This is a genomic window from Halolamina sp. C58 (assembly GCF_051195095.1).
Lineage (GTDB): Archaea > Halobacteriota > Halobacteria > Halobacteriales > Haloferacaceae > Halolamina.
The window spans coordinates 1045096-1100552 of sequence record NZ_JBNTJY010000001.1 but is presented as its reverse complement, the minus strand read 5'-3'; the positions used below and the strand labels follow the sequence as shown (position 1 = coordinate 1100552).

58 protein-coding genes and 2 pseudogenes (2 of these 60 only partly in view) are annotated in these 55457 nt (G+C 59.7%); 33 read left to right on the top strand and 27 right to left on the bottom strand.

The features are described 5' to 3' along the window. Nucleotides 1-499, bottom strand: partial view of a competence/damage-inducible protein A gene (locus tag ACQUSM_RS05760; protein WP_435118297.1) — the 5' portion only. Its footprint begins 230 nt before the window's first position; 499 of the gene's 729 nt are visible here — the first part of the coding sequence; its start codon is at nt 497-499; the stop codon falls past the left edge of the window. Between the two features lie 91 nt (nt 500-590). Here ACQUSM_RS05760 and ACQUSM_RS05755 point away from each other — a divergent pair, with 91 nt between their 5' ends. Further along, entirely contained in the window at nt 591-908 is a 318-nt protein-coding gene (locus ACQUSM_RS05755; RefSeq protein ID WP_435116633.1) for a DMT family transporter, read from the top strand. Nucleotides 909-934: 26 nt separating this feature from the next. On the opposite strand, the gene proS is transcribed toward ACQUSM_RS05755, so the two are convergent. Beyond that, nucleotides 935-2422, bottom strand: a complete 1488-nt coding sequence (proS, locus tag ACQUSM_RS05750; RefSeq protein WP_435116631.1) for a proline--tRNA ligase — start codon at nt 2420-2422, stop codon at nt 935-937. A gap of 46 nt (nt 2423-2468) precedes the next feature. Continuing rightward, the gene (locus tag ACQUSM_RS05745; RefSeq protein WP_435116629.1) at nt 2469-2960 is read right to left on the bottom strand and encodes an 8-oxo-dGTP diphosphatase; all 492 of its coding nucleotides are present in this window, start codon (nt 2958-2960) and stop codon (nt 2469-2471) included. A 194-nt stretch (nt 2961-3154) separates the two neighbouring features. Between ACQUSM_RS05745 and ACQUSM_RS05740 the strand changes: the two genes are divergently transcribed. Both ACQUSM_RS05740 and ACQUSM_RS05735 read left to right on the top strand, forming a co-directional pair. Next, nucleotides 3155-5086: a beta-CASP ribonuclease aCPSF1 gene (locus ACQUSM_RS05740; protein WP_435116627.1), complete on the top strand. Its 1932-nt coding sequence runs from the start codon at nt 3155-3157 to the stop codon at nt 5084-5086. Nucleotides 5087-5236: 150 nt separating this feature from the next. Beyond that, nucleotides 5237-5413, top strand: coding sequence for a hypothetical protein (locus tag ACQUSM_RS05735; protein ID WP_435116625.1), 177 nt, complete (start codon nt 5237-5239; stop codon nt 5411-5413). A gap of 141 nt (nt 5414-5554) precedes the next feature. Here ACQUSM_RS05735 and ACQUSM_RS05730 read toward each other — a convergent pair. Then, nucleotides 5555-5845, bottom strand: a pseudogene (locus ACQUSM_RS05730) (endonuclease III domain-containing protein); the annotation flags it as partial. A gap of 65 nt (nt 5846-5910) precedes the next feature. Here ACQUSM_RS05730 and ACQUSM_RS05725 point away from each other — a divergent pair. The 4 genes from ACQUSM_RS05725 (at nt 5911) to ACQUSM_RS05710 (ending at nt 11046) form a co-directional block, all read left to right on the top strand. After that, complete coding sequence (locus tag ACQUSM_RS05725; protein ID WP_435116623.1) at nt 5911-6507, top strand: hypothetical protein; 597 nt, start codon at nt 5911-5913, stop codon at nt 6505-6507. A 331-nt stretch (nt 6508-6838) separates the two neighbouring features. Then, nucleotides 6839-9049, top strand: a complete 2211-nt coding sequence (locus ACQUSM_RS05720; protein ID WP_435116621.1) for a DUF927 domain-containing protein — start codon at nt 6839-6841, stop codon at nt 9047-9049. A 445-nt stretch (nt 9050-9494) separates the two neighbouring features. Beyond that, nucleotides 9495-9770 (top strand): hypothetical protein, encoded by a 276-nt coding sequence (locus tag ACQUSM_RS05715; RefSeq protein ID WP_435116619.1) that lies wholly within the window; start codon nt 9495-9497, stop codon nt 9768-9770. Nucleotides 9771-10500: 730 nt separating this feature from the next. Continuing rightward, complete coding sequence (locus ACQUSM_RS05710; protein ID WP_435116617.1) at nt 10501-11046, top strand: hypothetical protein; 546 nt, start codon at nt 10501-10503, stop codon at nt 11044-11046. Nucleotides 11047-11228: 182 nt separating this feature from the next. On the opposite strand, the gene ACQUSM_RS05705 is transcribed toward ACQUSM_RS05710, so the two are convergent. Then, nucleotides 11229-11510, bottom strand: coding sequence for a hypothetical protein (locus ACQUSM_RS05705; RefSeq protein WP_435116615.1), 282 nt, complete (start codon nt 11508-11510; stop codon nt 11229-11231). Nucleotides 11511-11590: 80 nt separating this feature from the next. On the opposite strand from ACQUSM_RS05705, the gene ACQUSM_RS05700 reads away from it, so the two are divergent. The 10 genes from ACQUSM_RS05700 (at nt 11591) to ACQUSM_RS05655 (ending at nt 20508) form a co-directional block, all read left to right on the top strand. Continuing rightward, nucleotides 11591-11830, top strand: coding sequence for a hypothetical protein (locus tag ACQUSM_RS05700; protein WP_435116613.1), 240 nt, complete (start codon nt 11591-11593; stop codon nt 11828-11830). A 151-nt stretch (nt 11831-11981) separates the two neighbouring features. Continuing rightward, nucleotides 11982-12194 carry a hypothetical protein gene (locus ACQUSM_RS05695; RefSeq protein ID WP_435116611.1) on the top strand — a complete coding sequence of 71 codons (213 nt, stop codon included), beginning with the start codon at nt 11982-11984 and terminating at the stop codon, nt 12192-12194. A gap of 15 nt (nt 12195-12209) precedes the next feature. Beyond that, nucleotides 12210-14108 (top strand): MSCRAMM family protein, encoded by a 1899-nt coding sequence (locus ACQUSM_RS05690; RefSeq protein WP_435116609.1) that lies wholly within the window; start codon nt 12210-12212, stop codon nt 14106-14108. An 82-nt stretch (nt 14109-14190) separates the two neighbouring features. Continuing rightward, nucleotides 14191-14358, top strand: coding sequence for a Sec-independent protein translocase subunit TatA/TatB (locus ACQUSM_RS05685; protein ID WP_435116607.1), 168 nt, complete (start codon nt 14191-14193; stop codon nt 14356-14358). Nucleotides 14359-14361: 3 nt separating this feature from the next. Continuing rightward, nucleotides 14362-16119: a hypothetical protein gene (locus tag ACQUSM_RS05680; RefSeq protein WP_435116605.1), complete on the top strand. Its 1758-nt coding sequence runs from the start codon at nt 14362-14364 to the stop codon at nt 16117-16119. A 12-nt stretch (nt 16120-16131) separates the two neighbouring features. Further along, nucleotides 16132-16848: a hypothetical protein gene (locus tag ACQUSM_RS05675; RefSeq protein WP_435116603.1), complete on the top strand. Its 717-nt coding sequence runs from the start codon at nt 16132-16134 to the stop codon at nt 16846-16848. Between the two features lie 158 nt (nt 16849-17006). Beyond that, a complete protein-coding gene (locus ACQUSM_RS05670) occupies nt 17007-17756 on the top strand; it encodes a hypothetical protein (protein ID WP_435116601.1) in 750 nt (249 codons plus the stop codon). Continuing rightward, complete coding sequence (locus ACQUSM_RS05665; protein WP_435116599.1) at nt 17749-18918, top strand: hypothetical protein; 1170 nt, start codon at nt 17749-17751, stop codon at nt 18916-18918. The genes ACQUSM_RS05670 and ACQUSM_RS05665 overlap by 8 nt, the downstream gene beginning before the upstream one ends. 388 nt (nt 18919-19306) lie before the next feature. After that, a complete protein-coding gene (locus ACQUSM_RS05660) occupies nt 19307-19996 on the top strand; it encodes a hypothetical protein (protein WP_435116597.1) in 690 nt (229 codons plus the stop codon). Nucleotides 19997-20028: 32 nt separating this feature from the next. Further along, nucleotides 20029-20508, top strand: coding sequence for a zinc-ribbon domain-containing protein (locus ACQUSM_RS05655; RefSeq protein WP_435116595.1), 480 nt, complete (start codon nt 20029-20031; stop codon nt 20506-20508). A gap of 2 nt (nt 20509-20510) precedes the next feature. On the opposite strand, the gene ACQUSM_RS05650 is transcribed toward ACQUSM_RS05655, so the two are convergent. Continuing rightward, nucleotides 20511-21119, bottom strand: a complete 609-nt coding sequence (locus ACQUSM_RS05650) for a hypothetical protein (protein ID WP_435116593.1) — start codon at nt 21117-21119, stop codon at nt 20511-20513. 695 nt (nt 21120-21814) lie between these two features. Here ACQUSM_RS05650 and ACQUSM_RS05645 point away from each other — a divergent pair. Further along, nucleotides 21815-22468 carry a site-specific integrase gene (locus ACQUSM_RS05645; protein WP_435116591.1) on the top strand — a complete coding sequence of 218 codons (654 nt, stop codon included), beginning with the start codon at nt 21815-21817 and terminating at the stop codon, nt 22466-22468. Nucleotides 22469-22495: 27 nt separating this feature from the next. On the opposite strand, the gene ACQUSM_RS05640 is transcribed toward ACQUSM_RS05645, so the two are convergent. Next, nucleotides 22496-24007: a hypothetical protein gene (locus ACQUSM_RS05640; protein ID WP_435116589.1), complete on the bottom strand. Its 1512-nt coding sequence runs from the start codon at nt 24005-24007 to the stop codon at nt 22496-22498. Nucleotides 24008-24098: 91 nt separating this feature from the next. Between ACQUSM_RS05640 and ACQUSM_RS05635 the strand changes: the two genes are divergently transcribed. Then, on the top strand, nt 24099-24413 hold the full coding sequence (locus ACQUSM_RS05635) for a hypothetical protein (protein ID WP_435116587.1): 315 nt from the start codon (nt 24099-24101) through the stop codon (nt 24411-24413). Here the strand turns inward: ACQUSM_RS05635 and ACQUSM_RS05630 are convergent. The 9 genes and pseudogenes from ACQUSM_RS05630 to ACQUSM_RS05590 all read right to left on the bottom strand — a co-directional run bounded on the left by ACQUSM_RS05630 (nt 24410) and on the right by ACQUSM_RS05590 (nt 29195). Next, nucleotides 24410-24568 carry a hypothetical protein gene (locus ACQUSM_RS05630; RefSeq protein WP_435116585.1) on the bottom strand — a complete coding sequence of 53 codons (159 nt, stop codon included), beginning with the start codon at nt 24566-24568 and terminating at the stop codon, nt 24410-24412. The two genes, ACQUSM_RS05635 and ACQUSM_RS05630, sit on opposite strands and share 4 nt — an antisense overlap. A 288-nt stretch (nt 24569-24856) precedes the next feature. Next, nucleotides 24857-25363 (bottom strand): hypothetical protein, encoded by a 507-nt coding sequence (locus ACQUSM_RS05625; RefSeq protein ID WP_435116583.1) that lies wholly within the window; start codon nt 25361-25363, stop codon nt 24857-24859. After that, the gene (locus ACQUSM_RS05620) at nt 25360-25830 is read right to left on the bottom strand and encodes a hypothetical protein (protein ID WP_435116581.1); all 471 of its coding nucleotides are present in this window, start codon (nt 25828-25830) and stop codon (nt 25360-25362) included. Before ACQUSM_RS05620 ends, ACQUSM_RS05625 begins: the two co-directional genes overlap by 4 nt. Next, complete coding sequence (locus tag ACQUSM_RS05615) at nt 25827-26057, bottom strand: hypothetical protein (RefSeq protein ID WP_435116579.1); 231 nt, start codon at nt 26055-26057, stop codon at nt 25827-25829. The genes ACQUSM_RS05620 and ACQUSM_RS05615 overlap by 4 nt, the downstream gene beginning before the upstream one ends. After that, nucleotides 26047-26448: a hypothetical protein gene (locus tag ACQUSM_RS05610; protein ID WP_435116577.1), complete on the bottom strand. Its 402-nt coding sequence runs from the start codon at nt 26446-26448 to the stop codon at nt 26047-26049. Before ACQUSM_RS05610 ends, ACQUSM_RS05615 begins: the two co-directional genes overlap by 11 nt. 2 nt (nt 26449-26450) lie before the next feature. Continuing rightward, nucleotides 26451-26729 (bottom strand): hypothetical protein, encoded by a 279-nt coding sequence (locus ACQUSM_RS05605; protein WP_435116575.1) that lies wholly within the window; start codon nt 26727-26729, stop codon nt 26451-26453. 283 nt (nt 26730-27012) lie between these two features. Next, nucleotides 27013-28041: a tyrosine-type recombinase/integrase gene (locus ACQUSM_RS05600; protein WP_435116573.1), complete on the bottom strand. Its 1029-nt coding sequence runs from the start codon at nt 28039-28041 to the stop codon at nt 27013-27015. Nucleotides 28042-28090: 49 nt separating this feature from the next. Further along, nucleotides 28091-28678, bottom strand: a pseudogene (locus tag ACQUSM_RS05595) (endonuclease III domain-containing protein); the annotation flags it as partial. Nucleotides 28679-28724: 46 nt separating this feature from the next. Next, nucleotides 28725-29195 (bottom strand): DUF371 domain-containing protein, encoded by a 471-nt coding sequence (locus tag ACQUSM_RS05590; RefSeq protein ID WP_435116571.1) that lies wholly within the window; start codon nt 29193-29195, stop codon nt 28725-28727. A gap of 280 nt (nt 29196-29475) precedes the next feature. Between ACQUSM_RS05590 and ACQUSM_RS05585 the strand changes: the two genes are divergently transcribed. The 3 genes from ACQUSM_RS05585 to ACQUSM_RS05575 all read left to right on the top strand — a co-directional run bounded on the left by ACQUSM_RS05585 (nt 29476) and on the right by ACQUSM_RS05575 (nt 32739). Continuing rightward, entirely contained in the window at nt 29476-30399 is a 924-nt protein-coding gene (locus ACQUSM_RS05585; protein WP_435116569.1) for a coiled-coil protein, read from the top strand. Nucleotides 30400-30506: 107 nt separating this feature from the next. Beyond that, entirely contained in the window at nt 30507-31517 is a 1011-nt protein-coding gene (sppA, locus tag ACQUSM_RS05580; RefSeq protein ID WP_435116567.1) for a signal peptide peptidase SppA, read from the top strand. Nucleotides 31518-31599: 82 nt separating this feature from the next. Then, on the top strand, nt 31600-32739 hold the full coding sequence (locus tag ACQUSM_RS05575; protein WP_435116565.1) for a DUF373 family protein: 1140 nt from the start codon (nt 31600-31602) through the stop codon (nt 32737-32739). Here the strand turns inward: ACQUSM_RS05575 and ACQUSM_RS05570 are convergent. The 5 genes from ACQUSM_RS05570 to ACQUSM_RS05550 all read right to left on the bottom strand — a co-directional run bounded on the left by ACQUSM_RS05570 (nt 32736) and on the right by ACQUSM_RS05550 (nt 38740). After that, nucleotides 32736-33503, bottom strand: a complete 768-nt coding sequence (locus ACQUSM_RS05570) for a hypothetical protein (RefSeq protein WP_435116563.1) — start codon at nt 33501-33503, stop codon at nt 32736-32738. The genes ACQUSM_RS05575 and ACQUSM_RS05570 overlap by 4 nt on opposite strands. 77 nt (nt 33504-33580) lie before the next feature. Next, nucleotides 33581-34369 carry an aldo/keto reductase gene (locus ACQUSM_RS05565; protein WP_435118295.1) on the bottom strand — a complete coding sequence of 263 codons (789 nt, stop codon included), beginning with the start codon at nt 34367-34369 and terminating at the stop codon, nt 33581-33583. Nucleotides 34370-34738: 369 nt separating this feature from the next. Continuing rightward, entirely contained in the window at nt 34739-35971 is a 1233-nt protein-coding gene (locus ACQUSM_RS05560) for a digeranylgeranylglycerophospholipid reductase (protein ID WP_435116561.1), read from the bottom strand. Nucleotides 35972-36128: 157 nt separating this feature from the next. After that, entirely contained in the window at nt 36129-36992 is an 864-nt protein-coding gene (locus tag ACQUSM_RS05555) for a 2-oxoacid:ferredoxin oxidoreductase subunit beta (RefSeq protein WP_435116559.1), read from the bottom strand. After that, entirely contained in the window at nt 36989-38740 is a 1752-nt protein-coding gene (locus ACQUSM_RS05550) for a 2-oxoacid:acceptor oxidoreductase subunit alpha (RefSeq protein ID WP_435116557.1), read from the bottom strand. The genes ACQUSM_RS05555 and ACQUSM_RS05550 overlap by 4 nt, the downstream gene beginning before the upstream one ends. A gap of 160 nt (nt 38741-38900) precedes the next feature. Between ACQUSM_RS05550 and ACQUSM_RS05545 the strand changes: the two genes are divergently transcribed. Then, nucleotides 38901-39548, top strand: a complete 648-nt coding sequence (locus tag ACQUSM_RS05545) for an FAD-dependent oxidoreductase (protein ID WP_435116555.1) — start codon at nt 38901-38903, stop codon at nt 39546-39548. 350 nt (nt 39549-39898) lie between these two features. Next, complete coding sequence (locus ACQUSM_RS05540) at nt 39899-40543, top strand: plastocyanin/azurin family copper-binding protein (RefSeq protein ID WP_435116553.1); 645 nt, start codon at nt 39899-39901, stop codon at nt 40541-40543. Between the two features lies 1 nt (nt 40544). Here the strand turns inward: ACQUSM_RS05540 and ACQUSM_RS05535 are convergent, their stop codons facing one another. Both ACQUSM_RS05535 and ACQUSM_RS05530 read right to left on the bottom strand, forming a co-directional pair. After that, complete coding sequence (locus ACQUSM_RS05535) at nt 40545-41603, bottom strand: glycosyltransferase (protein ID WP_435116551.1); 1059 nt, start codon at nt 41601-41603, stop codon at nt 40545-40547. A 345-nt stretch (nt 41604-41948) separates the two neighbouring features. Continuing rightward, complete coding sequence (locus ACQUSM_RS05530; protein WP_435116549.1) at nt 41949-42212, bottom strand: MTH865 family protein; 264 nt, start codon at nt 42210-42212, stop codon at nt 41949-41951. Between the two features lie 138 nt (nt 42213-42350). Between ACQUSM_RS05530 and ACQUSM_RS05525 the strand changes: the two genes are divergently transcribed. Then, nucleotides 42351-43397: a M42 family metallopeptidase gene (locus ACQUSM_RS05525; protein ID WP_435116547.1), complete on the top strand. Its 1047-nt coding sequence runs from the start codon at nt 42351-42353 to the stop codon at nt 43395-43397. Nucleotides 43398-43638: 241 nt separating this feature from the next. Next, complete coding sequence (locus ACQUSM_RS05520; RefSeq protein ID WP_435116545.1) at nt 43639-43776, top strand: DUF7560 family zinc ribbon protein; 138 nt, start codon at nt 43639-43641, stop codon at nt 43774-43776. Here the strand turns inward: ACQUSM_RS05520 and ACQUSM_RS05515 are convergent, their stop codons facing one another. Further along, nucleotides 43777-44241, bottom strand: a complete 465-nt coding sequence (locus ACQUSM_RS05515) for a pyridoxamine 5'-phosphate oxidase family protein (RefSeq protein WP_435116543.1) — start codon at nt 44239-44241, stop codon at nt 43777-43779. 82 nt (nt 44242-44323) lie between these two features. Next, complete coding sequence (locus ACQUSM_RS05510; protein WP_435116541.1) at nt 44324-44959, bottom strand: helix-turn-helix domain-containing protein; 636 nt, start codon at nt 44957-44959, stop codon at nt 44324-44326. A gap of 139 nt (nt 44960-45098) precedes the next feature. Here ACQUSM_RS05510 and ACQUSM_RS05505 point away from each other — a divergent pair, with 139 nt between their 5' ends. From ACQUSM_RS05505 to ACQUSM_RS05475, 7 genes are all read left to right on the top strand, one after another. Continuing rightward, nucleotides 45099-45464 (top strand): helix-turn-helix domain-containing protein, encoded by a 366-nt coding sequence (locus tag ACQUSM_RS05505; protein WP_435116539.1) that lies wholly within the window; start codon nt 45099-45101, stop codon nt 45462-45464. Nucleotides 45465-45590: 126 nt separating this feature from the next. Then, entirely contained in the window at nt 45591-47291 is a 1701-nt protein-coding gene (locus ACQUSM_RS05500) for an acyl-CoA mutase large subunit family protein (RefSeq protein WP_435116537.1), read from the top strand. 74 nt (nt 47292-47365) lie between these two features. Beyond that, nucleotides 47366-49354: an acetate--CoA ligase gene (acs, locus tag ACQUSM_RS05495; RefSeq protein ID WP_435116535.1), complete on the top strand. Its 1989-nt coding sequence runs from the start codon at nt 47366-47368 to the stop codon at nt 49352-49354. A 90-nt stretch (nt 49355-49444) separates the two neighbouring features. Continuing rightward, the gene (locus ACQUSM_RS05490; protein ID WP_435116533.1) at nt 49445-50431 is read left to right on the top strand and encodes a HEAT repeat domain-containing protein; all 987 of its coding nucleotides are present in this window, start codon (nt 49445-49447) and stop codon (nt 50429-50431) included. A gap of 68 nt (nt 50432-50499) precedes the next feature. Further along, nucleotides 50500-51684 (top strand): ABC transporter substrate-binding protein, encoded by a 1185-nt coding sequence (locus tag ACQUSM_RS05485; protein WP_435116531.1) that lies wholly within the window; start codon nt 50500-50502, stop codon nt 51682-51684. Then, nucleotides 51681-52601, top strand: a complete 921-nt coding sequence (locus ACQUSM_RS05480; protein ID WP_435116529.1) for an NAD(P)/FAD-dependent oxidoreductase — start codon at nt 51681-51683, stop codon at nt 52599-52601. Before ACQUSM_RS05485 ends, ACQUSM_RS05480 begins: the two co-directional genes overlap by 4 nt. 17 nt (nt 52602-52618) lie before the next feature. After that, nucleotides 52619-53854, top strand: a complete 1236-nt coding sequence (locus ACQUSM_RS05475; protein WP_435118292.1) for an ABC transporter substrate-binding protein — start codon at nt 52619-52621, stop codon at nt 53852-53854. A gap of 1 nt (nt 53855) precedes the next feature. Here the strand turns inward: ACQUSM_RS05475 and ACQUSM_RS05470 are convergent, their stop codons facing one another. Together ACQUSM_RS05470 and ACQUSM_RS05465 are read right to left on the bottom strand one after the other, a co-directional pair. Then, nucleotides 53856-55202 carry an MFS transporter gene (locus tag ACQUSM_RS05470; protein ID WP_435116527.1) on the bottom strand — a complete coding sequence of 449 codons (1347 nt, stop codon included), beginning with the start codon at nt 55200-55202 and terminating at the stop codon, nt 53856-53858. Nucleotides 55203-55245: 43 nt separating this feature from the next. Then, nucleotides 55246-55457 carry the final stretch of a YeiH family protein gene (locus ACQUSM_RS05465; protein WP_435116525.1) on the bottom strand. It continues 793 nt past the right edge of the window, so the window shows 212 of its 1005 coding nt (coding positions 794-1005); the start codon falls outside the window, past its right edge; its stop codon occupies nt 55246-55248.

Sequence of the window (55457 nt, the reverse complement as noted above, 5' to 3'; positions counted from 1 at the left end):
GATCGAACATCGCCTCGAACTCCGCCGGCGGCCCGGGGAACACGTACACGTTCTCGACGGCGGCGCCCGGGCAGAGCCCGGCGGGGTTGAGGAGGGGCCGCGCGCCGGCCGGGGTGGCGCCCCACGCTTCGAGATCCAGCTCGATCGCCTCGGGATCGATATCGTCCGGGTCGACGCCCTCGTACTCGGCCATGTACTCGATCAGGTCCTGCCGAACCTCCGCTTCGAGTACCAGTTCGCGGTCGAACGCGTCCGCGACGCCGCCCATCGTCACGTCGTCGTGGGTGCCGCCGAGCCCGCCGCCGACGATCACGGCGTCGAACTCGCGGCGCCAGTCGTCGACGACCTCGGCGATCAGCTCGCGCTCGTCCGGGATGGTGAGCATCCGGGCGACGGTTGCGCCCCGTTCGTGCAGCCGGCGGGCGAGGCGCTCGGCGTTGGTGTTCCGCGTGTCGCCGGCGAGGATCTCGTCGCCGACGGTGACGATAGCCACGTCCATGTCCGCACGGAGGGCTGCCAGCCCCGTGAGTGGTTCGCCACCGGCGCGGACGACCACCGGAGCTATGGCCGCCGCCCGTCCACCCACGGGCATGGCGTGGTACCTCCTGCTCGCGGCGGGGCTGTTCGAGGTGGCGTGGGCGATCGGACTGGAGTACTCCGACGGGCTGACGAAGCCAGTCCCCACCGCCGGCACCGTGCTCGCGCTCGTGGCGTCGATGGTCCTGCTCGCGAAGGCGGTCGAACAGCTGCCGGTGGGGACCGCCTACGCGGTCTGGACGGGGATCGGCGCGGTCGGGACGGCGCTGCTGGGGATCGCGCTGTTCGACGAGCCCGCGACGGCCTCGCGGCTGGCGTTTATCGGCGTGATCGTCGTGGGGATCGTCGGCCTCCACTCGGTGTCGACCTGAAAACGAGTTCGAGAGGGTCGCGAGGTTCAGTAGGACTTCGCGAAGTAGGCGGTCTCGTCGGCGTCGTCGCCACAGACCGCACAGTCGGCGTCGCCCGCGAGCACGTCGTCGTGGTGTTTCTCCTCGTCGTCGAGGAACGGCACCATCACGATCTCGGCGGCCATCTGGTCGGAGATCTCCTCCTCGCAGGCCTCGTCGCCGCACCACGGCGCCTTCACGTAGCCGCCGTGCTGGCCGAGCGTGCCGAGGATGCCCGCGCGGTCGTCGGCGTCGCGGACGTTCTCCTCGATGTTCTCCTCCGCGGCGGCGAACAGCTTTGCGTAGACGGTGTCGAGCTCGTCACGGACCGATTCGGCGACGCCGTCGCGGTCGAGCGTGACCTCCTCGCCGTCGGGGCGGTGGACTGCCGTGATTTCGCCGTCGTCGACCTCGTGGGGGCCGATCTCGAAGCGGACGGGGACGCCCTTCAGCTCCCACTCGTTGAACTTGAACCCGGGGTTGCGCTCGTCGCGGTCGTCGAGCTCGACGCGGACGCCGGCGTCTTCGAGGTCGTCGGCGACGCCCTCGGCGTAGTCGAGCACCTCCTCCTTGGTGTCGGACTGGTAGATCGGGACGATCACGACCTGCTCGGGCGCGAGTGTCGGTGGGAGCACGAGCCCCTGCTCGTCGGAGTGGGTCATGATCAGCGCGCCCAGCGAGCGCCAGGAGAACCCCCACGAGGTCGTGTAGGCGACGCGCTCTTCCTCGTCCTCGTCGCTGTAGGTGATGTCGAACGCCTCCGCGAACGACTGGCCGAGGTGGTGGCTGGTCGCGCCCTGCACGGACTTCCCGTCGGGCATCAGCGCCTCGACCGTGGTGGTCGTGTCGGCGCCGGGGAACTTGTCGTGGTCGGGCTTCTGCCCGCGCATCACGGGGATCGCGAGCACGTCCTCGTACACTTCCTCGTACTGGTCGAGGCGGGTGAGCGTCTCCTCCCACGCCTCCTCGTCGGTCTCGTGGGCGGTGTGGCCCTCCTGCCAGAGGAACTCCTTGGTCCGGAAGAACGGCTTCGTCTCGGTCGCCTCCCAGCGCACAACCGAGGCCCACTGATTGACTCGGAGGGGGAGATCGCGGTGGCTCCGGATCCACTGGGACATGTACGGCGCGATGATGGACTCGGAGGTCGGCCGGACCGCCAGTCGCTCTTCGAGTTCGTCGTGGCCGCCGTGGGTGACCCACGCGACTTCGGGGTCGAACCCCTCGACGATGTCCTTCTCGCGTTCGAGATACGACTCCGGGATGAAGAGGGGGAAGTAGGCGTTCTGGACGCCGGTGTCCTTGAACCGCGCGTCGAGTTCGCCCTGTACGCGCTCCCAGAGGCCGTACGCCCGCGGGCGGGCGACGATGAACCCGGACATCCCCTCCGGGCCGTAGTTGGTCAGCCCCGCCTTCCGACAGACTTCGGCGTACCAGTCGCCGGTGGCGTACTCCTTGGACTCGGTGATCCCGAGCGTCTGGTCGTCGTCGTCGCTCATACGCCGACGAAGTGGTGGTCGCGGCTTAAAACGTCCGAAGCGGCGGTCAGCGCTCGCTCGGGAACGTCACGCCGGTCTCGACGGTCACGCCCCGTGGCTCGCCGTTCTCGTAGACGAACCGCCCGCGGAACGTCCCGCCGTCGAGCACGACGGGCAGCCACTCGCGGTCGGTCGCCCACATTTCGCTGAACGGGAGGTCGTCGACGGGGAACCACGCGGGGTCAGCCTCGTCGGTCTCCGCGGGCGTGCCCGCGTACTCGGTCGCGCGGAACACGTGGACGACGGCGTCCCAGTCGTCCGAGCGGTAGACGAACTCCCCGGCTTTCTCCGGATCGAGCACGTCGATCCCTACTTCCTCCCGGAGTTCGCGGATCACACACTCCTCGGGCGTCTCACCCGCCTCGACTTTCCCGCCGGGGCCGACCCACTGCCCGCTGCCGACGCCGCGTTTCTTGTGGATGAGGAGCGTCTCGTCGCCCTCGATCAGGTGACACAGCGTCGCCGCGGGCAGTTCGTCGACGGGATCGGTCGCGAACACGCTCGCCGGGTTCGACGCCGGGCGAAAAAGCTGTGTCGCCCCGGCCCGGTCCCGGTTTGGGAAGGCTTTTACTGCCGCGCGGAGATACCTGCGTATAAGCGGGTTCTCGCCGTACTTTCCCGCACGGCAACACCGGAGAGAATCACCGCCACTCTCGCGTCGGGCAACGCCGTCGACGCGAGCGTCTTCGACACATGAGTCAAGTAGATACGCAACTCGAGGAGTTGAAAAGTGAGATCGAGGCAGAGATCCCGTCGACGATCTCCATCACCGACGTGAAGTACGAGGGGCCGGAGCTGGTGGTCTACACCCGCGACCCCAAGGAGTTCGCCGGCGACGGCAACCTGGTCCGCCAGCTCGCCTCCAAGCTTCGCAAACGCATCACGGTCCGCCCGGACCCCGACGTGCTCTCCCGGCCCGCCGAGGCCCGCGAGAAAGTCATGGACGTGATCCCGGAGGAGGCCGGCGTGCAGGATCTGGACTTCCACGAGGACACCGGCGAGGTCGTCATCGAGGCCGAGAAGCCCGGCATGGTGATCGGCCGCCACGGCTCCACGCTCCGGGAGATCACCCGAGAGGTGGGCTGGACGCCCGAGGTCGTCCGCACGCCGCCGATCGAGTCCTCCACCGTCTCGAACGTCCGGAACTTCCTGAAACAGGAACGGCAGGAGCGACGGGAGATCCTCGAACGCGTCGGCCGGCAGATCCACCGCGAGGAGATGGCCGACGAGCAGTGGGTCCGGATCACCACGCTGGGCTGCTGTCGCGAGGTCGGCCGCGCCGCGTTCATCCTCAACACCGCGGAGACGCGCGTGCTGGTCGACTGCGGCGACAAGCCCGGTGCCGAGGGCGAGGTGCCGTACCTCCAGATCCCCGAGGCGCTGGGCGCCGGCGCCCAGAACCTCGACGCAGTCGTGCTGACCCACGCCCACCTCGACCACTCCGCGCTGATCCCGCTCCTGTTCAAGTACGGCTACGACGGCCCGATCTACTGCACGGAGCCGACGCGGGACCTGATGGGGCTGCTCACGCTCGACTACCTCGACGTGGCCGCCAAGGAGGGCCGGACGCCCCCCTACGACTCCGCGCAGGTGCGCGAGGCCATCAAGCACTGCATCCCCCTCGAATACGGTGACGTGACCGACATCGCGCCCGACCTGAAGCTCACCTTCCACAACGCGGGCCACATCCTCGGCTCCGCCGTCTCACACTTCCACGTCGGCGACGGGCTGTACAACGTCGCGTTCTCCGGCGACATCCACTACGACGACACCCGGCTGTTCAACGGCGCCGTCAACGACTTCCCCAGGGTCGAGGCGCTGGTGATGGAGTCCACATACGGCGGTCGGAACGACTACCAGACCGATCAGGAGGACTCCGAGCGCCGGCTGATCGAGGTGATCAACGAGGCCCACGAGAAGGGCGGGAAGGTGCTGATCCCGGCGTTCGCGGTCGGCCGGTCGCAGGAGATCATGCTCGTCATCGAGGAGGCGATGCGCACCGGGAAGATTCCGGAGATGCCGGTCCACCTCGACGGGATGATCTGGGAGGCGACCGCGATCCACACCACCTACCCCGAGTACCTGCGTGACGACCTGCAAGACCGCATCTTCCACGAGGACGAGAACCCGTTCCTCGCCGAGCAGTTCAACCACATCGACGGCGGCGAGGACGAGCGACAGGAGGTCGTCGACGACGGCCCGGCGATCATCCTCTCCACCTCCGGGATGGTGACCGGCGGCCCGATCATGTCGTGGCTGCGCCACCTCGGCAGCGATCAGGACTCCACGCTCACCTTCGTCGGCTACCAGGCCCAGGGGACGCTCGGCCGACGCATCCAGAACGGCTGGGACGAGATCCCCGTCTCGGACTTCGGCTCGAACCGCGACGGTCGGAGCTCGAAGCTGACGCTGAAGATGGACGTCGAGACCGTCGACGGCTTCTCCGGCCACGCCGACCGCGAGGGGCTGATGAACTTCGTCCGCAACATGAGCCCGCGCCCGGAGAAGGTGCTCTGTGTCCACGGCGACGAGAGTTCCGTACAGGACTTCTCCTCGGCGCTGTACCACGAGTTCAACATGCGCACGTTCGCGCCGAAGAACCTCGAGACGTTCCGCTTCAAGTAACGCCCCGTCGGAAGCCCGTTTTTCGCCGCATGCGATCGATCGACGGAGTCGACCTGTCCCCCCGGAAGAACTTTATCGTGTACACTGTTCACAACGAACTGGATCGAGATGAATCTTCGACGAACCACGATAACGTTACTGCTCGTAGCGATGTTGTTAACTGTCGCTGTCGGCTCGGCAGCCGCGACCAGCCACGAGGAGGCTGACGGCGGAGGGGTCGAGGAGGAAGCGACCCACACGAGCCCGCCGAACGACACCTCGAACTACAGCGGGCCGGTGATGGGCTTCGGCCTGAAGGGCGGTGCGGGTGCCCTCGCGGCGGGCTGATCGCCGCCACTCCGGATTTCTTCGTGTCCAGACCGTTCGGCAGCCTTCGCTGAAGGTTCACCGTGAGTGAAGCGTTCGACGACCGCCCCAACTGCTCCACACGCGACGATCCACGACACGGCTCCCGCTACGAGTTCCGGCTCAGTCGTCGGCGACAACCTCCGCCGGATCCACGACTTCGCCCGAGAGTTCGTCGACGCCCACTTGGTCGCAGTACTCCACCAGCGGGCACGCCTCCGGGCCGTCGAGACACGCCGGTTCGCGGGCGGTGCAGTACTCCCGCCCGAACTGAATCATCGCGGTGTGGCCGAAGCCGCACTTCTCGCCGGGGACGGCCGCCTCCATCGCCTGCCGCACCTGCTCGTGGTCGGCGTCGGCGGGCGCGAGCCCCATCCGGCGGGCGATCCGGTGGACGTGCGTGTCGACGGGGAAGAAAGAAACTAGTAATACCAAAATGATATCAAACCTTTAAGTAGCCAAATCTACAACACAAGCCCATGAGCGAGGACGAGAGGAAACAATTGACGCTATGGGTGGCTGAATCTCAAGTCAATAAATGGGACGACTACGCCGACGAACTCAACTTCACCAGTCGAGCTGAGATGATACGCCGAGCGGTCGAATTCTTCTACTCCTCCAAGACCGGCGAGACCGAGGACAAAGCATCGATGGCCGACCAAGTAATGGCTGAAGTCGATGATCTCAAAGACAAAATCGACCGTAACCGCTCCGAAATGACTGATATACGTAGAGAACAGATCTCCCAAGACAACGTACAGTCCTTCGCTCAAGAGATCAGTTACGAGATATCGCAAGACCTCGATCAAACCAAAGACAACTATCGTCAGGTGATTCGAGAACTGGCCGAAGATGGAATCGAATACATCCACATAGACATGGACGCAATCGGATTCCCTGAGGAAGTAGACGAAGAATTTGGGGAAATGAGTCAGGTCGTGACCATCGAAGACGTAGAAGAGAACAATATCTTGCGTCCACTGATAGCGAATATAGCTCAATCCGAGGACGATCTAGAAGACCAATACGGGATTGAAATTCTTGATGAAACTGAAGCCGTGGCTCACGGGATCTGAAGTCTAACTATACTCTTTTCAGATAGTCAATCCCCGTACTGCGTGCGTATATAACGCCCATATAGTACAATCGTACAGAAATATAGTAGATTTCTTCTAAACGCCGAAACACCTTTAGGTAATATGCCCAAATGTAATTATGTAGTTATGACAGAAAAAGAAAAAGTCAACAGAATCGTGCAAAGTGGCGGTCGAATAACCCTCCCTCAGTCCCTTCAGGACGCAGAAGTGGTCACGATCTACTTCGATACTGAGGACGGAGAATGGAAGTTCGAACGAGCGGTCTAAGCACAGCTAGTCAGATGAAAATAAAATACTATATTACAAAACTATGTCAAGTAAATCAAATACGTCAAACGGTAAAAAGGTATTGGTGAATGAACAAATAGAGGTCGAACATGAAGACGAACAAGTAGTCAGAAATATTATAGAGTCAGAGGTTGGTGAGGAATTCCAGCAGTTATGGAATGGTTATCTCGATCCCGTCGATGGAGATGAAGACGCTGCGGAGAAGTCCTTCATAGACGTTCTACTCTACTTCACGAAGAGGGACCGACAGCAGATCGAACGGCTTGCTAGTCAGTCCGAGCTGATGAGTGATACATGGGACAACGACGGCGGACGCTTCCAAACCTATGTAACACAACTCGCATTCAAGCAAGAGGATTTCAACAGGCCAGAATACCCTAATGGAAGTCCTCCAGAAATCAGGACAGCTGACGAACACAGGGAAGACGAATACAGAGGCAGTGACGGGAATATTGTCCCGCCAGACTGTGACGTAGTAATCCACAACGGGAAATATCAAACAGTCCGGTGGGAAGGTGACGACGAGAAAAAATACGATGAAGAAGCTAACTTCGTTCTAGAGGTAAACTCGTTCCTTCGAGAATCTGATGGAACAGTGCAGATTGACATGGATGTTATCCCTGCATCTCCACGAGAAGAAACCTACTCAGTCGTAGTGGATTCTCGGGTGTTCAACGAAGCGAGAGACTTCAAGAAAGAGGTCTGCAAAGGTACAACTGTAACCTACAAAGGCTCCCGAATGGAGCTTGCAGACATTAAACAGCGAGTCGGAAATCAGGATGCACCAAGTCGAGACGGCGTGAACACGGTAGGATTACACGGAGATGAAATGGTCACACCAGAAGGCGTCATCAATGACGACTGGGAGTTAGATGATCCAGAACACAGTTTCGTCCCCCGGCAACAAGCAATAGAAGACAAGTGGAGCTTGGATATCGATGAAGGAGGCCATTATGACTCCGAAGAGGTCGCCAATATAGTAGAAACTCTCTGGAAGACTCGTGACTCCGAAAGGTTCCTTCCCGTCATCGGATACTGGTATGCAAGCCTACTCACTCCGAAAATCCGAGAACAGGAAGAAGAGATCCCATTAGTACACATTCTGGGAGATACAGGTGTCGGGAAGACGGCGACCCTGAAAATGCTGTACAAGTTAATCGGGATGGACGGGAATCCGTACTCCGCACGGGATACAAAATTCGCCCTCATGAGTGCCCTATCTAGCACTAACAACGTTCCAATCTGGCTTGACGAGTACAAGCCGAGCGACATGAAGAAGTACGAGATCGACACGCTACAGGACTTCCTACGGAAGGCTACTCAGGTAGGCGATGAAACACGTGGGAATGCAGATCAAACCGTCACACGGTACAAATTAGAGGCTCCTGCGGTGTTGTCCGGTGAAGAAAGTATCCAAGGTTCAGCTGAGCAACGGCGAGCCATTCGGACACAGTTCCGCAAGGTCTCAGAGGAAGACCAGTACCAGCAACAGTGGGCACAGCTGAGCGGAGGATCATACCAGACCGAAGGTGGGGTTAACTACTGTACTGGGTACGACACCAACGATCACGCCAAAGCAATATGGCAATTCGTCCTCGGTGTCGAAGACTTCGAAAGTAAGTGGAGAGATGCGAAGGACACGATATTTGGGATCTTAGAGCGGAACCAGATAATGGGGATCGAGAATCTAGAATTAACCGCTCTGACGATGATCCAAGTTGGATGTAACATGTATGTGGAATTCGGAGAAGCGCACGGAGCTGAAGACCTCCCAACGCAGTCCGACATCGAGGATGCTATCTTGTACATAGCTTTCCAAATGGGCCAGAGCAATCGGACCAGCCACGTTGGAGAGTTTATCGCACTGGTTGCAGATGCAATTGAAGCAGATTATCTAGATCCGCTCGATGAGTATGAGGACAATTCCGGCGATTACACTGTCGTCAAGAAAAACAAACCCGATGAGAAACTTCGGATCAAGTTAGAGAAGGCTCATCACGCAGTATCGAAGTATGTGAACGATCATAACCTAAACGGAGTCGATCTCCTTGACGACTACAAGGATTACCGCAAGCGGATGAAAGACGACGTGGAGTACATCCCAAGTCATTCGCAAGGAACTCCCGGTCTCGGTCGTTGCGTGTCTATAGACACTCACCTTGCCGAAGAGGTCATAGATGGGTTTGAGAGAGGTAAGATTGTTCCAGAAGTATACTACGCCACAGAAGAATAGAAAACTCCTTCTCGCCCTATTCTCGTTGCTCCTCGGCTCTGTTTTCCCGCACCCATTCAATAAGAAATCAATCAGTCCCTATGTGGGGACGCACACCTCTGTTCAAGAAGCTCACTAGTTTCCAGTCAGGATGTAAAGTTTTACACCCACTTTACACCTATTTTACACCCTCCAAATTCAAGGACGGCGTAGGGAATTTTACAGTTTTACACCTTTTCTTACCCCATACCTATTAGAGATATCTAGAACTGAGTCCCTGAGAATTTCTCTACATAGTTAGGAGTGGGGTGGCTAAAGTGTAAAATGTGTAAAACTCCCGATTCCTTCTTGCGATTAGAGGGGTGTAAAATCGCCGTAAATTGGGTGTAAACCGGTTGTAAAATCCACCAGATTATACCTTCAATTAAACCTTTAGTGGGATATGTATATATGTAGATGTGTAGATATGACAGAATTACTACAAAATATCGAACAAAGTCGAATCGTAGACGTAGCAATTGAATCACTGGAAGAAGCTGGTATAGAGGTATTAGATTATGAGGTGACGGATTCAATGGATATCGCTGGACATCAGCGTGTTTTTGCAGATATGGCGGTCAAGACGGAGGATACCATTGCGCTTGACGAGATCGAGTCGGTGGATGATGGTGTATCCGTGAGAATTTCGGGTTGTGGCGGTGCTGGCGTGTATTGCGGTATTTCAGTTCACATCGAAGCATAATCCTGCGCTGGTGCTAGTTGGGGGTTCGATTCTCTCACAGGACATGGGCGCAAGCCCGACGATAGATATGACAGAAAGACAAGAAATTGAAGCTGGTGATCGAGTACTTGCGGAAAAGGTCATCGGCCAAGACATGAGTTGTACAGTAACGAAACAAATCAAAGGAGAAGTCCGACGAGTCGAAGAGGAGAATCCAATTGCTGACGAGCCAATCGTTTACATAGACGATTCTGGGTCTACTGAAATCGTGCGCCTAACACGGGTGAGCGCACTATGAGTGGATCATTACAACCACAGGAGATCGGAGATGTAATCGTCCGAGAAACTGCGATGGGTCGGGAGTCAGTACCTACTCGACCAGAAATACTCACTCACATTCAGCGTGGGAAGTACTACGTCGAACACGAAGGATCGCAGGGCTACAGGCTGGTTGTCTTTGACGATGATGACTACAAAATTGCGGTGACAGTGGTGTGTGACACGGACAAAAATCTAGAGGTTACGCTCAACCGGGGTGGGAAGTTATGAGCGCACAAGCAGAGAACTACACGCTGGACGACTTCTGTACGGAGGATTCAACGTGTGCCAGCTGTGGTGTTGATCCTGACTCTCCATGGGATATTCCAGCTGATTCAGCAGTGGGTCGGTGTCTTTCCCTAGAGTCAGCTGGTGAGGTTTGTGATGACTGCTTCCAAGAGATGAGTTCTGTCTACCGGGCAGGTGGTACACAATGAATTTGGATGATATTTTAGAGGTAGATGTTCCAGAGAACGTTTCCGATGTTTCGTCTAACCAGCTGGCGGAATGGTATGAGTTAGCGGAGTATGTTCAAGGTATGTTCCACCGGATAGAGTATTATGAGGGGACGAATGATAAGGCAAATCAAGACAAACGAGTTAGACAAGCGGAACGGGCGATAGACCTCCGATCAAAAGCAGGAGATGTGAAGAGTCAGATAGAAGATGAGATTCAACGACGAGAGTTGAATATTGATGATCGAGATCGTATCAATGCTACATACGTCGATGATTCTGGGTTGTTGACCTACGTTGATCCTGAACGTAGGATGAAGATTCGAATCGAGGTAGAGGACGTAGAATACCGTCTTTCAGAGGATCTTGGACAGGAAGTGATGGCTGACTCGATGTATGGGAAAGATGTTCATGTGGAAACTGAAGCTCTTGCACCTGACCGATTCCTCATAGTTGCCGATGATGGGCCGAGGAAGGCTCAAATTGAGGTTACTGGTGAGACCACTACTCACGTTGAAGGCTGATTCTGACGCTGTTTTTCACCCTGATTTCTACTTCGGTAATATAGTTCGATTTTGTCGCTAGTTGAGCGTCAGCTTTGTCTCGACAATTTCTGTCCGACAACCCTTATAATGGGCTTTGAGAAAAAAGAGACCGCAGGGACAAAACCCAACATTCTGAGTAACCTGAATTCTGCTTCAAACGTCTACCAGAATAAGTCCTCTTCTGAGTACATATCTGAACTCTCTGGATCTGGGAGAAGAGCTTCATCTGGAACATAGAATGCCGTCTGAGAAACTTCCGTCTTTCCTATGAATCCTTCACCAACCATTTCTTCTAAGCACCTTCTGACCGTCTTCTCACTAATATCACAGTCCAACTCCATATACTGAGCGAGATCAGGTGCTGTGAATCCGTGACCGTTTATCTGATAATACTTCTGTGCGTATTTCTGTACTTCTAAGAGATTTCTGTGTGATTTTCCCATGTATACATACACGTGATTTATCCCTAAAGAACTTCTCAACTACCCAACATTATTAGCGTATCTCGACTATCTCTATGTGTATGTCTGATTTTGTTGAACAGGTACAGAATGATGTAGAACAGAGGCGAGAACAGCTATTAGAGAAGCATAGAGAGCTGACCGGTGAGGAGATCATCAAGGTCAGAAATCTGGATACTGGAGAGGCCGATTACACTCCTATTTGGCTCGCTCATCCCTTCATAATCGAATCAGCAGTCTCTGACGAATGTGATCAAGTCTCGCTGATAGACGAGGTTCAGTATATGTCTGAAGCAATCTGATTCTTCTAGAAAGCTCGGCGGGTCGGTAGCATGTTCGACAGGGGAATTCCACCCCACATATAGAAACCATCAAACTACCTATAATTATTGCTTCAGTTAGACCCCATACCCCACAATAGTTTTACCATTTAATTTATGTTTATTAAATGCTATGTCAGATAGTTATCTCAAGAAAGGCGTATCGGCTGCATCAGGCACATTCACGACATTGTTCGGAGTGGACCTGATCACACAAACAGAACTTGTACAATCTGTCCTCGGTTCCGGCGATGTAACGGCCATTGTGGGTCTTGGACTCGCAGGCGTTGGTGGCGTAACCGTATGGCAGTTCGTGAAGGGATTCGTCCCAAGCGGCGGTGAATAATTCTGGTGATGAATCATGTTAGGAAATAACTCAACGATCAAGATCGGTGGAGTGCTGGCGGTAGTAGCTCTTGTAATGCTATCTGCCCCAGTCTCTGCTGCGTCTATGATCTTCCTCGATACAGGTACAGAATTCCAAAACAATGCAGGTGATACTGTTGGTAGTATAAATTACCCATCGACAGGATTAGAGCTGACAGAAGGCTCTACTGAAGCATACTACGAGACTACTTCAGTTTCTCTGTCGTCGTCAGTCAGTAACTACAACCTCGATTACAACGTGAGTAGCCTCAACACGAGTTCGGCTACTATCGGCGTCTATGATGCTTCTGACGGGACACTCATCAACGAGAAAACTCTGAGCGCAAGCGGATCTGGTCAGATTTCGTTCTCGTCCTCAGCATCCAACGTTTACCTCCGTGTCTCGGTCCCATCTGGATCGAGTGGAGCTACGACCGTAGTCGATTCACTTGACTTAGTTGAAAATCCCCCAACTGGGTCAATTGAAGTCACTGACGTAACAGACCAAGACGGTGCTTCTCTGTCATCGTTCGATGTGACCATTGAGGATTCTAATGGGAACGTAGTCGATGAGACTACCGGTGCTTCTGCTCCGTACACCGCTTCTGATCTGGAAACAGGGACGTATATGCTGTTCGTCACGTCAGATGGTTATGCGAATTCGACAGTCGAAGTCTCGGTAACGGAGAATTCAACAACATCTAAGACGATTTCTGTTACTGAGCAAGTCGGCACTGTCGAAGTCTCGGAAGTTACGAATTCCAACGGAACTGCAATCAATAGCTTCGACGTGACTATTGAGGATTCTAATGGAAACGTAGTCGATGAGGCCACTGGTGTTTCTGCTCCATACAGTGTCTCTGGACTTGATTCCACAGAAGATTACAACGTGACGGTCAATGCGACGGATTACGACCCAATCACGAAGACCCACAGCTTCGGTGCAGGTGGATCTGATTCACAGGCATACACGCTCTCAAACTCTACTGGATCGGTCAGTGTCACGGTTAACGACCCATCTGGTAGCGCATTATCTGATGCAACTGTCGAAGTTGTAGATTCTAGTGGTTCAGTCGTTCAGTCGGTTACATCTGATTCCTCAGGTGTTGCCTCTCTATCCAACATCGCTGTTGGTGACTACACGCTGGATGTACATCACCCAGATTACACAGACGTAACTGGTACTACAGTCAGTGTCTCCGACAGTACTACGACGAATAAGACAATCGCAGTTAAGGAATCTGGAGCAGTCGAAGTCACGGTTAACGGCCCTGACGGAAACGCTCTCGACTCTGCTACTGTCGAACTGGTAGATGCTGATGGAAACGTGGTCAATTCGATCATGTCCAACAGCAATGGTATCGCTTCATTCAGCAACCTCAACGCAGGCGACTACAATCTGAACGTCAAGCACACTGATTACCAGCCAACTGATAGCGTCTCTATCACCGTGAACAGTGGTGAAACAGCGACAGAGACGGTTCAGATAGAAGATTATCGGTCTTTCGACTTCAGCGTCGAGGATGCTGATGGCAACGCTGTGAGTAACGCTACTGTCGAGATCAAGCAGGATGGTAGTGTCGTAAACTCCGCTACAACGGGTGACGACGGTACTGTGACTGTCGGACAGATTGCTGATGGTACATACACCATCGCAGTGAATGGAATCGATTACAAGTCGGTCTCGAAGTCCGTGGAGATCAAGGCCGACGCTCAGATCTCTGCTGATCTAGTCTCGTCTGATTCCAGTGAGTCATCGTCCATGACTGTTGATCAGGAAACTGACGGTAGTGGCGGTGGATCTGGATCAGTTGGAGGAGGGCTAATCCCAGTCATCGTCGTATTCTCTTCGATGCTGACGATTGTCGGGTTCTTCCTTGCGATTAAAGAATAGACGCTAACCAACCGACCCAACTTTATTTCATACCTTATTTTCCACAACATATTTACCCCGATAATGACATTTATATGATGTAATGATTCCCGGAGGCCCCGAATTAATTGTAATCTTAGGTATCGCTGTTCTCCTCTTCGGAGCGAATAAAATCCCGGAATTGGCTCGCTCAGTGGGTCAAGCTACAGGAGAAATCAAAAAAGGACGCAAAGAAGCCGAGAAAGAACTTGACGAAATCAAAGGTGAATAAAATATGTCACAAACACAAGATACGGACGAGAAAGGCGTACAGGCACATAGACAGGTTGACGACGACGAGATATTCCGAATGAATCGTCGCCAGATGATGAAAACGACTGCTACAGTAACTGGCACGGCGATAGCTAGTGGTTCGATGGTTCATCCAGATTCCCCATTCTCTGCTGTAGAAGATGCAGAAGCACTGGGGATTGTAGGTGGTATTGCACTTGCATTTGTAGCGGGAGCAACGGCAACCGCAATCTCTGAAGAACTCGGTTGGACGGATCTTGACGACAGTAGCGAAGATGCTACGACGGATCAGGTTCATCGTAACGTCTATCAGAATTTCATCGGATACCAGAGTCAGCGGGAAGAACACGACCGTCTTCTCGATCTAGCTGTCGAATCTGCTGGTGAGCGTATTTGGGGTGATGCAGTACACCAAATCGCTACTGAACTGAACGACAAGCCAGAGAAGTCAGAGTCGCAGATCAAGGCTGATGCACGCCAGTTCATCCTTGACGAGTATGCGAAACTGGAGCAAGAAGCTATCTCAGCGATGAATGAGCAGTTCCGTGGTCTCGTGAATGCATTCCAGATCTTAGCTCAGTATGATGAACGAGACCAGCTCAGCAACATCATCAACATGAAGATTGGATGGGCAGACTTCGAACCCAAATCTGCCCAAGTATCCTTCGACAGCCCAAAATGGGAACTGATCGAAGACGGCGGAACAACAGTCGATTACACACCAACTCTGAATCCGCTTCCTGAAGGAGGTGCAGTAACTCAAGATGATCTCGTTTCGGATGACTACACGATGATCAACGGCGAGTCCGTCGAGAGAATTCGAGGATGGGCTAACGCAATCGACTTCTACGCAAATACAGCGACTACTTCTGATAATTCTGGTGAGGGTCTATCTTGGAAAGGGCCTCAAGGAAATACTACTATCAATTACGATGGTCATGGAGTCTACACCATCGATAACGTCATTATCAACGCTCCTTCAGATAGTTCGACTAACATCAACGTCCTGCCCATTGAACATCACATTAACCAGTTGAACGAATTAGAGAATGAAGCGAATTCGATGACTGCGACGGTAGGGGATTTCGTCAACGGACTCACGACACAGTACACTCGTGGGAATATTCCAGTGCAGGAGATCGTTCCAACCGCTACTCTCTGGGACGAGTATGACTACAAGGAGGGCTCTGCTCCGTTTAACGCTATGGCTATGTCTCAGCTTGACGTTAAGACTGATCTCACGGCTCCAATGAAGATCCGGGAGTACTCATCTACGAACTACGATCCAGAAGCATCTGGGAACGACCCAGATTCAGACGGAAAAGTGTATGAGGGCTACCTTGGCAACGTGGATAAAGAAGTCCAGAAGGGCAACTACTACTCACCTTCTGAGTTCTCGGATACAGTCAAGTTCGCCACCAACACGGGCGTCTATAATATTGATGGCAAGTTCAGAGTCGAGAAAATCACGCTCTACAAAGACGGCGAGAAACAGCAAGTAAAAACTGCTACTCCTGATTCTGATTACAAATTCAACCCGAGTCAGGCTGACCAGTGGGAGCAAGAGTATAACAACACTGAGGATGCTCGACAAGCTGCTACTGAGAATCCAGAAATCAACGTAAGCCTTGGTGGTGGAGTCGGCTCAGCCCTCGAAGGATTCGATATCACTCAGCTCTGGCCAGTCGCCCTAATTATAGGTGCAATAGGCGCTCTCTCCCAACTTGCGGGGGACAAATAATGGTGATCTACAATGCTACCAATACTACTCAAGCTGGTTCCCGGTCTATCTGGATTCCTCCTGAAGATCATCAAGATCGCCATCTTCGTCGGCTTGATCGTCGTCGGAATGATGTTGATGCCTGCCGATGTAATGGCGGCAGAAACAGCTACAGCAGGCGTTTCAGCAGCTTCTGTTAATTCCGCTGGAGAATACTTCCAACAGCAAGCTCCAGAAGGTTCAGATAGTGGTTCTGGCACGATTCCTGATTGGCTCACTGACTCTGAAGATGAGGAACAGGAATCTAACCCATGGCAGTCTGTTTTAGCTGATGACGAATGGACTGGTCTTGCTGTATATCACGTTGAATACGACTACGAGAACGACGTAGCGAAAGTATACGTCGAAGCCACGGACAGAGTTCAAATCACGGTCACTGACGGAACCCGAACTCAAACTGGTTTCCATAACAGAGTCACAACGACCCTCGATCCTGCCGAAGGTGAGACTGCTAGAGAAGTCATTGAGGTTCAGCTGTGGAAGACCTCTAACGAGCATATCTCAGTGGGTGCAGAAGACGAGCTATGGAGTCATTTCGGGAATAATTCCGATCTAAGAACGGATGAGTCGGTTCAATACCCGATTATCCTTGCTCCATTCGCTGGCGCTCTGGCTCTGATAATGGTTGTAGGACTCCACAAGTACAGTGCGAGATACAGAGAGTCGGCCAAGAATCCAATCAAAGGGTGATCTCCATGTCTGAACAAAACCAATCTACGTTCCGATATGTGTTCGACTCTATCCTGAGCGGTCTACGCAGGTTCAGGAATTGGTCGGTCTATATTGTACTTACCTATGGTCTGATGGCGATTCTATTCCTCTTTGGGGGGATCGGAATATTAGAGTTGATGAACATCAGTACAGGTATTCCAGAACCGTTAGTTCCGTATTGGATTCCATCGGGTGTGGCGGTATGGATCATCCTCCCAGTTGCTGAGATTGTCCGTCAGTACGTTGCTGATCCGCCTAGGGAACATCTCCATGAGGTAGATCCAGAAGTGGGTGATGCTGGACACAAAGAGTTGTACCCGAAACAGTGGGAAGACCTGACTGTAATTGACGAAGTGAGGGCTGATGACGGCTCTATTGTACAAATAGAGAAAGAGAAAAATGACCTTCACCCAATCGAAATCGACACTCGGGACGGTACTGTCCAAGGCTATGAGTGTGAACGATATGACTCTGATACAAATACGGCATATATCAGCTGGTTCGGTGTAGCAAAATCAGACGGGTCACGGATATCAGCGAGTAAGATTCGGCGGCACGAAGACTCTACAGAGTATCTGAAACACGAAGCAAGTGCGGAGAAAGACGTTCATCAGCGTCTTCGGAACCTCTATCCTGATCTTGTCGAGGACGCCGTTCACAACAGAATGAACTACTATATTCACGTTGTAGAGGGCGAACAAGTACCCGGTAAGAAGTCGATTCGCTCTATCATAAACAAGCGGATCAAAGCCTCTGAACTTCAGGAATACGTTGAGGAAGAGCCTGATTTCTCTGATCTAATCGATATGGATGATCCGTTCGAGGAGCAGTCTGATGCTCAGATGTACAAACAGATGATTGAGAGTGGGGGTGATGACGATGAGTAGTGATACTAGTTCGTCTCTGGACACAGAGGCGAAGATGTTCCTTGCGTCCGAGACACGGGAATACGCACAAGGGAGCTTAGATCACCAACTCGATCACGCTGATATCCGACGCCATGCAGGGATAGTTCAGGACGAAGAAGTAGAGGCCGTGATGAATGTTGCTGAAGAAGCGTATGAGCCACTAACAGATGGTATGCCGAACTCTTTCTGGGATACTGATTTCGCTCAGAAGATTCTCAAAAACCACGGAACTAAGACAGCTCGAAAAGCCCTGAATGCAGGGAATTTCGCATATCTGGACTACCTGACCGGGCTAACCAACTATGATCCAGATATCTCTGGCGTAAATACGCTGATGTGGATCATGAAGTGGTTGAGTCGGACTGCTTCGATGAATATCCTGAGTGGTCATATGGGTAGCGGAAAGACCGATATGGCTCTTCTCTTCGCCCAGATTTGGGTTCACTACTGGACTGTCGTTGAAGACTACGATGAGGACGAGATTGAGGTTCTGAGCAACATTACCAGCTGTCCACAGGTATACGAGGTAGAGTCTCAGTCGGAGCTTGTAGAGCGTCTTCAGCAAGACAAGAAGCAGCTAGTACTGATTGACGAAGCTTCCAGTAATTTCAGTGCAGGGACGAACCAGCACGACGTTGAGAAGCAATTCAAGCGGACGACTCGGATGATCAGAAAGAACGACGGCTATCTACTCCTAATCTCCCACAGAGAGGACGCAAAGGACGTTCACAAGGATATCCGAGTCCTTTCCGACCTCATCTACAAAGAGTCCCAGAAGACCGCAAAGATCTACGAAGGGCTTGACAATGAAGATCCGAAGCAAGTCCTCTCAGGCATCCCTCAGACGGATTGGGAGTACGATACGCTAGAGGAGTCGGAGTGGGAATGGGATCTCGATAACGACGATGAAGATGCCTCTTGGGACGATTTCTGGGGCCAGTGTCTCTTTGAGAAGGATAATGGCGAGCGTTGTGGGAACAAGAATGGACTCAATGCACACGGCTTCTGTGCGATCCATGACGATTCAAATCAGGCTGAAACAGTAGCAGAGAACGAGGAGGATATGATTGAATTCCTTCGAGAAACTGCACGCCGAGAAGCGAAAGAAGAAGACGAAGATCAATGGGTGTCAGAGGGTTAGCCCGATTTTCTTGGTTGAATCATCGACTTTGACGCTAATTCGTGGAGTAGAGGCGCTAGTGATGGGCTCTGGATGGGGTTTCGGGGTTTTGAGGTGTTTTCAACTCTGGTTTTACCACGATTCTACAAGTAGAGCCTCTGCTATACCTGTCTGGATGGGGTTTCGGTGATTTGCCCCGAAAACACCCTCTATATCGGGGTTATCTGAACCCCCTAAACACTGATATTGGGCAAGTAGAGTAGCCCGAAGTCCTCGATCTGTTCACGCCCACGTACACGAGCGCATTGGAGTAGGGGGGTGGGGTGGGTTACTTTGATAGCCAGTCAGAGTGTGAATTCTGTAGATAGAGTAGCCTAGCAAATATGTGGGTAGACTTCAACCTTGACTTATGAGCGAAGACGAGAGAGAAGACTTCTTCCACTTCTTACAGGATTCACTTGACGAAAGGGGAATTGATCCAGAGGAAGATACTGATGAATACTTCGAGTTTTCAAGCACATGTGTTTCTTCCTATATTGTCCGCTACGGTGGCGATTTTACTGAGGAGGAATTGGACTACTTCAGTATCATCTATCTGTGTGATATGATGTATGAAATAGAGGAAGACTATTTCGCAGCAGGTGAGGATGTAATTCGACAAGAGCCATTCGCTGACGACATTCAAGAATTAGCAACTGATATCAGCCGTCATTCAGTCCGGCAGCAAGTTGTTGTAGCATATCTGCTTTCATACGAACTCGCAAAGAGCATGATGAGTGGAATTCTTCCAGAAGTGCTAGACGATGATAAACGCACAGAAGAAGGCACGAACTTTTTCGTGAACCAATTCACCTCTTACGAAGACCGTCACAAGCTCCTGAATCACTTTGACGTGATCTCTGACGACGTGCAGAGTACGTTAGATGACATTGGGAGATATAGAGGAGCATTTGCCCATGATATAGAATCTCGGTTCACACTCAACGTGATCGACGACATTCAAGAAGAGCTGATAGAGTGTATGGCGGCGATCAATAGACTCTACGAACTCAAACACGGGTTTACTCCATTCAATGTTGAGATAGAGTCAGAGACTTAGGTTTAAGATAGTAGCTGGTTAACAAGTGGAATATGCCCTACTGTTCGAATTGCGGAGCTGAACACGACACGGGCGACTCATTCTGTGCAGAATGTGGTGCCGATCTCAACACACCAGATAAAGCCGAACTAGAATCAGAACCAGAACCTGAGACTGCCACATCGACGGCCAAGGAAACAGGGACCTGCGAGAAATGCGACTCAGAGATCTCGTTAGAGGCAGATAAGTGTCCTCAGTGTGGCTACGAACCTTCCTCGTCAGGAATTTTGGGAGGTATTTTGACTTGGATTTCGATGATGGTATTCGGTCTATTTGGTACACTCATTCTGATTGTCTGGGTTGTAGCGATTGGAACTGATTTCGGATTCACCGACGCCATCTATGTGACTGGGTTCTTCCTGTTCATTATGCTCATCCCCGGTGGCCTACTCTATGCGAAATTCAATCAGGAGTTGAAGACGCCTACAGGGGGAAAGAAGGACTGGAGAGAGGAGGTCTTTGGCGACGACTAAACTCACATTTCAACGTGCCGTGTGATAGAGAATCGGAATCGCTCGTGAGGAACCCAGTGTTCCATTCGTTCAGGTGTCCCGCCCTCGTCCTCATACTTCTCTGCTTTCTCAATTAGAATCTCTGCTAGCTCCTTCATGGGAACAGCTCCACCTCGTTCCTCGATCTCCTCGACAGCTTCACGGGTAACAGGGTGGGTTCGATCATCCATAGCGGATTGAATTTTGTATACTTCTCCTCCTGTCTCTTGTTCCAGATACGTGTTAACTCTATCAATAGTCTCGATGGAAGCCCTCTCCGTCCAGACAATCGTTTCAAGAAGTTCCTCATCAATGTCCAACTCTTCTTCTATACTAGACTTGATCGAAGATTGGCTGTACCCTTCTGTACTTTCCATATGGTCTTGTAACGTTTGAGCGATGATTCGAGCCTGCGTTTCAGTCACATCGTAATGTTCGTGGATGATCTCTGTCCGCTTTTCTACGTTGACTCGATCTTCTACTGCCCACTCTGGAATGTCGAACACACCAGCGGTCGATTCATCTGATTCCTCTTCGGTTTCCTCAGACCCACTACCGCCGAGAGCGTCTGAAACCTTGTCGAAGAGTCCCATAGTCCAGAGTGTGATTCCATATACACATTAACTTGGGGGAGTGGCTGACGAGTTTCGGATAATCCTGTATTTTCTGAAACTCAACCCAGAATAGACCCATCTACCCTACCCCTCAAGCCCACAGAGTCGTCTCGTATTTCGTCAATTCCTCAAACCGCCGAAACCCCTTTACTACATAAAATGTATTAGATAATTGTTATGACATTATTTGGAAATGACTCCGAAGTAAATTGGCTGAAGCATAGAATCGAGACAATACAGAGCGTTCGTGATGAAACAGGTTGCGACGATTGCGGCTATCCTCTATGGGCACACGGGAAAGAACGAGTGTACCCAGAATCTGGGCCTGCCGGTTCGTACCACTACGAATACAACTGTTCTGATATTAAAACGAAGGGTGATTCACATTGAGTAGTGAATCAGCGAGAGATATCACTAAAGGATCTCATGGGCAACACCAATATATCGAATTTGAGTGTCCTGAGTGCGGCGAGGAAAACCGGCGACTTACAGATCCATTCCCGACGTACACATTCAACTGTGAAAACAGAGAGTGTGAAGCTGAACTGGCCATCTGTGTGAACGTTATCTCAGATGGAGGTGATGAACAATGATAGAACAAATTATCATAGGACTTTCGTTGATCTTCATCCTGTTCTGTCTGCTGGTGATCGCCTTTTGTGTGGGGTATGCCTGTGCAACGCAAGATCACACGGACTTTCACTGGAGAGATAACGTCAATATCGGGTCTAACTCCCGTGATGACGATGTATAAAGAAGAAACTGACTCTGGTGGTTTCCGTTGCTGGCTACAGGAGGAAGAGCAACAACAGCTGGTCGAATACTACGACGACTACGAGCGAGAACTGGCCATCAAACTAATGCTCCAGTCAGGGCTTCGAGCCGATGAAGTGCCCAGAGTTACCGCCGACTGTATCCAAGATTCTGATGCTGAGTTTATGGTCCTCAAAGTACCCAAAGCGAAGAGAGGCTACAGAGAGACGTTCATTCCATCCGATCTCGCAACCGAGATACTGTCCATATACAAGGTGAAGGACGGTGTGAACATAGACGACCCAATCATCGACAAGACGGAAAGGACCATTCAGAACTGGGTATATGACGCTGCTGAGGATCTTGCTGAGAAGACTGCCAACGAAGACTGGTTGAATCTTAGCGCACACGATTGTAGGCGCACATGGGCTACAAAAATGATTCAGAGTGGTGTGACTGGAGACGTGGTAATGGATTGGGGGGGTTGGTCTGACTATCAAACATTTCGTGATCACTATTGGCGGCGTGATGACGAGCAAATACAGTCGAATCTGGAAGACGCTGGGTTGGCGTAGGCGGATTAACCCTCGGAAATCACCTGATTATCGATTATTCGGCGCCCCTACATCCGTTCCGAACACGTTATCCTCTGGCTCGATAGCGAACCGAACCCGACGATTATCGATAGTATCTGAATCGAATGGAATTAGTCCAAGATTGTTTGAAGATGTTGCTTCAATGTATAGCCAAGGATACTCTCCTAGTGTCTCTGGCCGAGAGTCTGGTCCAACATTATCCGAGATCTGCTCGATGAACTGGAAAGAGGGAGACTCAGGATCCTCAAGCGTAGAGAGATACCCGTCAGGGGATTCAGATTCAATCACGTCTTCTGGAACGGGGATACCAACTCCAAGGTGAGACGCATTTCTTCCACTACGGTCTAGCCATACAGTCCCACAGGTGTATCCAAGGTGATAAAGCAGCCAACACAGCTGGAAAGACATTCCCACACAATTCTCTGCGGGATCCTGCCAATATGCTTCAGGCAGATGGACAGGAGCATCACGGATGGAACCAGTGATAGCAGCATATTCTTGAGATTGAATCAGTCCCGCAGCTTTATCAATTCTACCAAAGTGGTTTTCAATCCCATAAGATGTCTGAGCCTCAACGATGAAATCAGCCATTTCTGTGTAGATTGGATTGTTGAGAACATCGTACTGGTTACGTCCATAATAATCATACTCCGAGGGCACATTACCCGTGAAAGTGAAGCTATTATAATAACTACCCACGTCATAGTCTTGCATCAGTTCATTAGACAGGTCTATATGGCTCTCTGGTAGTTCGATCTGTGACCCATGGAATGGAGCAGAGATAGGCTTATCATTATTCCTATAAAGATCATTATCTAGTTTATATGCTTCTCGGGAGAAAGGAACCTCTTCAGGGAGATCTGGTGCGGAAATATCGTTCCGCCCAGAGAAATTCATAATATATGAGTTCTCCTTGAGACCAGAAACAAAATCGTTCCTTGTCCAGTCACTAGATCCTCGGAAAACATTGTAAGAGGTGTCAGTAACAGCTGTTTCAATATCCCCATACTGTTCATAGTAGAACACACGCTCATCCATAGCCCATTCGGATTCTCCAGTATTATTGTTCGTGACTTTGAGCCTGAATCTCATCTGGCGATTCTTTGGTAGGTCTTCATACGATAGCTCGAATGTCTCATTAACCTGCTCGTATGGTGCGTTAGTCTTTTCAGCAACCTTTGTGAGAGTGACACTATTCCCTACAGGGAACTTGTCATACACAAACAGTTCGTAGGTGATCTCATCTTCAAAGTAAAGATTCGGATCACCGGGCGTCGTAGCGGGAACGAACAACGCACTCAGAGTGACAGTTCCATCGTCAGGGACACCATCGCCTTGAAGTTCGGCCACAGGCGGGAGCGTGTACTGCTGGGTATTCTCGTCTTCTGTAGCGGTCGGTGACTCAGTATCGGTCGAACCGCCCGGAATTCGGTCGGTAACTCCAGAACAGCCCGCAAGCCCTGAGAGAAGTACCGTTCCTCCAACCTCCAAAACTCGACGGCGAGACTTGTCAGACATTAATTGACACATTATAGCAGAGCGACTATTGTAATCACTTCCGGTCAGAGTGAACCCCTTTACTCTCTTCTACTATAACGTACATACGAGTATGATGGACAATATGTATATCAACGACGACAGCACAGCCTATTTTCTAAGTGAGGATCAAGACGTGGGTATAGTAATCCACGAAGAGGGCGGTGAAACCCTTCGAATCGGCGGTGAACAAGTTACATTCGGTCAGATCGAGGTAGCCTATTACATCAGCAATAACGAGCCTGTCAGTCGATCAGATCTCCATGAAGAATTCGACGCAGAGGAGTGGAGAGTCGATGATGTACTAGACAAACTGCACGATGCAGGGCAAGTGTACCAACCCACTGAAGGTGAATTCAAACTCGTGAACAACGCCCTAGAAGACTAATCCATCCGCTCCAAAATCTCATTCTCTAACGCCTTCCGAAACTCTATCTCGTGCGGAGTCACTTGCCCATGTATACTCTCCTCAGTTCGGAATTCCACTGTCTCTCTGTACTCTTTGATTAGCTCTTCATCGTCCATTTCAGATATTTCATTCATATTTCAAGTAAGGTTATATAAGTCTAAAAGTATTACTTATCCAACCGTTCTGCCTCCAAGTTCTTCATAGCGTGGCGGGCGTAGAAGTGCGCCAATACAGTATACGTGTGAACGCAGTACGACGACTCCCAACTCCATGTCTTGTACCCCCATTCATACAACCCGATTTCCTCATTCAAGTTCGCTTTCTGGCAAGTACAGCGGGCAAAGAGAGCAATTCCGTGCCTGATGCCTAGAGTGACTGTCTGATCGCCACACTCCCACACTTGGTAGTCATTCACCAAGGGTTCAGTCATTCAGGAATTCACCAATGTCCTGAATCGCCTCATCAAGACTGTCAGCCTCGCTCTCAACCCCTTCTAAAACCTCTCCAGAGTGCGTTTCTATGTGATACACGTATTCCTCTTCAAAGTCCTCTCTACTGTGAATGTGAACCTTAGAATCCTCGCTCTTGAACACAGACGAGAAAAACGGAGGATCGATATACAGCGAGTGGATGTTCATAGAGAATAGATCGGCAATATAGTCCATAGAGTCATTACTAGAATCGGCAGCAAACCTTCCGTTCAAGAGGGTCGCCTTCTGCCACATTTCATAAGACTCGTACCTCCAACGGTGTTGAACCTCGTCGTTCTTAACCAATAGAAGATCTCCGTGGTCGTAGGGTCGGAACCAACTAGAGCTGATCTCCCACTCCTCTTCTTCAGTTTCGTCCTCAGTCGTACTAAGAGAAGGCAGAGAAGGGATAATCGGAGCCGACACAACACCTTTGACGAAATCTCTTCTGCCTATCATTCGTTGTAGTTATCCTTAACCTGCTTCAGTTTCTGAGCGATACGAACCTGAGAGGAAGAAGCATACTCCCTATGATCCTCCCAAAGCTCATCCACATGAGTCACATAGGCCGTCCACTCAACTTCTTCTTCGGGTTCCCGTTTAATCGTCACCTCCAATCCATTGTCGTGAGCGAAGTGAGTACGGCTGTAAGAGCCGTTATAGATGGAGATCAGACGGTAATCGAAGAGGTTGACAATGTTCCCTCCATCAAGAGCTTCGATAGTCGGACTAACCCATTCGTTGTAGTGTTCAAATTCTGCCTCTACACCCTCATTTCTATCATGCAGATACCCAGTGTCGTCCTTACGACGCCACACACCCCGGACAGTCCATTCTTCGTCCTCCGTGTCCTGACCATCAAATTCAGGAATCGAAGGAGTGAGCGGTACAGCAGCAATCGCTTTGAGGTACTTTCTACGGTTCATGAATTCTGGTAGTTGATCTCCAAGAGGTAGTTGCGAAGCCTGTTCAGTTTCTGGACTCTCTCAGGGTGGGTCGTGTTCTCTTTCGCCCTCTCAATCTGACCCATGCGCTCCTCGATCTCCTGTGGAGTAGTGTTGGCCAGAGGATTCAGATGAACACCAGCTGAATGGAAGATGTTCTGATATGCCGAAATACCGTCATTGAAGTTCTGAACAGCATCAGACTGCATTCGAGACACCTCCATCGTTGTCGCTGGAGTCGTTGACCTCAGGGTCCACCGGCTCAGTGATGGAGTCGTACACTGCATACACTTCCATCAGCTCTCGAACCGCCTGACGAGCGTGCAAGACCTTCGCTCGCTCCTCCTTGTCGGTAGGCCGCCTCTCTGAGATTTTATCGTAGAGACGTTTCAGTTCGCCATCCTGCTTTCTAACCTGCTCTAGACTGGGCTCGTCGGGGAACAAGTAGAGATCCCACCCCTCACGATTCACTCTTCGAATCCAATCGTTAGCGTGTTCGACCTTCTGCGAGACCTGCATTCGGGTGACTTGGTGAGGCAAGGTCTCGTTCTCTTCCTCCAACTTCTCGTCTTCGTCGTTGGAATCACTGAAGAGCCCCATAATCAGTCATCACCGAACAGGTGTCCGTGCAGAGTCTGCTCCTCAAGTTCTTGATACTCTCCGACTAGAGCCTGTTTCATCAACCCGTCCATCTGGTCAGAGAACAACTCTAACAGCTCGCCCATATCCGTGTCCTCGGAAGAACCCTTGATGTGAAGGTCGTAAGCCCGAATCTCCAGCTGATTGCGGCCCTGATTCTCTTCCTCCAACCTCTCTACTTTCTCCTCTAAATCTTCTACCTGTTCTTCTAAGCTGTCGTCGGTGGTGTCGGAATCAGGCACTGAGGAAAACCTCTACCTCTCTATTGATGCGCTATCAAAATATATCTATTGGTAGCAAATGATATCATCTGATGTGGCCTAGTAGCACAAGATATAGGTTCCATGTGTAGGCACCTCTAGCCGTTCAGATAATGGCGCAGATAAACGTCAGAGTAGACGATGAGACAAGAGAACGTTGGGAGGAAGTAGTGGAAAATGAACCCCGGTTCCGGTCAGTTCAGGAGTTAATGAGACACGCCACAGAGGACTATATCGACCGAAACGACCTCAAACCAAAAGACGACTAAGCAGGATGAGAGTCGTCGTAAGCATCCCTAAGCTCCGATTTTCGGTATTGCAGATAGTGACGAGTGACTTCTAATGATGAATGACCCATCAACCGGCGAAGTCTTTCAATATCCATTGGAGGAGTACCAGAATTTTCACGACCACGCACGCTATGGACAGCGAAACTATGTCTCAAAGTCTTCGGAGTGATCCGGTTCACTGAAACAGGATTCCCATCTTCGTCGGTCTGAGCCGTTTCGATAGAAGTTTCCTGAATTCCCGCCTCTTCCGCTGCCATACGAACGATCTGATTGATCTGCCGAGCATCGATAGAAGGCGTATTGTATCCGACTACAAGATATGGCGACTTATCCGCATACGGGTGCGAATCACGCCCCCCTCGATCTAACCACTCTCGCATAGTTTGACGCATGGAACGGCTATAGAATACCGTCCTTTCATAGTTCTCAGCCGAGGTATCCTGTACCTTCGACGTTTTCACTTCGATAGATCTACTATCACGGTCCAGACGGCGGAGCTTCATTCGGGAAATTTCGCTCGGTCGGCAACCAGTGTTCCAAAGCAGTTCTATGACTAAGCGGTTCTTGAGATTTTTAGCGCCCTCAATTAATTCCTCTATCTTATCGAGAGGCAACCAGTGAACGTCCCTGTCTAGTTGTTTGACCGTCTCGGTCCCTTGATCAATCCAAGAGAGAATCCAATCGTCTTCCTCATCCAGATACCCCAATCCATCTTCAACATGTTTGTTCAAATACGCACGCACAGCGTACCAGCGATGAGATAGGGTAGAATGAGCGTGGCCTTGCTCGTCATCCAGCCACACTGAGAAGTCGTCTAATATAGTATTGTCAACAGCATCCAGCGACTCAAAGCCCTTCGATGTAAGGTATTCATCAAACTGTTCGAGAGCGATCCTCTTCTGCTTTGCATTCTGCTCTGTATTTTTCACTGCCTCCCGCTGAAGCCATCGTTCACCTTGAGGAAAATCAATCTCCGTGTGAAGTGTCTTGTATCGACCACTCATCCTACACGGTACTATATCGCTGTGATATCAAAATGGTATTGGTTGTTTCCGTCTTCACGGGGAAGACGCCGTCGCGGCCGCCGGCGAACAGCAGCACGCAGTCGGCGGTTTTCGGGCCGACGCCCTTCATGTCGAGCAGGGCGTCCCGAACCTCGTCGTACTCCCCGGTCTGGACGAACTCGTCGAACCCCTGTTCCCCGCCGTACTCCTCGACGATCCGGCCCGCGAGGCGGACGATGGTCTCCGACTTCTGGTTGTACAGGCCCGCAGAAGCGATCGTCTCGGCGAGTTCGTCCTGCGCGGCGTCGGCGAGCGACTCGGCGAGGTCGGTGTCGTCGCCGTCCTCGCCGGCTTCACTCGCCGCCGAGCCGTACCGCGTCATCAGGCTGTCGTGGGCCGGCTGGCTGGCTTTGTCGCTGGTGTTCTGACTCAGGATCGTCCGGACCAGACACTCGAAGGCGTCCCGGCCGCCGTAGGCCTTCTGCCAGTACATCTCGCCGAGTTCGTCGACGACCGCCTCGGCCCGACTGGCCGGCTTGCCGTCGTCGACAGCCGCGACCGCTTCCCCACCGCCGTCCGGGCCGCCGCTGATGTTCCTCGACGGCTCGTCCGGGCGCTCCTCGGCGTCGTCGCTCATACCGAACGGTCCGGGCGGGCGACCAAAAACTGCGCGGCGAACGCGTTCAGTTCTCGCCGGATTCGACGGTCAGCGTCAGCGTGAGTTCCGCCCCGGCCGCGAGCGCGTCGATCAGTTCGCGGTCCAGATCAGCCGCGGCGCCGTCGGCGTCGACGAACACGGTTCGATCGTCGACGTACTCGCTCGTTCTGCCCACGAGGCTCCGGTCGCCCTCGAAGGTGAGTTCGGGGTCGCCGCGACCGGTGATCGTGTCGGTCAGCGTCTCCTCCCCGGCGTCGACCGCGAACTCGGCGGTGATCGTCGCCTCGCTCGACTGGCAGGCGTCGACGAACGCGTCGTTGAAGTCGGCGGGCGTCCCGTCGGCCTCGACGCCGACGATGCAGTCGCCGGCGGGGGTGAGCCAATCGTCGGTGGTCACTTCGACGGTGCTCGCGTGCTCGCCGGTAACGTTCTCGTGCCCGCGTGCGCGGACTCGCTCGACGTGGGTCCCCTCGCCGCTCGCGTTCGCGTCGTTCATGTCACAGCGTCGGCGACGCCCCGGGAAGTGCCTGCCGAACCGCACCGACCTGCCGGGGGTGTGCGAGTGCGTGACGGGCAGTAGAGGCCGTGTGACGCAATTACACCCGCGAACCACCGAAGAATTTAACTACGCTAGTACCCTACGCTGAGATACCAGAACGCCTCCGGCGCTGGTGGCACCGCACGCAGAATGATCGGGAACTCTTATCCACGATTTACTGCGGCCCCACGAGCGTCAGCTGTGTCCGGAGGGCGGATGGTACAGAGGTTCGATTAGCATGGTAACGAAACAGGACGTACTCGACAAGTACGACATCGAAGCACTGAGCGAAGAAGACAACGTCGACCTCCCCGAGGAGAAGCTGGAGAACGGCTCCAAGGGCGAGCTGATCAAGCTCGCCGGGCAGCTCCGGGATCGACGGAACGACCTGAACCAGATCGCCTCCGAGCGCGCCTCCAAGCGCGACGACCTGAACGCGAAAACTCGCGAGAAGGTCGACGAGGCACAGGAGCACCGCGAGCAGCGCGACGAGCTCAACGAGCAGGTTCAGGAGCACAAGGAGAAGCGCAACGAGCTCAACGCCGACGCGAACGAGCTGTTCGACGAGGTCGAGGAGATGAAGGAGGACCTCGAGCTCGACGACGGCAAGGACGCCGAGGAGCTCCGCGAGGAGATCGAGGACCTCGAGTTCAAGCAGCAGACCGAAGTGCTCTCGGCCGAGGAGGAGCGCGAACTCATCGAGAAGATCGAGGACAAGCGCGAGCAGCTCGCCGAGCGCGAGGAGAAGGTCGACCAGAGCGACGAACTCGAGGAGAAGATCGAGAAGGCCGAGGAGGTTCGCTCGGAGGCTAGCCAGCACCACCAGAAGGTCACGGAGCTGGCGGACAAGGCCCAGGAGCACCACAACGAGATGATCGAGGCCTACCGCGAGGCCGACGAGATCCGTGACGAGGCCGACGAGATGCACGAGCTGTTCGTCGAGGCCCAGGAGGCGGCCGACCGCCACCACGAGGACTTCGTGCGCGTCCAGAAGCGCCTGCGCGAACTCGACAAGGAGGAAGAGGAAGAGCGCAAGGACGAGCGCGAGCAGAAGATGGAAGAGGAGAAAGAAGAGGCCGAGGAGATCTACCAGAAGTTCAAGGAAGGCGAGACCCTCGACACCGAGGACCTGATGAAGCTGCAGAAGACCGGCCTGCTGTAACTTTCGGCGAACGTTCCCGTTTTTCGACCGTGCCCGAACAGGCAGCGGCCGCGCCGTCGCCGCTACTTCGGCCACACTTTTTGTAGCACCGCGCCGCAGTAGCGCCCATGTCCGACACGAACGACAGACTGGCGCGGCTGCTGCTCGTCGCCGGCGGCACGCTCGTCGCGCTGGTGGCGGCGTGGCTGCTATTCGTCGAGTTTGCGGCTGATCTCGCGGACCTGTTCGGGATCCTGCTCGCGTTCGCATTCGCGGCCGGCGTCGTCCGCGTGCTGGCCCGGCTCGCTGGGAGCCAGTTCCCGGCGTACAACGCCGCGGAGGTCGGCGTCGAGGGGCCGATCACCCGCGACGGCGCCGGTAACAACCCCATCCCGACAGGGCCGGTGGGCGCGACCGCCGACGAGATCGCCGAGCAGATCGACCGGGCCGACGACGATCCAGCGGTCGACGCGCTGCTCGTCAAGCTCAACACGCCCGGCGGCGAGGTGGTCCCCAGCGAGGACATCCGCAACGCCGCCGAGCGGTTCGACGGCCCGACCGTCGCGTACGCGACCGACGTGTGTGCGAGCGGCGGCTACTGGATCGCCTCCGGCTGTGACGAGATCTGGGCGCGCGAGCCGTCGATCGTCGGCTCGATCGGCGTGATCGGCTCGCGGCCGAACGTCGCCGACCTCGCCGACCGGCTCGGGGTCAGCTACGAGCAGTTCACCGCCGGCGAGTACAAGGACGCCGGCACCCCGCTGAAGGAGATCGACGACGACGAACGCGAGTACCTCCAGAGCCTGATCGACGGGCTGTACGACCGCTTCGTCGACCGCGTCGCCGAGGGCCGGGAGCTGAGCGAGGGCGAGATCCGGGACACCGAGGCCCGGATCTACCTGGGCACCGAGGCGGCGGAGATGGGGCTCGTCGACGAGATCGGCACCCGCGAGGACGTGACCGACAGCCTCGAAGCGAAGCTCGGGAAGGAGATCACGGTTCGAGAGTTCGAGCCCCAGCGCGGGCCGCTCGCTCGCGTGGGGATGGGCGCGCGCTCGGTCGCGTACGCCTTCGGCGCCGGGCTCGCCAGCCGCGTGACCGGCGAGGACGGGGGGCTCGACTTCCGGTTTCGGGCGTGACCGTGACTGACCCGGTCGGGCGTCTGTCCGGTTCTGGCTCACCGACCCGAAGCTTAACGTCGCGGCGCCCCTCGCTGTCCCCGTGAGCACGCTGGTCCTCTGTGTGGACCGCTCGAACGACGTCGGCGCGAAGTCGGGCGCGGCGATGCCCGTCGCCGGCTGGGAGGCGGTGCGCTCGCTCGTGACGGACGTGGGGCTCGCCGACCCCGAAGACGCGAGTGTCAACTGCCTGCTCGAATCCCTCCGTGTTGCGCGTGACCTGACCGACAGCGGCGACGACGCGACCGTCGCGGTGGTTTCCGGTGGGACGGACTCCCGGGTGAACGCCGACCGCGCGATCGCCCGCCAGATCGACGAACTGATCGAGCGCTACGACCCCGACTCCGCGATCGTCGTCGTCGACAGCGCCGAGGACGAGCGCGTGGTTCCGATCGTCGAGTCCCGCGTTGGCGTCGACAGCGTCGACCGCGTCGTCGTCAGACAGGCCCGCGACATCGAGTCGACGTACTACCTGCTCAAGCAGTTCCTCGGCGACGAGGAGATGCGCGAGACGGTGCTGGTGCCGCTGGGCGTGGCGCTGCTCGTCCTGCCCGCGCTCGCGATCCAGTTCTCGCCCCAGATCGCGATGGCCGGCCTCGCGTCGCTGCTCGGCGCGGTGCTGCTGTACAAGGGACTCGCGATCGACGACCGGCTGGAGAACACGCCCGAACAGGCGCGCGAGGCGCTGTACTCCGGGCAGGTGTCCGTCGTCACGTACGCCGTCGGCGCCGGGCTGGCGCTGGTCGGCGCGTTCTTCGGCGGGCTCGCGGCCACCGAGGCCGGCTCGGAGCCCGTTTTGATCCAGTCCGTGCTGTTCGTCTACGACGCGGTGCCGTGGCTGGCGCTGGCAGCGCTGACGGCTTCTGCGGGCCGGCTGATCGACGAACGGATCCGGGACGAGGGGATCCCCTCCCCCGTGTTGAACCTCCCCTTCGGCGTCGTCGCGGTCGGGCTGGTGATCCGCGGCTTCGCGGGCTACTTCCTCGAACAGCAGGCGGACATCCCCCACCTGACGCTATCGCTGTTGAGCGTCGAGATCACGTTCCAGCCGGGCCAGCGTTTGCTGGGCTTCATCGTCGCCGGCATCGTCGTCTCGCTGATCGGCGTCCGGGTGGCGTCCCGCGTTACCGACGAGGTCGAGGAGGAGAGCGTCGCCGAGGAGGAGACCGCCGAGCAGTCCTAGAACTGCCCGGCGCTGCCGGAGGCGTTCGACCCCTCCTGCTTCGGGCGGATCACGTCCGCCAGCGCGACCACGCCGCCGAGCAGCCAGCCCAGCGGCACGGCGATCCCGAACCACATCGCGACGTACGCCGGCCCCTCCAGCGCGAAGCGGCTCCGGATGATCTCGTTCAGCCCACCCACGGTGAGCACGTTGTCGAGGATCCAGATCGCGAGGTTGGTGCTGCCCGTGAGCACGCCGGCCAGCGCCGGCGAGTAGAGCGCGGCGACGACCGGCGGGAGAAACAGCGCGGTCGTCGCGGCAGGGTAGGCGAACAGGACGCTCGTCAGGCGGCCCCCGCGGCGGGAGAACACCACCGCCAGCCCCGCGGAGACGGTCGCGACCCCGCCCGCGGCCGCGACGGCGATCAGCCCGTCTGCCGAGAACTGCCTGATCCACGCGCCGACGGTCAACAGCCCCCACGCCACCGCGGCGACGAGGACGACGCCGACGATCCCCAGTCGGGTGGTCGCGGAGTCGAGCTTCCCGGCGTAGTAGCGCGTCGCGAAGCCGAGCAGGAGGAGCGGGTAGCCGATCACGACGAGCGGAATCCCCACCGCAGCCCACGCGTAGTAGGCGGCCTTCTGTCCACCCGTTTCGGGCTCCCAGCGACCGAGCACGCTACTGGGGTCGAGCTGTCGCGGGAACACCAGTTCCATCCACGTCGCGTGGAGGCGGGCGACGTCGATGCGGATGGCGTCGATCAGTCCGGTTCGCTGCCCTTGCATTGGGCGAGTAGAGCAGTCCCGCCGAGGTGAAAGTTGCGGTGCGGACGACGCGCGTCAGACGACAGTTATTCGACAGTTCAGCGGTTCCACGGGCCGAAATCGGGATCGACCATCCGGCGGCTCTCCGCCAGCTCGTCGATCGCCGCGAGCTCGCCGTCATCGAGCTGGAGCGAGAGCGACGCCCAGTTGTCGTGGAGGTGGGCCTCGCTGGAGGCTTTCGGGATCGCAGTGACTCCCTGCTCGCGGAGCCACGCGAGACTCACCTGCGCCTCGCTGACGTTGTGGGTGCCGGCGATGTCGCTGATCACTTCGTGGCCGAACACTTCGCCGCGGGCCAGCGGGGAGTATGCGACCGGCTCGATGCCGTGCTCCACGGTCGCTTCGCGGACCGCCTCCTGCTGGAGCAGCGGGTGGCACTCGAACTGGTGGGCGAAAATCTCGTGGTCGGCCGCCGCCTGCGCCTCTTCGATCTGCTCGGGCTCGAAGTTGGAGATGCCGATGCGCTCGGTGACGCCCTCCTCGACGAGCTCGTCGAACGCGCGGAACGTCTCGACGGGGTCGTACGCCTCGGCCGGCCAGTGGACGTACAGCAGGTCCACCGAGTCGACGCCGAGGTTGTCGACGGCGTCGTAGGCGGCGTCGATCGCGTCGTCGTACCCCAGATCCGAGTTCCAGATCTTCGTCGCGAGGAAGATATCCTCCCGGTCGACCTCGCTGCGGGCGATCCCGTCGCCGACCAGATGTTCGTTGCCGTACGCCTGTGCGGTGTCGACGTGGCGGTACCCCATCTCCAGCGCGGTCGCGACCGCCTCGGGACAGGTCTGTTCGTCGGTCAGCTCCCACGTCCCCATGCCGAGCATCGGCATGCCGCTGGCGCGCGGGCAGTCCTCGGCGGTCGCGATCTCGTCGCCGGTTGGCGTCTCGCTCATGTATTCAGGTAGTCGTTCTAGCGAGGAAACCGTTGCGGCCGGGGCAGATTTGCCCCCCGGAGCGCCCGTTCGCGGCCGACGCCGAGGTCGGTATACACGACGACGGCATTGGCTCCACGGCTGCCCGACAGAGCGGACAGCAGGTCGCGCGCCGAGGTCGGTACACACGACGACGGCATTGGCTCCGAGCGAGCGGGCGACGCCGCTCGCCGGTCGCGCGCCGTCGTCGGTTCACACGACGACGGCATTGGTTCCGCGGCCGCCCGACGGAGCGGGCGGCAGGTCCCGTGCCGAGGTCGGTTTCGCTTACTCGGCGAACCGTTCGCGCGCGAACTTCGCGAGCAGCGGCACGTCGCTGAGGTGGAGCAGCTTCCGCATCGCGCCCACGTCGCCGGCGTTGACCTTCGCCAGCGTCTCCTCCTCGGTGTCGTTCAGGTCGGCCATCAGCGTGTCGTACCGGGAGTTCGGCGCGAGGTAGAGCAGTTCGGTCATCAGCAGGCGCTCGCGGGCCCGCGGGGCGACCTCGCTGTGCCAGAGCTTGTTGTACACCGCCATCGCCGACGCCGAGGTGTCGGGCTCCTCGGGCGTGAGACAGCGATCGGCGGTCGTCGCGGCCGCGCGGCCGGACTGCATCCCCTTGTGGATCCCCTCGCCCCAGAGCGGGTCGATGCTGGGCACGGTGTCGCCGATCGCCATGAAGCTGTCAGTGCTGAGCTCGCCCGGCGTCTGGATGTGGGCGGAGCCGCGGTGGACCTTCCCCTCGATGCGTTCGGCGTCCTCGAACCGGGGATCGGTGTCGAGCCAGTACTGGAGGTAGTCGTCGATCCCCATTCCCTCCTTCCCGTGGCGCTGGTGGCTGTCGTTCTGGATGTAGCAGATCCCCACCTTCGCCTCATCGCCGCCGGTGTGGAAGATCCACGAGTAGCCGCCCGGGGCGAGATCGTGATCGAGTCGGAGCATCATCGAGTCCGTCAGGTCCGCGTAGTCGGGGTGGTCGATGTCGACGCCTTCGAGCTCGTACTCGACACCGATCGCCTGCTTCCCGCGTTTGAGGTCGCTGACGCCCAGATCCTTCGCCAACGGCGCCGCGGGGCCGGTCGCGTCGACGAGGATGTCGGCGTACACCTCCTCGTCGCCGTTGTAGCGCACGCCGACGGGGGTGCCGTCCTCTTTGATCGGCCGGGAGACCCGGGCGTCGAACCACACCTCCGCGCCCTTCTCCCGGGCGTCGGCGACGAGCCACTGCTTGAACTCGGCGAACTCCAGCACGGCGCCGGGCTGGTTCTGGACGTAGTGGTGGTTGGGCGACTCCAGCACCACGTCGTCGGTGTAGTTCATCACCACGTCGTCGGGGACGCCGAAGGCGGCCATCATCGACGGGAACGTGCCGGCGGTCGACTTGTTGCTCTGACGCGGGAACTCGTCCTCCGACTCCAGTTCGAGGAGGACGACGTCGTAGCCTCGCTGGGCGAGGTCGCGGGCGCACTGCGCGCCCGCGGGTCCGGCGCCCGCGATGACCACGTCAAAACGGTCGGACATGGACACACGAAACGCCGTGTCCGTAATGAGTGTTGCTAACTCCGCAGCGAACCCTGCGAGTCAGTCGCGTACTCCGCGTTTTCCGTCGTCTCACGGCGGTCGGAACCGTCCCGAGGAGCGGGAGGGTGGCCGGCGGAAAAAACGGGCCGGTGGCCGTTCAGTAGAACTCGCGAACGAGGTCGGTTGCGTTCTCGGGGGCGCCGTCGGGGATCTCGGTCATGTCCTCGGTGACGCCGTGGGCCTCGTGGTACGGGACGGAGTTCTCGTCCTGATAGAGGATCCCCTGATACTCGCCGTCGGGGTCCATGATGCGGTCCTTGGCCTGATCGAAGTCGCTCGGGTCGTGGTCGGTCTCCGCGAGGTCCGTGAGGTTGTCGCGGAAGTAGTCGTACGTGTCCGTGTCGTTGAACGTGACACACGGCGAGAACACGTTGACGAACCCGAACCCGTCGTGCTCGATGGCCTCCTGCACCAGTTCGGCGTGGCGCTGGGAGTCCGACGCGAACGACTGGGCGATGAACGTCCCGCCCGCCGAGAGCGCGAGCGCGAGGGGGTTGACCGGCGGCTGCTTCGGCCCCTCGGGCGTCGTCGCCGTCTCGAAGTCCTCACGCGAGGTCGGCGAGGCCTGCCCCTTGGTGAGGCCGTAGATGCGGTTGTCCATCACGACGTAGCTCATGTCGACGTTCCGGCGCACCGCGTGGACGAAGTGGCCCGCACCGATCGAGTAGCCGTCGCCGTCGCCGCCCGCGACCATCACTTCGAGGTCGGGGTTGGCCATCTTCACGCCCGTACCCACGGGCAGCGCGCGGCCGTGGACGCCGTGGAGCGCGTAGCTGTGCATGTACGTGCCGATCTTGCCCGAACAGCCGATGCCGGCGACGACGAACGTGTTGTCGGGGTCGTTCCCCGTGTTCGCCAGCGCCTTCATCATGCCGTTCATCGTCCCGAAGTCGCCGCAGCCGGGACACCAGGTGGGCTGCTTGTCAGATTTGAAGTCGATGAATCGAGTCTCGCTGCTCATTGGAGCACCTCCGTGATCTCCGCGGCGAGTTCGTCCGCCTTGAACCCGACGCCGTTGTACTTGTTCACCCGATCCACGCGCTGGAGCGTGTCGTGCTCCAGCACGTCCGCGAACTGCCCGGTCGCGTTACACTCGACGACGACGACCTGCTCGGCCTGCTCGAACGCGTCGGTGAGGTCCGGCCGCGGGAACAGGTACGGCACCGAGAGGAACCGGAACTCGGGGGCGTCCTCGCCCAGCAGGTCCATCGCCTCGACGATGGTCCCCTCGTTCGACCCCCACGAGACGACGAGGTTGTCGGCGTCGGGGTTGCCGAACTCCCGCGGACTCCAGTCTTCGCGCTCCTCGGCGGTTTCGACCTTTCGCTGGCGTTTCTGGACCTGCTCGACGCGGATCTCCGTGTCCTCGGTCCGCCGGCCGAGCTCGTTGTGTTCGAGCCCGGTGGACATGTGGGCGCCGTCGGTCGTCCCCGGCTTCGCGCGCGGGCTGATGCCGTCCTCGGTGGCGGCGTGGGCGCGGAAGCGCCCCTCGTCGTCGAGCCACTCGTCGACCTCGTCCTCGTCGACGAGCTTCCCGCGGTCGATCTCGACCTCGTCCATGTCGAACGCCTCGGGCGGGAACGTCTGCTCGGTCACCGCCATCTCGAGGTCGGAGACCAGGTAGACGGGCGTCTGGTACTTCTCGGCGTAGTTGAACGCCTCGACGGTCTTCCAGAAACACTCCGAGATGGTGGTCGGCGCGATCACGAACCGCGGGATCTCGCCGTGGCCGCCGAACAGCGTCATATCGAGGTCGCCCTGCTCCTGCTTGGTCGGCATCCCCGTCGAGGGGCCCGAGCGCATCACGTCACAGATAACCAGCGGCGTCTCGCTCTGGGCCACCAGCCCGAACGTCTCGGACATCAGGTCGATCCCGGGGCCGGAGGTGGCGGTCATCGACCGCGCACCCGCACGGGCCGCGCCCAGCGCCATGTTGATCGCCGAGAGCTCGTCCTCGGCCTGCACGACGTGGCCGCCGTAGTGTTCGAGCCGGCCGGTCAGGTACTCCATCACGTCGGTCGCCGGCGTGATGGGGTAGCCCGAGTAGAACCGGCAGCCGGCGGCGATGGCGCCCATCCCGATCGCCTCGTCCCCGTTGATCAGGACGTAGTCCTCGTCGGTCGTCTCGAGCTCGTACTCGAACTCGGCGCTCTCGCTCTCGTAGTTGTCGCGGACGTACTCCGCGCCGAGGTCGGCGGCGGTCTTGTTGTTCTCGACGATCGACTGGCCCTTGTCGCTGAAGCGCTTCTCCAGCGAGGACGCGAGGTGCTCGATCGGGAAGTCGGTGACCTCACAGGCCGCCCCCAGCGCGACGATGTTGCGCATGATGGCGCCGCCGGCCTCCTCCGCCAGCGACTTGAGGGGAACGTCCATCCCCACCATCTCGTCGGGGATCTCGAGGTCCTGCATCGACGTCCGCTCGCCGTCGTAGATGATCACCGACCCCTCGTGGAGCTCGTCGATGTTCTCGTCGACGGTGCGCTGGGTCAGCGCGATCAGCACGTCGAGGCGGTCGACCGTACTCTCCACCTGCTCGATGGCGGTCCGAACCTTGTACGCCGTGTACCCACCCCGGATACGTGAAGCGAAGTCTTTGGAGGTGAACACGTGTCGCCCGGCCCGGGAGAGCGCTCTCGCGAAGATCTTCCCGGTCGAGTCGATGCCATCGCCGGCCTCCCCGCCGATGGCCCAGTTGAAGTCCGCAGGCATGCTGGCACGAACTACCAACGGCCCGCGCAAAAACCTTCTGAACCGTCCGGTCAGTCGGTCAGTTTCGACCGTGTACAACGCGGCGAAACCGACCGTTCGTTCCCCCCACTCCCGGAGTCGCGAAGGAAAGGCGCTTTAGCACGGCGGCGGAAGCCGCGGTATGGACGCGACTGTCGTCGACCGCGAGTCGGTCGGCCCGAACACGTTCACGCTCACGTTCGACACGCCCGAGGGGTTCGAGGGGCTCGCCGGCCAGTTCGTTCGACTCTCCGGCGAGATCGACGACGAGGAGTACGCGCGGTTCTATACGCTCTCCTCGCCGGGCACCGGCGAGACGTTCGAGATCACCGTCGAGGTCGCGCCGGAGAGCGGCCCCTTCACCGACCATCTCGCGGCGCTTGAACCGGGCGACGAGGTCGAGGTCACCGGCCCGTTCGGCGACGACTACTACGAGGGCGAAGCGCGGGCGGTCGTGCTCGCGGGCGGGCCGGGGATCGGCGCCGCCGTCGCGATCGCGGAGGCGGCCGTCGGGAGCGACGCCGAGGCGGCGGTGGTGTACCGCTACGAGGGCGAGCCGGCCCACGAGGAGCGTCTCGACGCGCTCGTCGACGCGGGCGCGGACGTGACGCTGCTGGACGAGGACGCAGACGACGCCGCGTTCGAGCGCGCGGTCGATTCGATCGTGACCGGTGCCGACGACGAGGGCGTGTTCGTCTACGGCTTCGCCGACTTCGTCGAGTCGGCGATCGACGCGATCGAGGCTGCGGGCGGCGATGCCGACGGCGCGAAAGTCGAGAGCTTCGGGTAGGCCGGTCACGGCGCGCGACGTTCGGGGGGTGAAGCGTACAGCAGTATCTCTCACAGTCAGTAGCCGTATCCCTGACGGCAGTTCGACCGTGAATAACCGAGACAGCGACCGCAACAGCAACTCGATGCTAGACTACTTGCGACAGCAATGTGCCGAGCACGAGGCTCGGCACAGCGCCGAGTCCCCACCCCTCCCCGCGGGCCGGCGACGGTTGCCGGCCCGCGGCGTCCACCACCCCGCTACCGCACCACCACCGCACAGCGAGCGCGGCACCGCATCCCCCCGCCGGAAGCGCGCTTCGCCCGGACCGAACCAAAGTATTCACTATCGGGCGTCTACAAGCCGGGTGTATGGAGAACGACGACGCCCTTTCTCGCCGCTCGTTCATTCGCGCGGGCACCGCCGGCGCCGCCGCGTCGATGGCGGCCGGGACCGCGGCGGCACAGGAGGGAACCGAGACCGCGACGGCGAACGGGACCGCGACCGGAACCCCGACGGGCACCGACAGCGGCACCACGACCGGCACCGAGGGCGGCGGTGGCGGGGGAGGCGGCCCCACCGAGACGGTGACCGTCGGGCCGGGTGGGAGCCTCGTTTTCGACCCCGAGGAGCTCACGATCGAGACGGGCACGACGGTGCAGTGGGTCTGGGACAGCAACATGCACAACGTCGTCCCGCAGAGCCAGCCCGAGGGCGCCAACTGGGCGGGCGAGGGCGAAACCGGCGTCACGTTCGACTCCGGCCACGAGTACTCTCACACGTTCACCACGACCGGGACGTACGAGTACGTCTGTACGCCCCACGAGAGCGCGGGGATGATCGGCGCGATCGAGGTCGTCGAGAACATCGAGACGCCCGAGCCGACCGGGCCCGCAGTGCCCGACAGCGCCAAAACGCTGGGCGTCGGCGCGGCGTTCGCGATGGTCGCGACGCTGCTGATCGCGTTCTTCTTCCTCCAGTTCGGCGGCGACAGCCCCGGCCACGACGAGGAGTAGGCTAGAACAGCCCGCGTTCCGACCGGATCTCTTCGTAGCAGTCGACGTACGTCTCGATCACGGCCTCGTGGCCGAACCGCTCGAACGCCCCGTTGTACTCCCGGCGCGGGACGTTCCCGGCCGCGGTGATCACTTCGGCCATCTCCTCGGGGCTGGTGACTCGCCGGCCGCGGTCGACGCCCTCGACCAGCTCGTGCGCGCTGGAGTCGGCCTGATACTCGACGACGCCCAGACAGCCACACGCGAGCGCGCGGAGGAGTTCGGTCGCGAACTGCTCCACGCTCGCGGTCTGGGCGAACACGTGGGCGCCCTTGTAGATGCTCACGCGCTCGCGTTCGGGGAGCGAGCCCGTGAACGTGATCCGGTCGTCGATTCGGAGCTCGCGGGCAGCCTGCTCGACCGCCGCCCGTTCGGGGCCGTCGCCGACGATCGCCGCCGACCAGTCCCGGCGGCGGCGCTCGGCGAGCGCGAGCAGCAGCGTCCCGACGTTGGCGTGTTCGTCCAGCCGGCGGGCGTACACCACGTCGAAGCGGTCGTCCGCCGGCGCCTCGCGGATCGTCTCGAGGTCGATGCTCTCGGGCACGACCCGAACCGAGCCGTCGTCGGCGCCGTGCTCCCTGACCCGCGTTCGGATCAGCTCCGACGGGACGGTGACGAGGTCGCCCCCGCTCGCGGCCCGCGCCTGACTCCCCGGCTCGGACGCGCCGTCGCCGAACCAGTCGACGAGCACCGGCGTCCGGAGCATCGTGCCGACTTTCTCGGCGACGGCGACGTGCCGCGGCGGCCCGTGGACCGCGTGGATCGCGTCGGCGCCCGCGCGCCACAGCGCCGTCGGGAGCCTCGCGGCGAACGCACCCTCGGCGGGCTCGCGGGTGACCCGGCGGTACTCGATCCCCTCGTGTTCGAACGTCGGGACGGCGTCGCCGCCCCACCACTGCGCACAGAGGTACGTCACCTCGTGTCCGCGATCGGCGAGCAGGCGGGCGGTCCGGCGCGCTCGCTCCAACCCCCGACGGTCGGCGCTGTGGGCGGTCTCCATGGAGACGAACGCGACGTGCACGGCGTGAGGTTGCTTCCCGGGGGGTAAAAACAGCCCCGACTCGTTTTGGCTCCCCGCTCGGCACCGATACCTAAGTAAGGGGCGAACGGCTATTGACGACAATGGCAGACCTATCCACCGAGGACGACCAACGGTACGCGAAGCAACTGTTCATCCTCACCGTGGCGTGGCTGGTGCTGGTGCTGGGTGCCGGCGTACTGATGATCTTCTTCATCTAAGCGCCGGCGCTAGGCACGGCGCGACGGACGCGTCGAAAAGTTCGCGGTCGAGACTCGGGGGCTCGACGGCGTTTTCGCTCGGCTACGACACGATTACGGTGGAGTATCCGTGATCTGGCCGTATCGACTACAGCATCCCTTCTGCTTCCAGCCCCTCCATCACGTCGTCGACGAGCGACTCCACGTCGTCGTAGGGGAACTCCTGCTGCCCGCCGAGCTTGGCGGCCAGCTCCATCGCGGTGAACGACACGTCGCCGGCCTCGAACCGCGTGCTCGGCCCCTCGGGGAGCGCGGGCACGAGATCCATCTGGCTGTCGACCGGGAAGTCGGCGCCCTCGAAGGCGTCGGTGAGCTGTGCGCGGAGTTCGCGTTCGGTTTCCTCGTCGGCCATACACGCCAATGCCGCCGAACGTCGGATAAGCGTTTCCGAAACGCGGGGGAACCCACCGTGGGTTCCCTCGACACACGAGAACCCCCGTCGGTTGGCCGGAACCGCCCCGTTTTAGACGGTTCGGCCGGAGCTACGAGCATGGCGTTCGACTTCGACTTCGACCTGCTGAAGGAGCTGACCGAGGAGCGGGGCGTCCCCGGCTACGAGGACCGCGTGCGCGATCTGGTGCGCGAGGAGCTCGAAACGACCACCGACGACGTCCGCACCGACGCGATGGGCAACGTGGTCGGCACGATCGAGGGCGACTCGGACTACGCCGTCGCCGTCGCCGCCCACATGGACGAGATCGGCTTCATGGTCAAGCACGTCACCGACGACGGGTTCCTGAAGATCGACGCGCTCGGGGGCTGGGACGCCCGCGTGCTCCGCGCCCAGCGCGTGACCGTCCACGGCGAGGAGGACGTGACCGGCGTGTTCGGCTCCGTCCCGCCGCACACGCTCGACGAGGAGCCCGACGGCGATGAGGAGGTCGGCGACCGCGTCGTCGACCTCGGCCGCGACGCCGAGGAGGTCGAGGAGCTCGTGAGCGTCGGCGACCTCGTCACGATGGATCAGACGACGGTGCAGATGGGCGACTCGGTGACGGGGAAGGCGCTCGACGACCGCGTCTGCCTGTTCGCGATGCTTGAGGCCGCCCGCGAGATCGAGAACCCCGACGTGACGATCCACTTCTGTGCCACGGTGCAGGAGGAGGTCGGCCTTCGCGGCGCGACGGCGCTGGGCGTCGACGTGGACCCGGACCTCGCGATCGCGCTCGACGTGACGATCGCGAGCGACATCCCGGGGGTCAGCGCGGACAAACACGTCACGGAGCTCGGTGACGGCGCGGCGATCAAGCTGAAGGACAGCTCGGTCATCACGACGCCGAAAGTCCACAAGCGCATCACCTCCGTCGCCGAGGAGGAGGAAATCGACCACCAGATCGAGGTGCTCCCCTCCGGCGGCACCGACACGGCCGGGTTCCAGAACACCAACGGCGCCAAGCCCGTCGGCGCGATCTCGATCCCGACGCGGTATCTCCACACGGTCACCGAGACCGCCAACGGCGACGACATCCGCGCGACGATCGACCTGCTGACCGCGTTCCTCGAAAGCGAGGACGGCGAACACGACTACTCGCTGTAACCGATCACGGCTGGTGACCTGTCGCCGGCTCCGTCCGGCGGCGACGGAGCCTGTTGCCGTGATCGTGTGTGACCGACAATGGCGCGCGACCTGTCGTGCGATCCCGATTTCCACGCCGACACATTCCGCGAACCGGGGCTCGTTCCTACGCGGTGGGATTTCCCGACACCCACTCCTAAGAGGAAACCCCTTTCTCGGATAGGGTCGAATCACGAGTACACCCTCCCCAAGTGACAAACAGATGAAGGAGTACGAGTACGTCTGTCAGGAATGTGGGCAGCAGATCGAGGTCAACGGCCCGATGCGTGAGGCCATCCTGAACAACGGCTGCCCGATCTGCTCGGCGCCCGCCGAGACCGACCACTTCTTCGAGCCCTGATCAGGCGTCGCGGTCGACTTCGGTCCGTCGCCCGGTCACGTTCGTCGTCTCGAACTCGTAGAGTCGGATGTCGAGCTCCTCCTTCGGCTCGCCCCAGATCTCGAACAGCGGTCGCTTCGCGTCGCCGTACTGTTCGATCTGCTCGACCGAGAGCTCCGCCGGGTCGATCTCCGACAGCGTCCCCGCGGCGACGACGCTGCGGTACACCTCCTCCGGCCCCGTCGCCTCGTCGCCGTAGACGACGAACCGCGCGCTGGTGCTGGCCTTCAGGAACCGACGCTTCTCGCTTTCGGGGGTCGAGACCAGCCGAAAGTAGAACGCCCGCTTCTCGGGATCGTAGCCGTACGAGACCGGCGCCGCGTACGGGTCGTCGTCCTCCGCGAGGGAGAGCACCCCCGTCTCGTTCTCGCCGAGGAACGCGTCGGTCTCCTCGGGTGTCATCTCGGTCTCTCGGGCGAGTGGCATCTGTATCTCGACTCAACGGAGCTTGGGGTTAAGTGATTTCGATTGGGCCGAACGAGCGGGCCGGCGACGACGCTCGCGCCGACTACCCGTCGTCGAACACGTCGCCGAGCAGCTTCCGCTGGGCCGCGACGAGGTGTTCGGTGAACGTCGACTGGGAGATTCCCAGCTCCTCGGCGAGCTCGGTCGCGTTCGCCCCCTTCGGTCGCTCGAAGTACCCCTGCTGATACGCCGTTTCCAGCACTTCGAACTGTCGGTCGGTGAGCTTCCCGCGGTTGACGAACCGTCGATCCTCGTGGCTCCCCGACAGCGGCGGCTGGAGGAGCTGCTGGACGTCCGCGGAGGGGAACTCCTCGCGCAGCGTCGCCATCGCGTCCTGGAGCGTCTCGAACTCCGCGGCGTGGAACACCAGCGTGAGCTCCTCGCCGTCCGCGAGATAGCGGTGGATGGGGCAGTCGAACTCCCCCAGACACGCACACGGGCAGTCGCCGACGTGTTCGGTCCGGTACACGTCCGCGGTGCCGTACGAGAAGATCGGCTCCAGATCGGCGTCGCCGGTCAGCCCGTCGGCGTCGACGAGGAACTCCGTCACCGCCTCGCCGGCGGGCGAGACGCTCGTCGAGATACTGTCGACGACGGCGCCCGTCGTTCGTGAGAACCCGGCGACGGGACAGCCCGCGGGGCTGTCGAACGTCACGGTCGCCCGGATACCGGAACCCATGGACCCACCTACTGTTCGGGGCTACCTTGAGTGCGGTGGTCCCGTGGCCGGCCGAACCGTGCCGGGGCGACGGGGGGTAATAAACCCCCCACGATATGCGTGGTTCACGCTTGTTGGAATAGACCCCCCACAGTAGAGTATGAGCTACGCCGTCCCGTCCACCCAGAACCGCCGTCCGGAAACGACCGGCGAGGAAGTGCTCCACACGGAGAGCGAGATCACCGAGCTGCTCGCGGTTCTCGACGACCCCGACTGCCGTGCCGTCCTCGAAGTCACCGGCGAACAGCCACTCTCGGCGAAGGACATCGTCGAGCGCTGTGACATCCCCTCCTCGACCGCGTACCGGAAGATCGACCGACTGGTCGAAGTCGGCCTGCTTCGTGAGGGCGTCCGCATCCGGAGCTCCGGCAAGCACGCCAGCGAGTACCGCCGCAGTGTCGACCACGTCGAACTGTCCATCGACGACGACGGGACCGAAGCCCGCGTCGTCGGGCGCGACGACTAGCGGGTCGACACGACAGGCTCGTCCGCTCACGGCGCAGTTCTATATCGCGATAAAGCGTTTATTCTCCCGAATCGCGTCCTTTCGGGACCCGAACCCTTCATAATCGTTCCGGCGAAAGGGAGAGCCATGTACGACGAGGAGGACCTCGCGGAAATCCGCGAGTCCCGCGAGGAGTGGGAGGCGGAGACGCTCGACCCGACCCTCGACGCCTACGGCGAACGGAAGGATCGCTTCGCGACGATCTCGAACCTCGAGATCGACCGGCTGTACGACCCGACCGACGTCGACGGCCTCGACTACGAGGAGGATCTGGGCAACCCCGGCGAGTTCCCGTTCACCCGCGGCCCGTACCCGACGATGTACCGCGGGCGGACGTGGACGATGCGGCAGTTCGCCGGCTTCGGCTCCGCCGAGGACACGAACGAACGCTTCCACTACCTGATCGAGGAGGGCCAGACCGGGCTCTCGACGGCGTTCGACATGCCGTCACTGATGGGGATCGACTCCGACGACCCGATGGCGCTCGGCGAGGTCGGCAAGGAGGGCGTCGCCGTCGACACGCTGCGGGACATGGAGATCCTGTTCGACGGGATCGACATCGGCGAGGTGTCGACCTCGTTCACGATCAACCCCTCGGCGGCGGTGATCTACGCGATGTACCTCGCGCTGGCCGACGAGCAGGGCGTCCCCCGCGAGGAGGTCCGGGGCACCCTCCAGAACGACATGCTCAAGGAGTTCATCGCCCAGAAGGAGTGGGTGATCCCCCCGGAGCCGTCGCTCGATATCGTCACAGACACCATCGAGTTCGCGACCGAGGAGACGCCGAAGTTCAACCCCGTCTCCATCTCCGGCTACCACATCCGCGAGGCCGGCTCGACGGCGGTTCAGGAGCTCGCCTTTACGCTCGCGGACGGGTTCGCGTACGTCGAGGACTGCCTCGACCGCGGGATGGACGTCGACGAGTTCGCCCCCCAGCTCAGTTTCTTCTTCAACTCCCACAACTCCATCTTCGAGGAGGTCGCGAAGTTCCGCGCCGCCCGGCGCATCTACGCCCGCGTGATGGACGAGTGGTACGACGCCGAGAACGAGGCCTCGAAGAAGCTCAAGTTCCACACCCAGACCGCCGGCCAGTCCCTCACCGCCCAGCAGCCACTGAACAACATCGTCCGGGTGACGATCCAGGCGCTGGCGGGCGTGTTCGGCGGCACGCAGAGCCTCCACACCAACTCCTACGACGAGGCGCTGGCCCTGCCCAGCGAGGAGGCGGTCCGGGTCGCGCTGCGCACCCAGCAGATCATCGCCGAGGAGTCCGGCGCGGCCGACAGCGTCGACCCGCTGGCGGGCTCGTTCATGGTCGAGAGCCTCACCGACGAGGTCGAGGAGGAGGCCATGGAGTACATCGAGTCGATCAAGGAGATGGGCGACGGCTCGGTCCGCGACGGCGTGCTCACGGGGATCGAGGAGGGCTTTTTCCACCGCGAGATTCAGGAGGCCTCCTACGAGTACCAGGAGCGCGTCGAGGACGAGGAGGAGGTCGTCGTCGGCGTCAACAAGTACGTCTCCGAGGAGGACACCTCTCCCGAGGTGCTCAAAGTCGACGAGGAGGTCGCCGAACACCAGCGTGAGCGGTTGGAGTCGGTCAAGCAGGAGCGTGACGACGAAGCCGTCGAAGCCGCCCTCGAAGATCTGCGCGAGGCCGTCCAGAACGACGAGAACGTGATGCCGTACATCGTCACCGCCGTCAAGGCGTACGCGACGATGGGCGAGATCATGGACGTGTTCGAGGCCGAGTACGGCGAGTACCGGGAGAAGATCGGGCTGGCCTGATCGGCACTCACTCCCCCGTTTTCGTCCCGTTGTAGGTGGGTTTATGTCCGATCCGACCCACGTTCGTGGTAGCTATGTCGGACGCTGACACGGAGCTAGAAGCACGGCTCGAAGAACAGGACAGCTTCGAGCCGCCGGAATCGTTCGTCGAGCAGGCAAACGTCTCGGACCCCGACGTCTACGAGGAGTTCGAAGAGAACTGGCCGGAGTGCTGGGAGGCCGCGGCCGACATGCTCGACTGGGACACCGAGTACGACCAAACGTTCGACGGCTCGAACCCGCCCTTCTTCGAGTGGTTCACTGGGGGAGAGCTCAACGCCTCGGCGAACTGTATCGACCGACACCTCGACGAACGCGGCGACGAGGTCGCGATCGAGTGGGTCGGCGAGCCGACCGAGGAGGCCAACCGCACGTACACGTACGAAGAGCTCCACCGCGAGGTGAACGAGTTCGCGGCCGCGCTGCGGGAGATGGGCGTCGGCGAGGGCGACGTAGTGACGATGTACATGCCGATGATCCCCGAGCTCCCGATCGCGATGCTCGCGTGCGCTCGGATCGGCGCGCCGCACTCGGTCGTGTTCGCGGGCTTCTCCGCCGACGCGCTCGCGACCCGCATGAACGCCGCCGACTCCGAGTACCTGATCACCTGTGACGGCTACTACCGGCGCGGTGATCCGCTCGACCACCTCGAGAAAGCCAACGAGGGGCTCGACGACGTCGAGCACGACACCGAGACGGTCGTCGTCGAGCGACTCCCCGAGGACGACGGGTTCGATCACGACCTCCGCGAGGAGCAGCGGCTCTGGACTGACGCGGTCCACGCCCACAAGGGCGCGGAAGTCGAGCCGGTGGCTCGCGACGCCGAGGACATGCTGTTCCTCATGTACACGTCCGGGACCACTGGCGAGCCGAAGGGGGTGAAACACACGACCGGCGGCTACCTCTCGTGGGCGGCGTGGACCTCCCACGCCGTTTTGGACATCAAGCCCGAGGACACGTACTTCTGTTCGGCCGACATCGGCTGGATCACCGGCCACTCCTACATCGTCTACGGCCCGCTCGCGCTGGGCACGACGACGATGATGTACGAAGGAACGCCGGACTATCCCGAGCGTGACCGCCTCTGGGAGATCGTCGAGGAGTACGACGCCACCCAGCTCTACACAGCCCCGACGGCGATCCGCGCGTTCATGAAGTGGGGGACGGAGTACCCCGACAGCCACGACCTCTCCTCGCTGCGGCTGCTCGGCACGGTGGGCGAGCCGATCAACCCCCGGGCGTGGAAGTGGTACTACAAGCACATCGGGAACGAAGAGTGTCCGGTTGTGGACACGTGGTGGCAGACCGAAACGGGCGGGATGATGGTCACCACGCTGCCCGGCGTCAAGGAGATGAAACCCGGCTCCGCCGGTCCCGCACTCCCGGGTATCGACGCGGAAATCGTCGACACGACCGGCGAACAGGTCGAACCCGGTCGGGCTGGCTATCTCACGATCCAGAAGCCGTGGCCGGGGATGCTGCGCACGCTGTACCAGAACGACGAACGGTTCGTCGACGAGTACTGGCGGGAGTACTCCGACACCGACAGCGATGACTGGCGGGACTGGGTGTACTTCCCGGAGGACGGGGCGAAGATCGACGAGGACGGCTACATCACCGTGCTCGGCCGCGTCGACGACGTGCTGAACGTCTCGGGCCACCGGCTGGGGACGATGGAGATCGAGAGCGCGATCGTCGGCGTCGAGGGCGTCGCCGAGGCCGCCGTCGTCGGCGGCGATCACGAGGTGAAAGGCGAAGCCGTCTACGCCTACGTCATCACCGAAGACGGGTACGACGGCGACGAGGAGCTCCGCGACGCGATCGTTCAGGGCGTTGAGGACGCGATCGGTCCGATCGCCCGCCCCGAACAGGTGATCTTCACTCCCGAACTCCCGAAGACGCGTTCAGGCAAGATCATGCGCCGACTGCTGGAGGACATCGCCAACGGGGCCGAACTCGGCGACACCTCCACCCTCCGCAACCCCGACGTGGTGGCGTCGATTCAGGAGCAGGTCGAAGAGTAAACCGTATCGCGCGATATAGAAACCGGCATCCGGCCGCTATCGATCCCCTCTCCCGATACTTTTTGCCGATACAGCGACACCCTCGACTGGATGGACGAGCCGACAGATCCGTCGGTCGAACGGCTGTCGCGATCGGTCGAGGCGGGCGACTACCGGGACGCGACCGCGTGTCTGCGAGCGTTCGAGACGGCGTCGGCCGAGAGTCGGAAGGCGGCGTTGCGGACGCTTCGAGAGAACACCGGAGAGCAGACGGCGCCACTCGCGACCCGGCTCACGTCGTTCCTCACCGACGACGAGCGGTCGGTGCGGCTGACCGCGGCGAAGCTGTTCGTCGCGGGGGCGCGGGCCGACCCGGCGGCGGTCACGGACTGCGTCGACGCGCTCGCGGACCGGGTCGGCGACGAGGAGGAGTTCTACTACGTGCGTGCACGCTCGGCGGAAGCGTTGGGCTACGTCGCGCTCGATCACCCCGACGAGGTCGCGACCCCGGCGCTGTTGGCCGATCTGCGGGTCGGGCTGTCGTTCGACGAGCCCGAGGTCAGGGAGAAGCTCGCGAAGGCGCTCGCCTCGGTCGCGATGGGCGATCCCGATCGACTCCGTCACCACACGTCGAACCTCGCCCACCACCTCGACGACGGCAACGAGCTCGTTCGGTACCAGCTCTGTACGGCGCTGGCGGCGATCGGCTGTACGTCCCCGGCGGCTCTCGCGGACACCTCGTCGGCGCTCGCGGCGCGGCTGGACGACGAGAACGCCTACGTTCGGGCGCGTGCCGCCGAGGCGCTCGGCCTGCTGGAGCGGGCCGACACCCCCGAGACTGATCTCGCCGCCGACGCTCCGACCATCGACGATCCGGAACCGTTCGTGGCTACCCGGCTGCAGTTCCTCCGCGACGCGCTCGCGGGGGCGACGTCGTCGCCCGACGGCGTCGGGACAGTCGACGCGATCCGCGAGACAGCGACCGAGGTGGAGAAGGCGGTCGACGCGCCCGAGGAGTCGAACGCCTGCCCGCACTGTGGGCTCTCACTGGGCGATCCCGGGCCACCGACCTGCCCCGGTTGTGGGGCACCGCGCTAGCTTCGCGACGTGTTTAGGTGAACCTAACTTTCGAAAGCCCTTTACCGAATTAGGTCGGCCGAAAACACATGGCCGACGAGAAGTCCCGAGACGTAGCACCGACGCGACGCGACTACGTGAAGTACGGCGGCGCGGTCGTCGGCGGTGGCCTGTTGGCCGGCTGTACCGGCGGCGACGGAACCGACACGCCGGCGGGCGGCGCCGGGTCCGCGACGCCGACCGGCAGCAGCTACTCGGTGACGATGGCGCCGATGGGGGAGGTCGAGTTCGACAGCGTGCCCGAGCGCTGGATGGCGTACTTCAGTACGTACGGCGACATGGCCATCGCGCTGGGCCAGCTCGACAGCCTCGGCGGGCTGATCTTCACCGAGAACTGGCCGCTGGAGTTCTACGACGCGCTCCCGGGCGTCGACGTCTCCTTCGACGACGTGCCACAGCTCATGGGCGAGAGCGGGCTCGACAAGGAGGGGTTCTACGAGGTCGGCGCCGACGTCCACCTGTTCGACCCGAACTTCGTCCAGATCCTCGACGACTCGTGGGACGACGACGACTTCGCGGAGATCGAGCAGAACCTCGGGCCGATCGTCGGCAACAGCATCCGTCGGCGCGGCGCCGACTGGCACGACTACGAGTACTACTCGCTGTACGACGCCTTCGAGAAGATCGCCGAACTGTTCCGGGAACGGGAGCGCTACGAGGAGATTGCCGCGGTCCACGACGAGCTCCTGTCGACGATCGAGGCCGACCTCCCGCCCGAGAGCGAGCGCCCGACGGTCGGCCTGCTGTCGGTCAACTCCGACTTCGAGGGCGGCTCGTTCTACGCCTACCCGGTCCACGGCGGGAACGGGCACAAGCAGTACCGCGACCTCGGGATGCGCGGCGCGTTCGACGACGCCATCGAGGGGAGCTACGCCCAGTGGGACTACGAGCGACTGCTCGAGATCGACCCCGACGTCCTCCTCTTCCAGTACGGCTTCTCGCACGTCTCCGACGAGGAGTTCGAGGCGCGGATGGACCGGATGCGCGAGGATTCGCTGGGACAAGAGCTCTCGGCCGTCCAGAACGACCGACTCTACCGCGGCGGGACCTCCTACCAGGGGCCGGTGATCAACCTCGTCCAGACCGAGATCGCCGCCAAGCAGTTCTACCCCGAGCAGTTCGGCGAGTGGCACGGCGTCGGCGAGACGCCCGAGTCCGAACAGCTGTTCGACCATCAGCGCGTCGCCGACGCGATCACGGGCGATCTCGAATGAGCGAATCGACCCGAGGGCACGGCGCCGACCACGATGTCGCGATCGTCGGCGGCGGCCCGGCCGGCTGTTCGGCGGGCGTGTTCACCGCCCGCAACGGGCTCGACACGGTGATCTTCGACCGCGGGCGCTCGTCGATCCAGCGGTGTGCCCACCTCGAGAACTACCTCGGGTTCCCCGGCGGGATCGACATCGAGACGTTCTACGACCTGCTGCACGACCACGCCGAGGAGGCGGGCTGTGCGCTCGTCTCCGACCTCGTCGAGTCGGTCGAGCACGCCGACGAGGGGTTCGTCGTCCGGCCGCAGTCCGGCGAGCCGATCACCGCCCGGCGGGTGATCGCCGCCACCCGGTACGACGCTGGCGAGTACCTGCGTGGTCTCGGTGACGAGGGCGCGATGTTCGAGACCCACGAGTACGACGGCGAGACACGGGAGCAGTTCGACAGGGAGTACCCCGACGCCGACGGATCGACGCCGGTCGACGGCCTCTACGTCGCCTCCCCGTACGAGCCGACGAGCCCGCAGGCCATCACGGCCGCGGGCCACGGCGCCCGGGTCGGCGTGTCCGTCGTCGAGGCCGCCCGCCGAGCGCAGGGGTACCCCGAGGGGCTCGCCAGCTACTACGATTGGGTCCGCCCGGAGAGCGAGCGCACCGGCGAGTGGACCGACCGCGACCGCTGGCGGGAGTTCTTCGAGGAACGGTTCCCCGACGACCACGACCTCTCTCCGGCGCGGGCCGAAGAGATCCGGGAGGCGGAGATCGACCGACGGCTCGACATGTACATCAGCGACGACGAGATCGAGCGCCGCAGGAAGGAGGGACAGCGCCGCCTGCTCGACCACGTCGACGACGAGCTCGTGCTCGAGGCGGCCCGCGAGGTCGAGAGCGAACGCGAGACGACGGACGCGGACGAATGACACAGAACACGACATCCATGAACGACGACCACGACCTGACACGACGGGAGTATCTCACCTACGGCAGCGCGATCGGCGCGAGCGGCCTGCTCGCCGGCTGTACCGGCGGCGACGGCACCGCGACACCGACCGACGCCGACGGAACTGCCGAGCCGACCGACGCGGACGATCCGACGACGGGCACGGCGACGCCGAGCAGCTACACCGCGTCGATGGCGCCCGTCGGCGACGTCGAGTTCGACGCCGTTCCCGAGAACGTGATGGTGTACAGCCTGCTGTACGCCGACATGGCGGTCGCCTACGGCCACGGCGACGCGGTGAACTCGCTGGGGTTCAGCGCCGAGGCCGGCGGCAACACGCTCGACGCCTACTACGAGCGGCTGCCCGGCGTCTCCTTTGACCACGAGGAGATCGAGCAGCTCAACAGCGGCGAGAGCGGCGTCACGATCGACAAGGAGCTGTTCTACGAGCTGAACTCCGACCTCCACCTCGTCGATCCGTGTCTCGTGACGAGCTTCGACGGCTGGGAGGCGAGCGATATCGAGGAGATCCGGGAGAACGTCGCACCGTGGTTCGGCAACACGCTCAGCCGCCGGAACAGCGAGCCGCCGGCGTCCTGCGCCGACGAGTACGAGTACTACACGCTCTGGGAGATCGCCGACCGCACCGCCGACGTGTTCCGCGCCGGCTCGACGTACGAGGAGCTCGCCGCGGTCCACGACGACCTTCTCTCCACGATCGAGGCCGATCTCCCGCCGGAGAGCGAGCGCCCCTCGGTCGCCTCGGTGATCTTCATGCAGGGGACGTTCTACCCCTCGCGCGTCAACACCGACGGGTTCAGCAACGCCCACGTCCGGCCGCTCGGCGCCGACGACGCGTTCGCTGGCGACGACGTGAACTACCAGACCTCCTACGACTACGAGCAGCTGCTGGAGATCGACCCCGACGTGATCCTCCATCGCTACGGGATCAACTCCTACTACGACGTGGGGTCGATCCGGCAGACGATCGCCGACGACCCCGTCGGCGGGGAGCTGACCGCGATCGAGAACGACCGCTTCTACCCCGGCGGCCACCCCGTGCAGGGACCGCTGATGAACCTCTTCCAGCTGGAGATGACCGCCAAGCAGCTCTACCCCGAGCAGTTCGGCGAGTGGCCGGGGTACGAGCACGGCGACCCCTACCCGGAGATCCCCGAGGGCGAGCGACTGTTCGACCGCGAGCGCGTCGCCGACATCGTCGGCGGCGAGTGAGCTAGCGGTACGCCTCGAACTCCCGGCCGAACGCGAGGAAGTAGCCCGTGCCGGCGACGCCGACGGCGGCCGCGATCGTGAACGCCAGCTCCGGGCTCACGAACTCCCAGAGGTAGCCCCCCAGCGCCGCGCTCGGGATCACCACCGTGTTCCGCAGGAGGTAGTACGTCCCCGTAACCCGGCCGCCGGCGTCCCGTTCGGCGGGACCGACGATCAGCGCCTTGTGTGCGGGCAGCCCCGCGAACCGCAGCCCGGAGAACGCGAACAGCAGCACCATCGCCCACTGGAGGGAGAGCCACGGCGCGAGCACGTCCGGGCCGTAGATCAGCACGACCGGGAACGCTCCGTACACGAAAAAGCCGAGGCCGACCACCGGCTTGAGCCCGACGCGTTCGGCCACCTTCGCGGCGGGCATCATCGTCGCCAGCGCGACCAGCATCTCGACGCCGAGCAGGTAGCCGAAGAACGCTTCAGGGGAGAGGTCGACCGCGACGGACCGCCCCGCGAGTGACACCGACGCGTCGAACCCCACCTCGTAGAACCGCGTGATCACGAGCACGAAGAACACGTACACCATCCCGTTGGCGAACCGCACCAGCGTGTCGCCGACCAGCAGCGGACGGAGTTCACCCGGCATCTCCCGCAGGTCGGCCCGGACCTGTTCGAGCCCGGAGAAGGAGTCGCCGATGCTGTCGGCGTCGGCGTCGTAGAGCGCGTGCTGGACGACCGTCCCGACGGCGCCGAAGCCGACCGCGACCGCGAGCACGTACTGAAAGCTCACGGTGAAGGCGGGCTGGAGCCCGATCAACGCCGCCGCGAGCACGGGGCCGGCGAAGAAGGCGGTCCGGCGGAACGTCTCGGTGCTGGCGAAGCCGGCCGCCAGCTTCGCGGGCGCCGTGGCCTGCTTCACGACGGCGAACGTCGCCCCCAGCCCGAACGACTTCCAAGCCTGTGCGAGCAGCAGGCCGACGAAGATCCAGACCCACGGCTCGACCGTCACGCCGCCGACGGCGACCGTTCCGATCTGTGGCGCGACGAGCCAGACGCCGAACCCCAGCGTCGACAGTAGTCCGAACGCGGTGAGCGCGTACCGCGAGCCCAGCCGGTCGGAGATCGCACCGCCCGGGTAGGGGTACACCGCGGAGATCACGTTGCCGACGGTCCCGTACAGCCCAACGACGAACCCCGAGGCGCCCAGCGCGGCCATGTACTCCGGGAGGTAGCGGCTGGTCATCTGGAACCCGAGGCTGAACGCGAACAACGCGAGCGAGAGCACCAACACGTCCCGTTCGAGCGCGAAGAACTGCCGGAACTGGTCGCGAACCGTCGGCCCCTCGTCGGCGTCCATCACGCGCCCGCTCGACCGCTCCCACCGAATAGCTACTGGTCGCTCAGAACACCGCTCGAACGACCGCCAGCCCCAGCGAGGAGACGACGAGCAGCGCGAGCAGTACCACCAGCACCGGCCGGTAGCCGGTCTCCCGCAGGTCGTCGAGCCGGATCTCCAGCCCCAGCCCCGCGAAGGCCAGCAGGAACAGCCAGTCCGCGGCGTTCGCGAGGGAGTCGATCGCCGGCCCCGAGAGCAGCCCGAGGTTCGCGATCG

Excerpts from the sequence above, each read along its gene's own strand:
- ACQUSM_RS05755 (WP_435116633.1), top strand. The coding sequence starts at position 591 with ATGGCGTGGTACCTCCTGCTCGCGGCGGGGCTGTTCGAGGTGGCGTGG.
- proS (WP_435116631.1), bottom strand. The coding sequence starts at position 2,422 with ATGAGCGACGACGACGACCAGACGCTCGGGATCACCGAGTCCAAGGAG.
- ACQUSM_RS05740 (WP_435116627.1), top strand. The coding sequence starts at position 3,155 with ATGAGTCAAGTAGATACGCAACTCGAGGAGTTGAAAAGTGAGATCGAG.
- ACQUSM_RS05735 (WP_435116625.1), top strand. The coding sequence starts at position 5,237 with ATGTTGTTAACTGTCGCTGTCGGCTCGGCAGCCGCGACCAGCCACGAG.
- ACQUSM_RS05725 (WP_435116623.1), top strand. The coding sequence starts at position 5,911 with ATGAGCGAGGACGAGAGGAAACAATTGACGCTATGGGTGGCTGAATCT.
- ACQUSM_RS05720 (WP_435116621.1), top strand. The coding sequence starts at position 6,839 with ATGTCAAGTAAATCAAATACGTCAAACGGTAAAAAGGTATTGGTGAAT.
- ACQUSM_RS05715 (WP_435116619.1), top strand. The coding sequence starts at position 9,495 with ATGACAGAATTACTACAAAATATCGAACAAAGTCGAATCGTAGACGTA.
- ACQUSM_RS05710 (WP_435116617.1), top strand. The coding sequence starts at position 10,501 with ATGAATTTGGATGATATTTTAGAGGTAGATGTTCCAGAGAACGTTTCC.
- ACQUSM_RS05705 (WP_435116615.1), bottom strand. The coding sequence starts at position 11,510 with ATGGGAAAATCACACAGAAATCTCTTAGAAGTACAGAAATACGCACAG.
- ACQUSM_RS05700 (WP_435116613.1), top strand. The coding sequence starts at position 11,591 with ATGTCTGATTTTGTTGAACAGGTACAGAATGATGTAGAACAGAGGCGA.
- ACQUSM_RS05695 (WP_435116611.1), top strand. The coding sequence starts at position 11,982 with ATGTCAGATAGTTATCTCAAGAAAGGCGTATCGGCTGCATCAGGCACA.
- ACQUSM_RS05690 (WP_435116609.1), top strand. The coding sequence starts at position 12,210 with ATGTTAGGAAATAACTCAACGATCAAGATCGGTGGAGTGCTGGCGGTA.
- ACQUSM_RS05685 (WP_435116607.1), top strand. The coding sequence starts at position 14,191 with ATGATTCCCGGAGGCCCCGAATTAATTGTAATCTTAGGTATCGCTGTT.
- ACQUSM_RS05680 (WP_435116605.1), top strand. The coding sequence starts at position 14,362 with ATGTCACAAACACAAGATACGGACGAGAAAGGCGTACAGGCACATAGA.
- ACQUSM_RS05675 (WP_435116603.1), top strand. The coding sequence starts at position 16,132 with ATGCTACCAATACTACTCAAGCTGGTTCCCGGTCTATCTGGATTCCTC.
- ACQUSM_RS05670 (WP_435116601.1), top strand. The coding sequence starts at position 17,007 with ATGAACATCAGTACAGGTATTCCAGAACCGTTAGTTCCGTATTGGATT.
- ACQUSM_RS05665 (WP_435116599.1), top strand. The coding sequence starts at position 17,749 with ATGAGTAGTGATACTAGTTCGTCTCTGGACACAGAGGCGAAGATGTTC.
- ACQUSM_RS05660 (WP_435116597.1), top strand. The coding sequence starts at position 19,307 with ATGAGCGAAGACGAGAGAGAAGACTTCTTCCACTTCTTACAGGATTCA.
- ACQUSM_RS05655 (WP_435116595.1), top strand. The coding sequence starts at position 20,029 with ATGCCCTACTGTTCGAATTGCGGAGCTGAACACGACACGGGCGACTCA.
- ACQUSM_RS05650 (WP_435116593.1), bottom strand. The coding sequence starts at position 21,119 with ATGGGACTCTTCGACAAGGTTTCAGACGCTCTCGGCGGTAGTGGGTCT.
- ACQUSM_RS05640 (WP_435116589.1), bottom strand. The coding sequence starts at position 24,007 with ATGTCTGACAAGTCTCGCCGTCGAGTTTTGGAGGTTGGAGGAACGGTA.
- ACQUSM_RS05635 (WP_435116587.1), top strand. The coding sequence starts at position 24,099 with ATGATGGACAATATGTATATCAACGACGACAGCACAGCCTATTTTCTA.
- ACQUSM_RS05630 (WP_435116585.1), bottom strand. The coding sequence starts at position 24,568 with ATGAATGAAATATCTGAAATGGACGATGAAGAGCTAATCAAAGAGTAC.
- ACQUSM_RS05625 (WP_435116583.1), bottom strand. The coding sequence starts at position 25,363 with ATGATAGGCAGAAGAGATTTCGTCAAAGGTGTTGTGTCGGCTCCGATT.
- ACQUSM_RS05620 (WP_435116581.1), bottom strand. The coding sequence starts at position 25,830 with ATGAACCGTAGAAAGTACCTCAAAGCGATTGCTGCTGTACCGCTCACT.
- ACQUSM_RS05615 (WP_435116579.1), bottom strand. The coding sequence starts at position 26,057 with ATGCAGTCTGATGCTGTTCAGAACTTCAATGACGGTATTTCGGCATAT.
- ACQUSM_RS05610 (WP_435116577.1), bottom strand. The coding sequence starts at position 26,448 with ATGGGGCTCTTCAGTGATTCCAACGACGAAGACGAGAAGTTGGAGGAA.
- ACQUSM_RS05600 (WP_435116573.1), bottom strand. The coding sequence starts at position 28,041 with ATGAGTGGTCGATACAAGACACTTCACACGGAGATTGATTTTCCTCAA.
- ACQUSM_RS05590 (WP_435116571.1), bottom strand. The coding sequence starts at position 29,195 with ATGAACGACGCGAACGCGAGCGGCGAGGGGACCCACGTCGAGCGAGTC.
- ACQUSM_RS05585 (WP_435116569.1), top strand. The coding sequence starts at position 29,476 with ATGGTAACGAAACAGGACGTACTCGACAAGTACGACATCGAAGCACTG.
- sppA (WP_435116567.1), top strand. The coding sequence starts at position 30,507 with ATGTCCGACACGAACGACAGACTGGCGCGGCTGCTGCTCGTCGCCGGC.
- ACQUSM_RS05570 (WP_435116563.1), bottom strand. The coding sequence starts at position 33,503 with ATGCAAGGGCAGCGAACCGGACTGATCGACGCCATCCGCATCGACGTC.
- ACQUSM_RS05565 (WP_435118295.1), bottom strand. The coding sequence starts at position 34,369 with ATGCCGATGCTCGGCATGGGGACGTGGGAGCTGACCGACGAACAGACC.
- ACQUSM_RS05560 (WP_435116561.1), bottom strand. The coding sequence starts at position 35,971 with ATGTCCGACCGTTTTGACGTGGTCATCGCGGGCGCCGGACCCGCGGGC.
- ACQUSM_RS05555 (WP_435116559.1), bottom strand. The coding sequence starts at position 36,992 with ATGAGCAGCGAGACTCGATTCATCGACTTCAAATCTGACAAGCAGCCC.
- ACQUSM_RS05550 (WP_435116557.1), bottom strand. The coding sequence starts at position 38,740 with ATGCCTGCGGACTTCAACTGGGCCATCGGCGGGGAGGCCGGCGATGGC.
- ACQUSM_RS05545 (WP_435116555.1), top strand. The coding sequence starts at position 38,901 with ATGGACGCGACTGTCGTCGACCGCGAGTCGGTCGGCCCGAACACGTTC.
- ACQUSM_RS05540 (WP_435116553.1), top strand. The coding sequence starts at position 39,899 with ATGGAGAACGACGACGCCCTTTCTCGCCGCTCGTTCATTCGCGCGGGC.
- ACQUSM_RS05530 (WP_435116549.1), bottom strand. The coding sequence starts at position 42,212 with ATGGCCGACGAGGAAACCGAACGCGAACTCCGCGCACAGCTCACCGAC.
- ACQUSM_RS05525 (WP_435116547.1), top strand. The coding sequence starts at position 42,351 with ATGGCGTTCGACTTCGACTTCGACCTGCTGAAGGAGCTGACCGAGGAG.
- ACQUSM_RS05520 (WP_435116545.1), top strand. The coding sequence starts at position 43,639 with ATGAAGGAGTACGAGTACGTCTGTCAGGAATGTGGGCAGCAGATCGAG.
- ACQUSM_RS05515 (WP_435116543.1), bottom strand. The coding sequence starts at position 44,241 with ATGCCACTCGCCCGAGAGACCGAGATGACACCCGAGGAGACCGACGCG.
- ACQUSM_RS05510 (WP_435116541.1), bottom strand. The coding sequence starts at position 44,959 with ATGGGTTCCGGTATCCGGGCGACCGTGACGTTCGACAGCCCCGCGGGC.
- ACQUSM_RS05505 (WP_435116539.1), top strand. The coding sequence starts at position 45,099 with ATGAGCTACGCCGTCCCGTCCACCCAGAACCGCCGTCCGGAAACGACC.
- ACQUSM_RS05500 (WP_435116537.1), top strand. The coding sequence starts at position 45,591 with ATGTACGACGAGGAGGACCTCGCGGAAATCCGCGAGTCCCGCGAGGAG.
- acs (WP_435116535.1), top strand. The coding sequence starts at position 47,366 with ATGTCGGACGCTGACACGGAGCTAGAAGCACGGCTCGAAGAACAGGAC.
- ACQUSM_RS05490 (WP_435116533.1), top strand. The coding sequence starts at position 49,445 with ATGGACGAGCCGACAGATCCGTCGGTCGAACGGCTGTCGCGATCGGTC.
- ACQUSM_RS05485 (WP_435116531.1), top strand. The coding sequence starts at position 50,500 with ATGGCCGACGAGAAGTCCCGAGACGTAGCACCGACGCGACGCGACTAC.
- ACQUSM_RS05480 (WP_435116529.1), top strand. The coding sequence starts at position 51,681 with ATGAGCGAATCGACCCGAGGGCACGGCGCCGACCACGATGTCGCGATC.
- ACQUSM_RS05475 (WP_435118292.1), top strand. The coding sequence starts at position 52,619 with ATGAACGACGACCACGACCTGACACGACGGGAGTATCTCACCTACGGC.
- ACQUSM_RS05470 (WP_435116527.1), bottom strand. The coding sequence starts at position 55,202 with ATGGACGCCGACGAGGGGCCGACGGTTCGCGACCAGTTCCGGCAGTTC.